This window comes from Nostoc sp., from assembly GCF_036917195.1.
Classification (GTDB): Bacteria; Cyanobacteriota; Cyanobacteriia; order Cyanobacteriales; family Nostocaceae; genus Nostoc.
In genome coordinates this window covers 1-57,671 of sequence record NZ_JBALDG010000075.1, presented here as the reverse complement: position 1 = coordinate 57,671, position 57,671 = coordinate 1, and the positions used below count along the sequence as shown (strand labels likewise).

The 57,671-nt window shown below is 41.3% G+C and carries 57 protein-coding genes and 3 pseudogenes (1 of these 60 running past the window's edge); 29 read left to right on the top strand and 31 right to left on the bottom strand.

Annotated elements, in window-relative coordinates; translation table 11 throughout:
- Window positions 1-138 carry the 3' portion of a hypothetical protein gene (locus V7K40_RS25755; protein WP_334964772.1) on the top strand. 57 nt of this gene lie to the left of the window's left edge, so 138 of the gene's 195 nt are visible here — the last part of the coding sequence; the start codon falls outside the window, past its left edge; it ends in the stop codon at window positions 136-138.
- A gap of 31 nt (window positions 139-169) precedes the next feature.
- On the opposite strand, the gene V7K40_RS25750 is transcribed toward V7K40_RS25755, so the two are convergent.
- Window positions 170-2,161 carry an AarF/ABC1/UbiB kinase family protein gene (locus V7K40_RS25750; RefSeq protein WP_334964770.1) on the bottom strand — a complete coding sequence of 664 codons (1,992 nt, stop codon included), beginning with the start codon at window positions 2,159-2,161 and terminating at the stop codon, window positions 170-172.
- A 293-nt stretch (window positions 2,162-2,454) separates the two neighbouring features.
- Between V7K40_RS25750 and recN the strand changes: the two genes are divergently transcribed.
- Window positions 2,455-4,203: a DNA repair protein RecN gene (gene recN, locus V7K40_RS25745; RefSeq protein WP_334964973.1), complete on the top strand. Its 1,749-nt coding sequence runs from the start codon at window positions 2,455-2,457 to the stop codon at window positions 4,201-4,203.
- A gap of 8 nt (window positions 4,204-4,211) precedes the next feature.
- Here recN and efeB read toward each other — a convergent pair whose 3' ends face one another.
- From efeB to V7K40_RS25700, 9 genes are all read right to left on the bottom strand, one after another.
- Window positions 4,212-5,480: an iron uptake transporter deferrochelatase/peroxidase subunit gene (gene efeB, locus V7K40_RS25740; protein WP_334964768.1), complete on the bottom strand. Its 1,269-nt coding sequence runs from the start codon at window positions 5,478-5,480 to the stop codon at window positions 4,212-4,214.
- Between the two features lie 29 nt (window positions 5,481-5,509).
- Window positions 5,510-6,700, bottom strand: coding sequence for an iron uptake system protein EfeO (gene efeO, locus V7K40_RS25735; protein WP_334964766.1), 1,191 nt, complete (start codon window positions 6,698-6,700; stop codon window positions 5,510-5,512).
- 31 nt (window positions 6,701-6,731) lie between these two features.
- Window positions 6,732-7,565, bottom strand: a complete 834-nt coding sequence (efeU, locus tag V7K40_RS25730; protein ID WP_334964764.1) for an iron uptake transporter permease EfeU — start codon at window positions 7,563-7,565, stop codon at window positions 6,732-6,734.
- Between the two features lie 564 nt (window positions 7,566-8,129).
- Complete coding sequence (locus V7K40_RS25725; RefSeq protein ID WP_334964763.1) at window positions 8,130-8,402, bottom strand: ABC transporter permease subunit; 273 nt, start codon at window positions 8,400-8,402, stop codon at window positions 8,130-8,132.
- A gap of 11 nt (window positions 8,403-8,413) precedes the next feature.
- Entirely contained in the window at window positions 8,414-8,773 is a 360-nt protein-coding gene (locus tag V7K40_RS25720; protein ID WP_334964761.1) for a hypothetical protein, read from the bottom strand.
- 86 nt (window positions 8,774-8,859) lie between these two features.
- Window positions 8,860-10,128, bottom strand: coding sequence for an MFS transporter (locus tag V7K40_RS25715; protein WP_334964759.1), 1,269 nt, complete (start codon window positions 10,126-10,128; stop codon window positions 8,860-8,862).
- Window positions 10,094-10,567, bottom strand: a complete 474-nt coding sequence (locus V7K40_RS25710) for a MarR family transcriptional regulator (RefSeq protein ID WP_334964758.1) — start codon at window positions 10,565-10,567, stop codon at window positions 10,094-10,096. Before V7K40_RS25710 ends, V7K40_RS25715 begins: the two co-directional genes overlap by 35 nt.
- 132 nt (window positions 10,568-10,699) lie before the next feature.
- Entirely contained in the window at window positions 10,700-11,554 is an 855-nt protein-coding gene (locus tag V7K40_RS25705; protein WP_334964756.1) for an ABC transporter permease, read from the bottom strand.
- Window positions 11,511-12,362: an ATP-binding cassette domain-containing protein gene (locus V7K40_RS25700; RefSeq protein WP_334964754.1), complete on the bottom strand. Its 852-nt coding sequence runs from the start codon at window positions 12,360-12,362 to the stop codon at window positions 11,511-11,513. Before V7K40_RS25700 ends, V7K40_RS25705 begins: the two co-directional genes overlap by 44 nt.
- Before the next feature lie 135 nt (window positions 12,363-12,497).
- On the opposite strand from V7K40_RS25700, the gene V7K40_RS25695 reads away from it, so the two are divergent.
- From V7K40_RS25695 to V7K40_RS25665, 7 genes and pseudogenes are all read left to right on the top strand, one after another.
- Entirely contained in the window at window positions 12,498-12,662 is a 165-nt protein-coding gene (locus tag V7K40_RS25695; RefSeq protein WP_334964752.1) for a hypothetical protein, read from the top strand.
- 237 nt (window positions 12,663-12,899) lie between these two features.
- Window positions 12,900-13,541 (top strand): hypothetical protein, encoded by a 642-nt coding sequence (locus V7K40_RS25690; protein ID WP_334964750.1) that lies wholly within the window; start codon window positions 12,900-12,902, stop codon window positions 13,539-13,541.
- Between the two features lie 29 nt (window positions 13,542-13,570).
- Entirely contained in the window at window positions 13,571-13,993 is a 423-nt protein-coding gene (locus V7K40_RS25685; protein WP_334964748.1) for a hypothetical protein, read from the top strand.
- A gap of 11 nt (window positions 13,994-14,004) precedes the next feature.
- The gene (locus V7K40_RS25680; protein ID WP_334964971.1) at window positions 14,005-14,073 is read left to right on the top strand and encodes a hypothetical protein; all 69 of its coding nucleotides are present in this window, start codon (window positions 14,005-14,007) and stop codon (window positions 14,071-14,073) included.
- Between the two features lie 19 nt (window positions 14,074-14,092).
- Complete coding sequence (locus tag V7K40_RS25675; RefSeq protein WP_334964746.1) at window positions 14,093-14,341, top strand: DUF4926 domain-containing protein; 249 nt, start codon at window positions 14,093-14,095, stop codon at window positions 14,339-14,341.
- Window positions 14,342-14,446: 105 nt separating this feature from the next.
- Window positions 14,447-14,701: a hypothetical protein gene (locus tag V7K40_RS25670; RefSeq protein ID WP_334964744.1), complete on the top strand. Its 255-nt coding sequence runs from the start codon at window positions 14,447-14,449 to the stop codon at window positions 14,699-14,701.
- An 89-nt stretch (window positions 14,702-14,790) separates the two neighbouring features.
- Window positions 14,791-15,045 (top strand): annotated as a pseudogene (locus V7K40_RS25665) (type II toxin-antitoxin system RelE/ParE family toxin); the annotation flags it as partial.
- 125 nt (window positions 15,046-15,170) lie between these two features.
- On the opposite strand, the gene V7K40_RS25660 reads toward V7K40_RS25665, so the two are convergent.
- Window positions 15,171-15,875, bottom strand: coding sequence for an SAM-dependent methyltransferase (locus V7K40_RS25660; RefSeq protein ID WP_334964743.1), 705 nt, complete (start codon window positions 15,873-15,875; stop codon window positions 15,171-15,173).
- Between the two features lie 46 nt (window positions 15,876-15,921).
- The gene (locus tag V7K40_RS25655) at window positions 15,922-16,467 is read right to left on the bottom strand and encodes a dual specificity protein phosphatase family protein (RefSeq protein ID WP_334964969.1); all 546 of its coding nucleotides are present in this window, start codon (window positions 16,465-16,467) and stop codon (window positions 15,922-15,924) included.
- Window positions 16,468-16,562: 95 nt separating this feature from the next.
- On the opposite strand from V7K40_RS25655, the gene V7K40_RS25650 reads away from it, so the two are divergent.
- Window positions 16,563-16,862, top strand: coding sequence for a hypothetical protein (locus V7K40_RS25650; protein ID WP_334964741.1), 300 nt, complete (start codon window positions 16,563-16,565; stop codon window positions 16,860-16,862).
- A gap of 75 nt (window positions 16,863-16,937) precedes the next feature.
- Here V7K40_RS25650 and V7K40_RS25645 read toward each other — a convergent pair whose 3' ends face one another.
- The 3 genes from V7K40_RS25645 to V7K40_RS25635 are packed head-to-tail and all read right to left on the bottom strand — an operon-like array spanning window position 16,938 to window position 19,163.
- On the bottom strand, window positions 16,938-17,657 hold the full coding sequence (locus tag V7K40_RS25645; RefSeq protein ID WP_334964739.1) for a pyridoxine 5'-phosphate synthase: 720 nt from the start codon (window positions 17,655-17,657) through the stop codon (window positions 16,938-16,940).
- A 10-nt stretch (window positions 17,658-17,667) separates the two neighbouring features.
- Window positions 17,668-18,033 carry a hypothetical protein gene (locus V7K40_RS25640; RefSeq protein WP_334964737.1) on the bottom strand — a complete coding sequence of 122 codons (366 nt, stop codon included), beginning with the start codon at window positions 18,031-18,033 and terminating at the stop codon, window positions 17,668-17,670.
- Window positions 18,034-18,086: 53 nt separating this feature from the next.
- A complete protein-coding gene (locus tag V7K40_RS25635; protein ID WP_334964967.1) occupies window positions 18,087-19,163 on the bottom strand; it encodes a sulfonate ABC transporter substrate-binding protein in 1,077 nt (358 codons plus the stop codon).
- Window positions 19,164-19,376: 213 nt separating this feature from the next.
- Between V7K40_RS25635 and V7K40_RS25630 the strand changes: the two genes are divergently transcribed.
- Entirely contained in the window at window positions 19,377-20,066 is a 690-nt protein-coding gene (locus V7K40_RS25630; protein ID WP_334964735.1) for a class I SAM-dependent methyltransferase, read from the top strand.
- 964 nt (window positions 20,067-21,030) lie between these two features.
- Window positions 21,031-21,390, top strand: a complete 360-nt coding sequence (locus tag V7K40_RS25625; protein WP_334964733.1) for a VOC family protein — start codon at window positions 21,031-21,033, stop codon at window positions 21,388-21,390.
- Window positions 21,391-21,875: 485 nt separating this feature from the next.
- On the opposite strand, the gene V7K40_RS25620 is transcribed toward V7K40_RS25625, so the two are convergent.
- Window positions 21,876-22,163 carry a hypothetical protein gene (locus V7K40_RS25620; protein ID WP_334964731.1) on the bottom strand — a complete coding sequence of 96 codons (288 nt, stop codon included), beginning with the start codon at window positions 22,161-22,163 and terminating at the stop codon, window positions 21,876-21,878.
- A 627-nt stretch (window positions 22,164-22,790) separates the two neighbouring features.
- On the opposite strand from V7K40_RS25620, the gene V7K40_RS25615 reads away from it, so the two are divergent.
- The 5 genes from V7K40_RS25615 to V7K40_RS25595 all read left to right on the top strand — a co-directional run bounded on the left by V7K40_RS25615 (window position 22,791) and on the right by V7K40_RS25595 (window position 27,636).
- Complete coding sequence (locus V7K40_RS25615) at window positions 22,791-23,294, top strand: WD40 repeat domain-containing protein (protein WP_334964965.1); 504 nt, start codon at window positions 22,791-22,793, stop codon at window positions 23,292-23,294.
- A 110-nt stretch (window positions 23,295-23,404) separates the two neighbouring features.
- Window positions 23,405-23,890, top strand: a complete 486-nt coding sequence (locus tag V7K40_RS25610) for a hypothetical protein (protein WP_334964729.1) — start codon at window positions 23,405-23,407, stop codon at window positions 23,888-23,890.
- 93 nt (window positions 23,891-23,983) lie between these two features.
- On the top strand, window positions 23,984-24,484 hold the full coding sequence (locus V7K40_RS25605; protein ID WP_334964727.1) for a hypothetical protein: 501 nt from the start codon (window positions 23,984-23,986) through the stop codon (window positions 24,482-24,484).
- 184 nt (window positions 24,485-24,668) lie between these two features.
- Window positions 24,669-26,096: a hypothetical protein gene (locus V7K40_RS25600; protein WP_334964725.1), complete on the top strand. Its 1,428-nt coding sequence runs from the start codon at window positions 24,669-24,671 to the stop codon at window positions 26,094-26,096.
- A 1,135-nt stretch (window positions 26,097-27,231) separates the two neighbouring features.
- Window positions 27,232-27,636, top strand: coding sequence for a response regulator (locus tag V7K40_RS25595; RefSeq protein WP_334964723.1), 405 nt, complete (start codon window positions 27,232-27,234; stop codon window positions 27,634-27,636).
- A 321-nt stretch (window positions 27,637-27,957) separates the two neighbouring features.
- Here the strand turns inward: V7K40_RS25595 and V7K40_RS25590 are convergent, their stop codons facing one another.
- Complete coding sequence (locus V7K40_RS25590; RefSeq protein ID WP_334964721.1) at window positions 27,958-29,106, bottom strand: alanine--glyoxylate aminotransferase family protein; 1,149 nt, start codon at window positions 29,104-29,106, stop codon at window positions 27,958-27,960.
- Between the two features lie 13 nt (window positions 29,107-29,119).
- On the bottom strand, window positions 29,120-29,269 hold the full coding sequence (locus V7K40_RS25585; protein ID WP_334964719.1) for a hypothetical protein: 150 nt from the start codon (window positions 29,267-29,269) through the stop codon (window positions 29,120-29,122).
- Window positions 29,270-29,713: 444 nt separating this feature from the next.
- On the opposite strand from V7K40_RS25585, the gene V7K40_RS25580 reads away from it, so the two are divergent.
- Together V7K40_RS25580 and V7K40_RS25575 are read left to right on the top strand one after the other, a co-directional pair.
- Entirely contained in the window at window positions 29,714-30,382 is a 669-nt protein-coding gene (locus tag V7K40_RS25580) for a DUF1345 domain-containing protein (protein WP_334964717.1), read from the top strand.
- Between the two features lie 143 nt (window positions 30,383-30,525).
- Window positions 30,526-31,101, top strand: a complete 576-nt coding sequence (locus V7K40_RS25575; RefSeq protein ID WP_334964715.1) for a GNAT family N-acetyltransferase — start codon at window positions 30,526-30,528, stop codon at window positions 31,099-31,101.
- Window positions 31,102-31,368: 267 nt separating this feature from the next.
- On the opposite strand, the gene V7K40_RS25570 is transcribed toward V7K40_RS25575, so the two are convergent.
- The 3 genes from V7K40_RS25570 to V7K40_RS25560 form a co-directional block, all read right to left on the bottom strand.
- Window positions 31,369-33,798 carry an ATP-dependent helicase gene (locus V7K40_RS25570; protein WP_334964713.1) on the bottom strand — a complete coding sequence of 810 codons (2,430 nt, stop codon included), beginning with the start codon at window positions 33,796-33,798 and terminating at the stop codon, window positions 31,369-31,371.
- Between the two features lie 704 nt (window positions 33,799-34,502).
- Window positions 34,503-35,255, bottom strand: coding sequence for an aquaporin Z (aqpZ, locus tag V7K40_RS25565; protein ID WP_334964711.1), 753 nt, complete (start codon window positions 35,253-35,255; stop codon window positions 34,503-34,505).
- Between the two features lie 1,078 nt (window positions 35,256-36,333).
- Window positions 36,334-37,422: a RuBisCO accumulation factor 1 gene (locus tag V7K40_RS25560; RefSeq protein ID WP_334964709.1), complete on the bottom strand. Its 1,089-nt coding sequence runs from the start codon at window positions 37,420-37,422 to the stop codon at window positions 36,334-36,336.
- A 428-nt stretch (window positions 37,423-37,850) separates the two neighbouring features.
- Here V7K40_RS25560 and V7K40_RS25555 point away from each other — a divergent pair, with 428 nt between their 5' ends.
- The 3 genes from V7K40_RS25555 to V7K40_RS25545 all read left to right on the top strand — a co-directional run bounded on the left by V7K40_RS25555 (window position 37,851) and on the right by V7K40_RS25545 (window position 41,046).
- A complete protein-coding gene (locus tag V7K40_RS25555; protein WP_334964708.1) occupies window positions 37,851-38,807 on the top strand; it encodes a response regulator in 957 nt (318 codons plus the stop codon).
- Between the two features lie 62 nt (window positions 38,808-38,869).
- Window positions 38,870-39,562, top strand: coding sequence for a bifunctional demethylmenaquinone methyltransferase/2-methoxy-6-polyprenyl-1,4-benzoquinol methylase UbiE (ubiE, locus tag V7K40_RS25550; protein ID WP_334964963.1), 693 nt, complete (start codon window positions 38,870-38,872; stop codon window positions 39,560-39,562).
- A gap of 248 nt (window positions 39,563-39,810) precedes the next feature.
- Window positions 39,811-41,046 carry a DUF445 family protein gene (locus V7K40_RS25545; RefSeq protein ID WP_334964706.1) on the top strand — a complete coding sequence of 412 codons (1,236 nt, stop codon included), beginning with the start codon at window positions 39,811-39,813 and terminating at the stop codon, window positions 41,044-41,046.
- 237 nt (window positions 41,047-41,283) lie between these two features.
- Here the strand turns inward: V7K40_RS25545 and V7K40_RS25540 are convergent.
- Window positions 41,284-42,088, bottom strand: a pseudogene (locus V7K40_RS25540) (Rpn family recombination-promoting nuclease/putative transposase).
- A 97-nt stretch (window positions 42,089-42,185) separates the two neighbouring features.
- The gene (locus V7K40_RS25535) at window positions 42,186-42,761 is read right to left on the bottom strand and encodes a Uma2 family endonuclease (protein ID WP_334964704.1); all 576 of its coding nucleotides are present in this window, start codon (window positions 42,759-42,761) and stop codon (window positions 42,186-42,188) included.
- 419 nt (window positions 42,762-43,180) lie between these two features.
- Here V7K40_RS25535 and V7K40_RS25530 point away from each other — a divergent pair, with 419 nt between their 5' ends.
- The 3 genes from V7K40_RS25530 to V7K40_RS25520 all read left to right on the top strand — a co-directional run bounded on the left by V7K40_RS25530 (window position 43,181) and on the right by V7K40_RS25520 (window position 47,884).
- The gene (locus V7K40_RS25530; RefSeq protein ID WP_334964702.1) at window positions 43,181-43,798 is read left to right on the top strand and encodes a hypothetical protein; all 618 of its coding nucleotides are present in this window, start codon (window positions 43,181-43,183) and stop codon (window positions 43,796-43,798) included.
- A gap of 384 nt (window positions 43,799-44,182) precedes the next feature.
- A complete protein-coding gene (locus V7K40_RS25525; RefSeq protein WP_334964701.1) occupies window positions 44,183-45,343 on the top strand; it encodes a DEAD/DEAH box helicase in 1,161 nt (386 codons plus the stop codon).
- 552 nt (window positions 45,344-45,895) lie between these two features.
- Entirely contained in the window at window positions 45,896-47,884 is a 1,989-nt protein-coding gene (locus V7K40_RS25520; RefSeq protein WP_334964699.1) for a hypothetical protein, read from the top strand.
- Here V7K40_RS25520 and V7K40_RS25515 read toward each other — a convergent pair.
- Complete coding sequence (locus V7K40_RS25515) at window positions 47,875-49,236, bottom strand: cytochrome P450 (protein WP_334964697.1); 1,362 nt, start codon at window positions 49,234-49,236, stop codon at window positions 47,875-47,877. The genes V7K40_RS25520 and V7K40_RS25515 overlap by 10 nt on opposite strands.
- Window positions 49,237-49,659: 423 nt before the next feature.
- Between V7K40_RS25515 and V7K40_RS25510 the strand changes: the two genes are divergently transcribed.
- Together V7K40_RS25510 and V7K40_RS25505 are read left to right on the top strand one after the other, a co-directional pair.
- Window positions 49,660-50,316: a TetR family transcriptional regulator gene (locus V7K40_RS25510; RefSeq protein ID WP_334964695.1), complete on the top strand. Its 657-nt coding sequence runs from the start codon at window positions 49,660-49,662 to the stop codon at window positions 50,314-50,316.
- Between the two features lie 523 nt (window positions 50,317-50,839).
- Window positions 50,840-51,274, top strand: coding sequence for a response regulator (locus tag V7K40_RS25505; RefSeq protein ID WP_334964693.1), 435 nt, complete (start codon window positions 50,840-50,842; stop codon window positions 51,272-51,274).
- A 49-nt stretch (window positions 51,275-51,323) separates the two neighbouring features.
- On the opposite strand, the gene V7K40_RS25500 is transcribed toward V7K40_RS25505, so the two are convergent.
- Together V7K40_RS25500 and V7K40_RS25495 are read right to left on the bottom strand one after the other, a co-directional pair.
- Window positions 51,324-51,527: a hypothetical protein gene (locus tag V7K40_RS25500; protein ID WP_334964691.1), complete on the bottom strand. Its 204-nt coding sequence runs from the start codon at window positions 51,525-51,527 to the stop codon at window positions 51,324-51,326.
- A 35-nt stretch (window positions 51,528-51,562) separates the two neighbouring features.
- A complete protein-coding gene (locus tag V7K40_RS25495; protein WP_334964690.1) occupies window positions 51,563-51,910 on the bottom strand; it encodes a hypothetical protein in 348 nt (115 codons plus the stop codon).
- Window positions 51,911-51,917: 7 nt separating this feature from the next.
- Between V7K40_RS25495 and V7K40_RS25490 the strand changes: the two genes are divergently transcribed.
- Window positions 51,918-52,142, top strand: a complete 225-nt coding sequence (locus V7K40_RS25490) for a hypothetical protein (protein WP_334964688.1) — start codon at window positions 51,918-51,920, stop codon at window positions 52,140-52,142.
- Between the two features lie 457 nt (window positions 52,143-52,599).
- Here the strand turns inward: V7K40_RS25490 and V7K40_RS25485 are convergent, their stop codons facing one another.
- The 5 genes from V7K40_RS25485 to V7K40_RS25465 form a co-directional block, all read right to left on the bottom strand.
- Window positions 52,600-52,941, bottom strand: coding sequence for a hypothetical protein (locus tag V7K40_RS25485; RefSeq protein WP_334964686.1), 342 nt, complete (start codon window positions 52,939-52,941; stop codon window positions 52,600-52,602).
- 149 nt (window positions 52,942-53,090) lie between these two features.
- Window positions 53,091-53,858: a hypothetical protein gene (locus tag V7K40_RS25480; RefSeq protein ID WP_334964684.1), complete on the bottom strand. Its 768-nt coding sequence runs from the start codon at window positions 53,856-53,858 to the stop codon at window positions 53,091-53,093.
- A gap of 32 nt (window positions 53,859-53,890) precedes the next feature.
- Window positions 53,891-56,542, bottom strand: coding sequence for a hypothetical protein (locus V7K40_RS25475; RefSeq protein WP_334964682.1), 2,652 nt, complete (start codon window positions 56,540-56,542; stop codon window positions 53,891-53,893).
- Window positions 56,543-57,040, bottom strand: coding sequence for a hypothetical protein (locus V7K40_RS25470; protein ID WP_334964680.1), 498 nt, complete (start codon window positions 57,038-57,040; stop codon window positions 56,543-56,545). It abuts the gene before it with no gap.
- A 6-nt stretch (window positions 57,041-57,046) separates the two neighbouring features.
- Entirely contained in the window at window positions 57,047-57,361 is a 315-nt protein-coding gene (locus V7K40_RS25465) for a hypothetical protein (protein WP_334964678.1), read from the bottom strand.
- On the opposite strand from V7K40_RS25465, the pseudogene V7K40_RS25460 reads away from it, so the two are divergent.
- Window positions 57,356-57,671, top strand: a pseudogene (locus tag V7K40_RS25460) (hypothetical protein); the annotation flags it as partial. The gene V7K40_RS25465 and the pseudogene V7K40_RS25460 overlap by 6 nt on opposite strands.

Here is a 57,671-nt window from a genome sequence, read left to right as displayed (position 1 = left end):
CCTAAATTACCCAAAAAAGCTTTTTTTGATGTGCCATTTGAAGTCTACGGCGGAGGTAGCATGAGACAACAAGAGGATGGTGTGACAGTATGGTTTACTGGTCTAAGTTATATAGTTGCTAGAGTGAATAATTTATGAGTTAAAAACTTTTTTTAACTCATAACTTTTACTAGGATGCCAATAATTGCCGAATTAACCTGGCTACAGCCTTTTGCGTGAAGCGGCTGACAATTTGTTGACCCAAACGCTGTACATCAGAATTTACCAATAACTGGGCAATTTGGGGCGCAAGTTGCACTGGATCAAAGCCTTGTGTTTCTCGGAGAATACCCAATATACGTTTAATATGCTCTAAGGTTTGTTGTTGCTCAACTGTCGCCGCCGGAGTTTCATTAACTGCTGTCAACCCAACGCGTTCTCGCAGCAGATAGGTAAAGTTATGCAAAACATTTTTACCTAAAGCATCGAGTCCGTTAACAGATTCATCTACCAGTTTGTCACGAATGAAAGCACCGCGTTCAGATGACAGAAATTCTATCCCCTGATTCAGCACTAAGTCAAAGTCGTAGTCTTGACTCTTACGCGCATTAAGTAATAAGTTTTCTAAGCGATTCCAGCGAAATCTGCCATCTTTAAATAGCAAATCTTGCAATGATGTTCTTAATTGCGGTGCTGGGTCTGTTAACAGGCGTTTAGAAACGTAGGGATAAGCTTCACTGAGGACTTTAAAGTTGGGATCTATAAATATTGCAATCCCTTCGAGCGTCACCAGAGAGCGAATAATTAAAGCGTAGTAGGGCGGTACGCGGAAAGGATACTCATACATCAAAGCCGATAGTTCATCGGTAATGCTTTTAATGTTAAGTTCGGCTACGCTGGCTCCTTGGGCATCAGCAAAGACTCTGGCAAAAGCTGGAATAATTGGTGTTAAATCAGTTTCTGGTGATAAGAAATCTAACTTAACGTAGTCTTTTGCTAATCCTTCAAAGTCGCGGTTGACGACGTGGACGATCGCTTCAATTAAACCATAACGCTGTGGTGGCTTAATCTCGCTCATCATCCCAAAGTCGAGATAAGCCAATTTGCCATCGGTTGTTGCTAACAAATTACCAGGGTGGGGATCAGCATGGAAAAATCCATGTTCTAGCAGTTGGCGTAGGGAACACTGGACACCCACTTCAATTAGATAACGAGCATCTATCCCTTGGGCGCTAATTTCTTCTGTCTGGGTTAATTTTGTGCCGTTAATCCATTCCATCGTCAACACACGACGATTGGTGTATTCCCAGTAAATTTGCGGTATATATACGTCTTTTATATGACCGTATAACTCGAAAAATCTTTCGGCATTTTCACCCTCATGGATGTAGTCCATCTCTTCAAAGATGCGATCGCCTAATTCATCGAGAATACCAACTAAGTCACTTCTTACCCGCTTGATCTTTTTCTGCGCCCAGGCGGCGAGGTTACGCAAAATATACAAGTCAATTGTGATCCGCTCTCTTAAATCGGGGCGTTGGACTTTAACAGCGACTTCTTCACCAGTTTTTAGCTTACCTTTATAAACTTGCCCCAATGAAGCCGCAGCAATTGGCTGGGCCGAGAGTTCGGCGTAAACCTCTTCTGGAGGGGCACCAAGTTCTTCTTTGATAAACTGGTAAGCAATTTCGTTGGCAAAAGGCGGTAATTGGTCTTGTAGCTTAGTTAATTCTTCTAAGTATACGGGAGGAACCAGATCCGGCCTGGTGGACAAAGCTTGTCCAATTTTGATGTAAGCAGGCCCCAGCTGGGTCAGCAATACTCGTAGCTGAGTGGCTCGGCGGCGGTTATTTTTGACGACAATTCCCCGTTTGCTATCCGACCACAACCCAAAAGCAAAGGATAGAGTCGGCCCCAACACGGCGAAAATCCGTCGGACAACTTGCAGAGGTCTGTTCTGGTAATGCGCCGCTATGCCCACGGGATCGTAAAGCGTCTCAGGTTGGGCTATTATCCTTAGCTGTTGGGCGGCTAGAAGTTCTGGCGATTGGACAACCAAGCCTTGTGTACCATTTTCTTCTGGCACTACATCAATAACGTCCAGTTCGCCTCGGCCATTTGTGCCGTTGCGACTGTCCTCCTGAATCGGTTGGGAACTAGGGGGAAGTGTCTTAACAATCATGAAGAAAGCCACCAGTCAGAACGATCACATTAAGTATTGTAACAATATCTTTACAGACAAGCATCCCTAAAATGAGATAAGGCTGAGGAGCATTTTCCGGACAAGATTTTGTTCCACCTACCTACTACTCAAAAAAATTATCTACACAAGGGAGAAGCAATTAAGAGGTTTGCTACACTTAAATGGGCATACTAGTTTAATAGTAGTAGGTATTGCTAGTTGCTGAAAGATGGTACTTATTGTCCTGTAAGTTAGAAGTATCCGGCATCTGTCCTAACGGAGAATTTAGCTTGATGTTGCTTTGCCTACGAATTGAAAACTTTGCCCTAATTGACCAATTGGAATTGGAATTTGACGCGGGACTAAATGTGTTGACAGGTGAAACCGGCGCTGGAAAATCGATTATTTTGGATGCCATTGATGCCGCTTTGGGTGGCAAAGTCTCTAGTCGAGTGATTCGCACGGGGACAAGTCGGGCAATGGTAGAAGCTACTTTCACCTCAAACGCCCCCCTAGCAGCTTGGTTGAGTGAACAGGAAATAGATTTGCTTGATGAAAATTCCGTAGTCATTAGCCGAGAAATCACAGCCACCGCTAGTAATGTCCGCAGTAGATCGCGGGTGAATGGCGTGTTGGTAAATCGGCAGCTCATGGTAGGAATGCGCGATCGCTTAGTGGAAATCACAGCCCAAGGTCAAACGGTACAAGTGGGACAATCTGCCCAAGTCCGGGACTGGTTAGATTTATATGGCGGTGACTCTCTAATGCAGCAACGTCATAAGGTCGCCACAAGCTTCAGTGCTTACCAACAGGCGCATTTAGTACTAGAAAAACGCCGGACATCAGAACGGGAAAGGTTGCAACAATTCGACTTGCTCACCTATCAAGTGCAAGAATTGGGAGCAGCCAATCTCAGCGAACCGAATGAATTGGAACAGTTGGGACAAGAACAGGAACGCCTGAATCATGTCGTTGATTTGCAACAGATGAGTTACAAAGTTTATCAGGCTTTGTATCAAAACGATAATGAAATCCCAGCCGCAGCAGATTTATTGGGAGACAGTGAGGCAACATTAAATGACATGGTAGAATACGACACCCAACTGCAACCTCTATTGGAATTGGTGAGAGACGCGCAAGCTGCGGTGATGGAAGTGGGAAGGCAGATTAATGCCTATGGGGACGGTTTGGAAGCCGATCCCCACAGGTTGGAAGAGGTGGAAGAACGCGTTCGGGAATTAAAGCAAATTTGCCGCAAGTACGGGCCGACACTAAAAGAAGCGATCGCTTATTACCAACGTATCCAAGGGGAATTAGCGGTACTTAACGACAGCGAACAATCTATTGAAAACCTAGAACAGCAAGAAAAGGCGTGTTTTGAGAAACTCACCCAAGCAAGTAATCAGTTAACTCAACTGCGGAGTAAAGCGGCTGCTAATTTAGAATCACGTTTGATAGCTGAACTCAAGCCCCTAGCGATGGAAAAAGTGAAGTTTCAGGTTGAGATAGTGCCTACTTCCCCAACTGCCACCGGAGCAGATAAAATTACCTTTACATTTAGTCCCAACCCTGGAGAACCACTACAACCTTTAACAGAAATTGCCTCTGGTGGGGAAATGAGCCGCTTTTTACTGGCTCTGAAAGCTTGTTTTTCTCAGGTTGATGTGGTTGGAACAATGGTATTTGATGAAATTGATGTCGGAGTTTCGGGAAGAGTAGCCCAAGCGATCGCTGAAAAATTACACCAACTAAGTCAACGTAACCAAGTATTATGTGTTACCCACCAGCCTTTAGTTGCGGCAATGGCTGATCGGCATTTCCGCGTAGATAAACAAACTATCAATCAAGGCAAAGGTAAAAAAGCTAACAATGATAACGCCGAACAGCGTACCGTTGTCAGAGTTACGACTTTGGATAATTTAACCACTCGCCGGGAAGAACTAGCGCAGTTAGCTGGTGGTAAATCTGCAAGTGATGCGATCGCTTTTGCCGAATCTCTGTTATCACAAGCTGCTAATCATCGCCAAAAAATTAAAAATTAAAGATTAATTTACACCGCTGATGCTTCTAGTAATGACTGACCGAGATAACCTCCTTCAGCTTTGACACCAGGTAAAGCGAAGAAATATCCACCACCAATAGGGCGAATGTACTCCTCCAATGGTTCCCCAATCAGGCGATTTTGCACTGTCACAAACCCCTTCTCTAAATCAGCTTGAAAACAAACAAACAACAAACCCATATCTAAATGTCCAGATTTGTCAAACCCGCGTGAATAATTGAAACCACGCCGCAGAATCAAACTCGACTCTGATTTGCGAGGATTAGCAAGGCGGATATGAGCATTTAGAGGAATTTGTTTACCTTTAGGGTCTTGATCATAATTGGGAGTATCTTTCTCGTACTTCATCCCCAAGGGTGCGCCAATTTCCTTGTTTCGCCCAATAATTGTCTCTTGCTCTTGTAGTGGTGTACGATCCCAGCGTTCGACTAAGTTGCGGATCACCCGCACCACTTGATAACTTCCCCCTACTGTCCAAGCGGGTTCACCACTATTTGGCTGTACCCAAACGATCCGGTTCATCAATTTGTCGTCACTAGCATTTAGATTTGCCGTCCCATCTTTAAAACCAAGCAGGTTACGCACCGTAGATTTGCCTTGTTTTTTGTGGGTATTCGGCGGCAGAAACCCCGCTATTTGCCAACGTAAAGTGAGCAAGTCAGGTAAGTTCTTAATGATGTCACGTAAAGCGTGGAGATTCGATTCCTCAGTATTCGCACAGAATTGCAACAGTATATCCCCATGACATAAATCTGGGTCAAGCTGGTCATTGGGAAAATTGGCCATAGTATCTAACCGCTTGGGTTTCAAGTTGCTGAGTCCAAAGCGGTTATCGAATAGTGAGTTACCCACAGCTAGGGTGATTGTCAGATTATTGGGAGCAATCTCTGGGCCCATAATCCCGGAATCACTGGGTGGAAATTTGGGGTCGCGCGGCTTGGGTGTTCCTCCTGCCATGAGAAACTGGATGCGCTCAGTTAAAGTTTTGAACAACCGCACTAAATCAGCTTTATTTGTAGCAGTTGTATCAAATGCTACAAATAAGCCTGAAGCAGGAGTAGGAGTAAGAATACCTGCTTGGTGAAGCCCAAAGAAAGGCACGACCTCTTCAGATGGGTCAAGAGGTGTTCCCAGAAGAGTACGATAACCCAAAGTCGTCAAAGCTGCTATTCCACCTGCTGCTGCCATGCCGATTAACAAGTCACGACGCCCTAGCTTAGGAGTAATGCGTAAACTTGGTTGCTTCGTAATAGACATAATTTACTCGTCTAGGAATTCTTAATCAATTAGTTAACGCCCAGAGTGCCGCGCAACTGAGACAAATCTTCCGAAAGAGCAGCAATCGCTGTTTTCATGTCTTTCTTGTCTGCTTCACTCACCTTATCGTAGGTAGCAAAACCACCATCAGGGGTTTTGTATTTAGCAAGTTTTTGGTTAACTTTGGTGAAATTGCTATCCACACGCGTCAGCAAATCTGGGTTAGCTTTTTGGATGACGGGGCGCAATAACTCTACAATCTTTTGGGAACCATCCACATTAGCGCTGAAGTCCCATAAGTCAGTGTGGCTGTAACGGTCTTCTTCCCCAGAAATTTTGGTAGCAGCTACTTCTTCAATCAAGTCAGCAGCACCGCCAACCATATTTTTCGGTTCAATGGTCAAGGTGGCAATGCGCTTTTGTAGGTCTAGTCCATCTTTCTGTAGTTTTTCGGCAAAAGGTTTCATGCCTTTTGTAGTTTTGTCTTGAAATAAAGCTTTCTCTATACGATGGTATCCAGTGAATGCTGGGTCAGCCTCTTTTTTAGCAAAGTCATCAGCACGGGAATCCATCGTTTTATCGAGATCGGAGAAAAGTTCAGCTATCGGTTCTGCACGTTCCCAATGGACATGGGTAGAGGGATAAAGTTTCTGAGCTTTAGCAACGTCTCCAGCAATCACGGCATCTGTGAAAGTCTTGGTGTCTGCCACTAGTTGGTCAGTTTCTTTAGTGACGTAGACTTTGTACTCTGCGATCGCACCGACTAATTGACCTTGATCTACAGTCCCTTTGGCTTGAGAATTTTCACCTCCTGCTTTGACTGTGATTTTCCCTTTGGGATTGCTGCGTAAACCGCAAGCCATGTCATATTCACCCGGTTGTAGATTGGTTTTGAGTTTTTGAACGAAGCCAGGAGCAATATTTTCCTTTTCCTCAACGACTTTCACTCCAGACAAAATCTCCCACTCCAAAGGTTGGCTGCTTTTGTTTGTAAGCACAAAGTTGTTTTCCCCAGATGCTAGTGTCAGCTGATTTGGTTCGCAACCTTTATCTGTCACAGTCAAAGCAGTTTCGGTAGAATTTTTAGTAGAAGTATCACTGGCTACTTTAGCTTCTGGAGAATTATTCGTGGAAGTATCGCCTGATTTGTTGGATTCACAGGCACCTACTGTCAAGGCAATTAGACAGATAATTGTTGAGTACTTTAAAACATTTTTCATTGTTGTATTTTCCTAAAAATTATTGAAGAAGCTAGGAATGCCTTGCTGTAGTCTTCTGTCCAGCATTATCCCCTAAGAAGAACAGCGACATGGTAGGAATTAGATAGCCAAAATAGGCGATCGCCTCGCTGACAGTCGGGGTATCGTTATATCCAAAAAACCCTGCCAAAAGTGAACCGATAAACCCGTTCTTGGGAAGTACCCCACTAGCATCAAATATTACTGATTGTAGTGAATTCCAGACTCCGGCTTCATGGAAAGCTCTCACCCCACTTGCTAAGAGTCCAGCAGCAACCACGATAATGAAGGCTCCTGTCCATTTAAAAAATCGCTTCAAGTTGATGCGGATACCACCCTGATAGATGCCTACACCGACGGCTAGGGCGGCTGCATATCCAAACAATGCCCCCACGGGAGCTTGAATTCCCAAATTTTGCTGAAACGTGGCTAGCAAAAACACTACTGTTTCCAGACCTTCCCGCAGTACTGCAAAGAATGCCATCCCCACTAGCGCTAGTCCCCATTTATCACCCGACTGAATTGCAGTTTCAATTTGAGACTGTAACTCGCCTTTAATCGAACGAGCAGCACGGCGCATCCAGAAAACCATCCAGGTGAGAACTCCAACTGCGACGATGGAAATTACCGCTTCAAATAGTTCCTGTTCTTTCTGCGGAAACTCCTGACTGGTTATTTGCAAAATAATTCCGGCACCTAGACAAAGAAAAGTTGCTAGTGCGATGCCAATCCAGACTGACTTCATCAAATGGGTACGTCCAGTTTGCTTGAGATAACTGGCAATGATCCCCACGACAAGTGCAGCTTCAACGCCCTCTCGGAACATGATCAAGAAGGGAAAAAGCATGAATAACCTTATTAGTTATAATTACTATCAAATCATCATGAGAATAATAACTTACTTGAGAACATTTGTATATAACTGCGAGTGAAAAATCTCTAAAATCCTAGAATAATAAATTTTCCATTCAAATGACAGTCTGTCACAAAAATATTGCCTACTGTAAATTATTACTCCAGACAAGTACGTAAATAAATAAAACAACTCCTGCAACGCTTTGCTAGGACTTGTTTCCAGTTTTATACCTCTTGAGAGATGGATAGCAAAGTGTTAGTTTAACATCTGTGTTTTCCGTATTTGCTAACTTGACTTTTCACCGGATGTAAAGAAGGGGGAATGGTTCGCGAACATTATGACTTTGTTGGCGAATTCGATCAGCTTCTGTATAAAGCTAGAGTTAAGTATAAAACTAGTAGCTTTTTACTCTTTATTTAAATCCGCGATGAAATTGGATAAAGCTTTTTTGGCGGCTTTGTAACCAGGATTTTGTTTAGCTAAATACAATTATGCTAATACACGCTCGCAAGCGTGCTTCTAAATCAGCTAACTTTTGCCTTGTTCGGTGATAGTTTAACTACGTTTCATACCCCATTTTTGCACTGTTTTGATTTCAATTAATCGAAAAATATAATCGATAGTTAAACCCCAAATTGCAATTACTACTAATCCGGCAAATACGCGATCGGTTTGCAGGAAGTAGCGACTGTTATTAATCTGCCATCCCAAACCACTAGTAGCACCCCCAGAACCAAACACTAACTCAGATGCAATCACGGTGCGCCAACCAAAAGCCCAAGCAGTTCTCAAGCCTGTTAAGATGTGAGGCAATGCAGCAGGGAGCATAATTTCTTGAATCAGTCTGAACTATCTAAACCCAGGTTTTTTCCCACCATCAGAACCGTTGGGTTAATGGTACTAAGTCCCATTTCTGTATTTAGGGCAATAGGCCAAGTTGTAGCATGGGCAGTAACTACGATAATAGAAACAGAAGTGAACCCAAACCAAATTCTCACTAGGGGTAAAATAGTGATCGCAGGTAAGGGACTCAGCATCGAACTCATTACAATTAGCAAATCTTGACCAAAATGAGAAATTTTGGCGAAAGCTACTAAAGCCGTACCTAGAATTACACCCAAGATCATACCAATAGATAACACGGACAAAGTACTGAGTGTTGCTTGCAGCAGTTTTTGACTCAATAAGTCGTTGGACAAGATCCCCTACAAATGTACAAATAATTTCGGATAATTTATTTTTTGTTAGTCCCTTAACCCAAGCATACTGGTATTTATAAGCACTTTTATTTATACTCCTGCAAAGCCCCTAACTTCCGAATTCCCGGCCAAATCATCGCTGTAGCAATCACTACTACAATTGTGCCAATTCCACCACCCACAACCGAAATCACCGGGCCAAACAATGCAGCAGTCAAGCCTGACTCAAAGCCCCCTAACTCATTCGAGGCACTAATAAACACGCTATTAATAGCAGCAACCCAACCACGCAAATGATCTGGAGTTCTGATTTGAACTAATGTATGGCGAATCACAACGCTAATACTATCCAGTGCGCCACCAAGAGTCAGCATTAACATAGACAGCCAGAAGGAACGAGAAAGCCCAAAGATAATTGTTACAACACCAAAACCAACCACTGACCACAATAAGGCCGGGCCTGCTTTACGTAACGGTGGTAAATACGCGAGGGTAATCGCCATAGTCAAAGCACCGATGGAGTGACCTGCCTGTAAGTATCCCAACTCCACTGGCCCCACATGTAAAATATCTTTGGCAAAGATGGGTAGCAGGGCGATCGCACCACCTAACAATACAGCAAACATATCCAATGTGATCGCTGCTAAAATCAACTGATTCTGCCAGACAAATTTAGCACCAGCTGACAACGCTTTGAATGAGATTGGCTCAGTTGTGCGGATGCCTTTTTGCTCTTTAATCGGTACTGTTAAAATAAAACACAGTAACGCGGCGATCGCAGCCAACACATACACGCCTGTGGCACTTCCTAGCCAAGCGATGCCGAATCCCCCTAAGGCTGGGCCAATAACAGTAGCCAATTGAAAGCTACTACTATTCCAGGTGGCTGCATTGGTAAAAGCGCTGACAGGTATCAACTGCCACATCAAGGCATCACTAGCAGGCTTGGAGAATGCCCTAGCAACACCGATTAAAACTAAGCAGGCATAAATGAGAAAAATTGCACCTTGAGTATAAGAAAGCACTGCCAAAGCCAGCGAGCAGAGAGCTAGCAACATCACTGACAGTAACATCGTGAGTTTGCGATCGCGGCGATCGGCCACATCTCCAGCAATTAAGGTGAGAGCAATCATCGGCAAGACTTGCGCTAATCCCACACCACCTAGAACGATAGCTGAGTTAGTCCGTTCATAGAGTTCCCAGCCAATAGCTACAGTTTGCATTTGCGACCCTATGGACAGCACCAGCCGTCCAATGGTAAATAGCCGATAGTCTCGAAACTTCAGGGCTGCAAAGGGATCGTGCTGTGTAACCTCAGAGTTATGGGGATTTGAGTTCTGTTTTCTCGAAGACATTTTTTAGTAGAGTTAAGCCTTCTTCAATGTTGGAAATTTGTTCTTCTGTAAGACCTTTCAGCAGATCGCTAATATGAGCGCGAGTTTGATCTTGGGATTGCTTCAGATGGTGTTTTCCATCTTCGGTCAAATTGAGCAGCACCCGCCGCCGCTCCTGAGGATGAGCGATGCGTTGCACGAAGTCGCGTTGTACCAAGCGTTCTATGGTTGCTGATGCTGTGGCAGAGGTGACACCTAAATGCTCTGCCAAATCAGATAATGAAGCACCAGGATTGCGGTTAATAAATGCCAGCGATCGCAACTGAGGTATAGATAAAAAGGCGGCACTATGGGCACGCATATCCGCTCGGATAAACCGCATCATTAATGGAACTGTGTCCATTACCCTAGCGGCACATTCTTCGGAAGTTGTACCTTGAGTGGGTTTATCCAAGGTCATGGGCTTGTTGTTCTCCTGATTACATCGCCAGCCGTGGATCAAGTTTTCCACCAATGATGGCTAAGATTATTAGTGTTAATAAGAGAATTGTACAATCCTGACCAAAGTCATAGATGCTAGTTCCATTACGGATTACATTGCTACGCGTGGATAAAGTCGTCCACCAATGATCGCCAAGACTGTTACTGTTAATAAGAGAACTGCCAAATCCCAACCAAAGCCATAAACGCTGATTCCATCCACTAAGATTGTGCTGCGTAAGGCGTCAACCTCATAAGTTAAGGGATTTAAGTGGGAAAGAAACTTTAGCCAGTCGGGCATCATTGAGATCGGATAAATAGCATTGCTGGCAAAAAATAACGGCATGGTTAACATTTGTCCAACTCCTGTCATCCGCTCTCTGGTTTTTGCCAAACAGCCAATAATTAATGAAAAAAGACAAAAGCAAGCCGCCCCCAGCATTACTATCAGTAGCACTTGCCCAAAAGCTAGAGGATGGAGATTTAATTTTACATGTAAGACAAAAGACAATACATAAATTACTACTACCTGTGATAAGCACCGTACCCCACACGCTAGCGCTTTGCCCAAGACCATTGCCACACGGGGTGTAGGACTAGCAAGAAATTTATGTACAATCCCTAAATCTCGCTCCCAAATTAGTGTCATTCCACCAGTGAAAATAGCTACATACAACACGCTTTGAGCAAGAATGCCAGCAGCCATGAAGTCTAAATAGGGTAAGTTCCCTGTCGGAATTTCCCGAAGTTTGGAGAACACTTGCCCAAAAATCAGCAACCATAATGACGGTTGCACTGATCTGACTACTAAATCAGTGGGATCGTGGCGGAGTTTACGTACTTCTAATTCAGCGATCGCCAGGGTTTTCGTAACTAGGTCTTTAATTGCAGAGATCAAATTTACTCGGACAGTGGATGGTGCTTTAACCCAACCGTTGAGCAGTACGTCTGGTTCTTGCTGTGTCACGGTAGTTGACTCCTGATATTAACTGGTCGCCTGTATAGTAAATAAAGACATCATCCAAAGTTGCGTTTGGTTTATTTAAAGAAGCTTTTAAATCGCTTGGTGTGCCTGTAATTACGACTTCACCTTGTCGCATAATCGCCACTCGGTTACATAAGCTGTCCGCTTCTTCTAAAAAGTGGGTTGTTAAAAATATAGTTGTGCCGTAATCAGCACAGAGTTGTAGCACAAGTTGCCATACTTGAGTTCGAGCGATCGGATCTAGTCCAACAGTCGGCTCATCCAGAAACAAAATTTGGGGTTGATGCAGAACTGATACGCCGATTTCCAGCTTGCGGATCATCCCACCAGAGTAGTTTCGTACCAAGCGTTTCGCCGCATCTTGCAAACCCATATATTCTAGAATTTCATAGATGCGGCGATCGCGTCCTTTGGCAGGTATTCCATACAGCTTGGCGAAGATTAAGAGATTTTCGTAACCCGTGAGACTACCATCAGCAGAGAGCGCCTGGGGGACATAGCCGATAGCCCTTCTCACAGGATTAGGTTGACGAGTCACATCATAGCCAGCCAGAGTTGCTTTCCCTGCACTGATAGGCAGTAAAGTTGTCAACATCTTAATAACCGTACTTTTCCCTGCCCCATTGGGTCCAAGCAGCCCAAATACTTCGCCCTGTTCCACGGATATGCTCAGGTTATTAACAGCCGTTAACTTGCCAAAACGGCGTGTGAGTCCCTGAGTTTCCAAAATCAGCGGTCTTGACTCGCTAGGAGGTTGCAATCGATTTATTTTTCCCGTCAGTATTGTCACAAGTTTGATGCACCAGCATTAATTAGTTAAACTAACTATTAGCTTCTCAATATATTTGGTTGAAGTCAATAGACTTCTGGCATAAATTTGAATCAGAGTAAAAAGAAACACAATAGAGTGGCGGCGAGGTTATTGATGGGCGAAGTATTACTGACAGCGATCGCAGTCTACCCATCGTCAGCAATTTTACTGTGGCTAATGGCTATAAAGGTTAATTATGCTTTATTTTTCTGGGTGATGAAGATGAAGGATAGTTTTTTTACTGGGAAATTCCTACAAGTGCGATATGTAATAACTTAAACCTCGTACAAGTTGAAACCTATAGTTTTTATAGTATTGCCTGAAAAGCTTATATATCTATGGCTATAGCAGTCCTAAATCATATGTGAAAACTTCTTTTTCTTTTCTTGGCGGCTTGGCGGTTCGTTCATTTTCACAACTCATTTAAGATTATTTATATATACTTCAACAGGCTGTTGAAAAAGCTACAGTTACCAAAATTGACGTGATTTAATATAGCAGTATTAATAATTAAGTATGACAATTTATACACCTGGAGGAATGCCAATCAGCTTCCCTATGAACTATGCTTTTAGCTTACTCGCAAGACTTTATCCAAAGTATCGACCACATAAGGTTTTGAAGATAGCTGAAGGTATGGATAAAGCGCCTGAAGCTATTGCATATCTTTTGGGATTTATATTATTTGCACTGCGAATTTCACCCATAATAATTTTTACAAATGTTCTCATTTTACCAGTAATTCTGCGTTGGATGCATATTAGGAGTAAATATATTGATTATGTGGTGAATTTAGGTGTGATATTCAACTCTATTGGGACAATTGGAATAATTTCGATAGCACTTACTGTGTTTGGATGGTACTCAGTAGGATGGCAAGGCTTAGTGGCATTTTTGTGTTCAAGGTTCTTTGGGGGATTTATCAATAGTATTCTTGAGGCACAAGAAAAGAGTCGAATCAGAGTGTTAGCAAAAGTCAACTATAACGAGTTTGATAGATGTTTTATAGACGCATATCGATTTTGTGCAAATAAGATTGGTGTAACTCTCGATTTATCAGTTTCTGAGCAAGAGTTAGCGAGTAATAGTTGGCAGATAATCTACAGCGACTATTCTCATAAAAACCCTATCTTGTTTAAAATGAAAGATTTTTTATGAATAATTTCAGTTTAGTGATGGAGATATTTATGACTATTATTTCAGGGGTATTTGTATTCATTTTAGGACAATTAGTACTCAAGCTGGTTATCGAGCCTATTCAAGAATTTAGAAAAACTTTAGCTGATATTGCTTTTGCTTTAATCGAATATGCAAATATTTATTCAAATCCAGGACATGCTGGCAATGAGCTTGAAAATAAAGCCTCACAAAAGTTAAGAAAACTGTCATCACGTTTGAATGCTCAAATGTATTTGATACCCGCTTATACCAGTATTTCAAAACTATTTCGATTACCTTCAAAAGATAATTTAGTAGAAGCTGCCAGTGATCTAACTGGTCTTTCCAATGGTGTGTTTAAATCGCCAATTGATTTGGTAAATACAAATTTAGAGAGAGCTAAAAGAATTCGCACTAGACTTGGCATTTATGAGCCAAAAAGTGATAAGTAAAAAGTACTACCATTCGCAGTGGTTGGATTATCGAAGAAGGTTCTGATATCCCAAGATTAACAACCTGCTATCCTCTGTAATATCTGGAAGTGATACAAGATGAATAAAAGTAGAATTGAGTTGCTGGATGTAGTAGCACTGACAGTTGATTTGCCTGAATATAACCTGTACCGTGGTCAAGTTGGCACAGTAGTAGAATTATTAGCTGGTGGTGCTGCATTTGAAGTTGAATTTAGCGATCGCAACGGACGCACTTATGAATCTGTCGGTTTACGCCCAGAGCAAATTATGGTGTTACATTTTGAGCCAGCATCCCCTGATTCAGTAAGGTCAATGGTGACAGCATAAGTTGTTGTGCCCTAAGCGATGCCTATGGCTGGCTACGCCTACGCAGCTTTATCAGATATTCTGAAATAAAATCATATCTATAAACCTTCCACAAAATATCCGATTATGGCGATCGTTGTTTCCCTTAGCCCAGAATTAGAACTACGACTGCGCGAGAAAGCTGCACAGCAAGGACAAGATGTTAGTTTCGTTGCAGCACAATTGCTAGAGGCTGTCCTAGAGTGGGAGGTGCAAAACTCAGAAGCAGCTATTAAGGGTATTCAGCAAGGATTAGAAGACTTTGAAGCGGGTAGATTCCGTTCATTTGATGATTTTGCTGAGGAGCAGCGTCGCAAGTATAATCTGCCAGCCGATTCATGAAATACTGCATTGATATCTCTAGTGTTGCTCAAGCAGAAGCAGACAGCGCATTTTTGCAGTTATCTTAACTAACTTCTCCTGAAAGAGCAAGTCAGTGGTATGCAGGATTACTCCAAGTCATTGAATCTTTATCGCAAATGCCAAGCCGATGTTCTCTAGCTAGAGAAAATGATTATTTTAGGCAAGAAATTCGCCAGGTACTTTACGGACGAGGGCGCAACTCATACCGAATAATTTTCACAATTTTGGTAGGACAAAAAATATCGACAGTGCGTGTTCTTCATATCCGTCACGCTGCACAGCAGACCCTTGGTGAAGCACCGGATGACTCTGAGGCGACCTAAAGACTAGCAACCGCACGGGGCTACGCTGGAGCATATTAAATATATACCAGCAAAGCGATCGCCTATGGTAATTTTGAGAGCGATCGCATTGCCAAAATTTTCTTGGATATCAACTTGCATACAAATTATGAATTACGAATTACATTAACATCTCTGCTTATCTTCAACATCTGATTTCCACCAGGCTGTAGTTCGTATTCAACCTTTTGAATATCTATGTTGTAACCCTTTGAAGTGTAATATTTAACTATTTCATCTAAATGTTGTGAATGTTTCCACATTAAAGTGATAAGGGGAAATATTCTAACTTCTTTAGCAATACGCAACATCTCACCTACTGAATTTAGATGAAAATCGTAATCGAGATGGTCAGAATATAAAAATAATAAATGCGAACAGAGAGCTATATCAAACTCTTGATTATCATAAGCCAGTTTTGGCAATTCACCGACTGTGTATCTGTTGCTCTTTTTGCCAGTCTTATAATCAGACAAAAATTCTTGAATAACTTTGACTCGATTGTGCCGCAAATCATCCGGGGATTTATGATAGCTCCACACCCAATCATTTGATGTAGCCTTGACTTGATTAATGATGTTATCTACCACTTCATTAAATCTTTTCAATATTTCATCACTGGAAAATTGGTACAGTGGATCAATAGAAACAACACTTTTACCGTGACGCGTCATTTCTGCATTAAAGCTTGCTGGACCATCCCCAATCCCAATGATTCTTTTATTTAAATCTACATTTGTTAAATTGAATATTTTTATATATTCATCCATTGACCTTCCAAAAGTAACTACTTGATCTAGAACCATTGCCATAGAATTTCCCTCATAAATAGACTGATTAAATAGGATAATAGCAAACTCAAAATCCTTTATGCGCTGCTAGACGGCAATCATTCAGAAGCACGTCAAGTTCTTTTACAACTTTCCAAGGATTTCTGCCTTTTAACACAGCAGCGATCGCAGCCTCATAAGGATTTCTACCTGTTCTTTTAACAGCAGCTATTGCAGCTTGATTTGATAATCCTCGGACACTAACTAGCCATGCCGCTAATATATGTCCAGTACGTCCAATTCCACCAGAGCAGTGTACAACGACTTTCTCATTTTGTTTATCTGCTTCGATTAAGAAAGGAAGTATTTTCTGTGTCAGGGTTTCTAAATCAGATAGATGGAAATCTGCAATTGGTGCCCAACAAACTAGCTGATTACCAAATTCCTGTTTGTATGTACCCAGAAGTTCAGAGTAATAAGCTAGCTGTTGATCAGGAAGAAGGCAGCAAACTCGCTTGATATATTGATACTTCATGAATTCTATCCAATCTTGAACCTTATTGTTAGTGTATCCAGGTCGTGCAGCACCAAACACTACTTGTTCGTTCTCCCAAGCTGGGGCAAACTTATATATCTTTAACAGTCTGACTTCGGAATCTTGGAAGTTGCTCGTTGCAGCCATAAAATAGTTAGTTATTTTTTGATTAAATAGAATACTTTGCTAAAGCCTTGTATAGTTCCCTTTTTCAGTTACTTCAACTCCAAGGATTTTACAACGTTTTTGCCGCGATCGCTTTACCTAATCCAGCAAGTGTAGCTGTGCATGAAGCTGTCGGGTTTTCACCTATAGGTGTATTTTGCAGAGGTGGGTATAAATTTAGTGAGTGGCATGATGTCGGGTGGTGGCAACTATCTCTGCAACAAGAGCAACCGCTACCTGTAAATCCACCTCTTTCTTTACTAGAACTTCAAAAATTGTCTCTGTGGGATGAAGCCTTAAAAAGTGGACTCTTGCTACTTCGAGTTTAAATTAGCTTCTTGCCATTATAGATTCTGACATACTAACTTTTGAAGTACTTTTGGGATTTAGAAAAGTTTTTAAATCTAATTCAAAGATAGGATTTTTAAATACTCTTGCACAGCAGTAAATAGTCCCACCTCCAAAGCATCGGCAATCAGAGCATGACCAATAGAGACTTCAAGTATGCCATAAATTGAACAGAACTTTTCTAGGTTTTGTAGATTTAAATCATGCCCAGCGTTTACTCCTAAACCAATTTCCTGAGCCTTTTGTGTTGCTTGTTGGTAGCCTTGAAATACAGACTCTACATTGCCATTACGAAAAGCTGTAGCATAAGGTTCTGTATATAGCTCAATGCGATCGCTTCCAATCTCTTTAGCACGTTTAATTTGAGTTAAGTCAGTATCCATAAACAAGCTAACTCGAACTCCGAGGTCTTTTAACTCTCGAATGATTGGTCTGAGCCGAAAGCCATCTGTAGCCAGATCCCATCCGTGGTCTGATGTAAAAGCATCAGGTGCATCGGGAACTAAGGTACACTGCGTTGGTTTGATTTTTCGGACTATCTCTAAAAATTCAGGTGATGGATTACCTTCTATGTTGAACTCAACAGTCAATATCTGCGCCAGTGCATCGACATCTTCGGGCTTGATATGTCGTTGGTCTGGGCGTGGGTGAACTGTGATTCCCTGTGCGCCAGCTTTAATGCAAGTAAAAGCCGCTTCAATCACACTCGGTCTACTAAAATTTCGAGTATTCCTGAGTAAAGCAACTTTGTTAAGGTTAACGCTGAGATTGGTCATACTACAAAATTTAGTCTATCGTTAGGTTTGTTATTATACCGCCAAGTAATGGATTTGATAACACCACATCTTTACGCAATTTGAGATTTTGAATCCGAGCAGCAGTGACTAATTTTGCAAAATCTTTATCAGTCCTAAAGTCTAGATTTGTGCTGAGATAAGGAAATTTTGTACCTGGGTAATCTTTTTTAGCTGGGCTGAAGTCTGCAATAACACCCGTACCTAAGTCAACGTGATTACCAAACCCAAGAGCATTTAAAATACTCAAGGCGAACATCCGTGCGAGAATCATTTGATTCTCTATCAGGAGAAAGTTTTGAGTAATGATAAAGCGATCGTCACCATGCTTAGGATTACCGGACTTTGAGTAGTTCAAAGACTTAACAACTATGAAGGTTTAGGTTGGGGTCATTTTATCCAAATTAGGAATTACGAATTATTCACTTTGCCTCGCCAAACAATTTCCTTAACTTTGATTTCTTTCGGGATCAATTTAATTTTGTAGAAAGTATCTGCAACCTCTTGTTGTTTAGTAATTACTTCATCTGTGAGCGGAAGTACATCATACTCACGCCGCTTTTCTGCTATTTCCAATACAGAAGCATCTATACCCAAAGCAGGGGAAAGAAATTTAGCAACCTCACCAGGATTATTCTTTGCCCAGTTACTGACTTCCTTGACCTGATCTAGAACTATTTTCAAGGCATCCGGCTTGGCATCAACAAAAGATTTGGCAGCCAGATAATAACCCCGATTGGGAGCTAATCCCGTCGCGTCAGCTAAAGCACGTGCGCCTGTTGCTGCTTCTGCTGCGGCTAAGTAAGGATCCCAAATTGCCCAAGCATCAACGTTTTTTCTCTCAAACACAGCACGAGCATCGGCGGGAGTGAGAGTTACTCGTTGGATGTCACTGTACTGTACTCCTGCTTTTTCCAGTGCTTTCACCAATAGGTAGTTAGCATTAGAACCTTTGGCAAAAGCAATTTTTTTGCCCTTGAGTTCAGCCACACTTTTAATAGGTGAATCCTTGGGCACCAGGATGGCTTCAGCCTTGGGACTCCAAGGATCGTACGCAACATAAACTAAAGGAACACCCCCAGCTTGAGCAAATATAGGTGGTGATTCTCCGGTATAGCCAAAATCAATACTGCCTGCATTCAATGCCTCTAGCAGTGGGGGACCAGCCGGAAATTCCGACCAAGTTACGGAAGATCCTGAAGCTGCAAAAGCTTTCTCTAATTCCCCTCTCGTCTTCAGTGCATAGAGGACAGTTGACGCTTTCTGGTAACCTATGTGAACTGTAGTACCGCTAGCTGCTGGACTGGGGCTAGTTGTCACTTGTGTGTCATTGTTGCTTGCGCTTGGAGAACAAGCAGAGACAGCCAAAGTTAAACTAAATCCCACTGCAAACAGTAGGGAAAAGGTGCGGATTCTTTGTTGTTGGAACCTTTGGAGGAAGGCAAAATCCATACCCAACAGTTGGGTTGGAGAGAACTTATTCAACATCATCACTCTGCTTTCAGGGTAAATTAATATCAGACTTCAGCAAACCTACGGCATAACTCCGGCAAGTTTATTGATTTACCGTATAATAAGAGAATGATAAAAATATCACATAGTTAAGGCGAAAAAGCAAGTTTATTTGCTGAATAAAAAATTTTTCTTAAAGCTACGGCTATTGGTGTCAAATCTAAACTCAATCGGATCACAAAGTAGGCGATGACAGATAATATTCTTCAACAACAGATTGAGTACTATCGCGCTAGAGCCAACGAATATGATGAGTGGTTCTATAGGATAGGACGCTACGATCGCGGTATCGAAAACAATCAGCGCTGGTTTAATGAAGTAGCAGTTATCAAAAATACATTACACCAAATTGGCGTGGTGGATGATATTTTAGAGTTAGCATGTGGAACAGGTATCTGGACGCAGGAGCTTTTAAGTATCGGTAAAAAAATTACTGCGATCGATGCCTCTGAAGAAGTGATTGCAATTAATCGCTCTAAGTTATTTTCACTGAGTGTTGAATATCACTTAATTGATTTATTTGCATGGCAACCTGATACTGAATATGATTTAGTGTTCTTTGCTTTTTGGCTCTCTCATGTGCCACCAAAATTACTCGATTCATTTTTGACGAAAGTTTATCAATCTGTTTGCGTTGGTGGACAAGTATTTATCATTGATTCTTCCTTTGAACCGACATCCACGGCTAACAATCATATCCTTGAAGACGATGGAAACATATATAAAACCCGTAAGTTAAATAATGGTCAAGAATTCCAGATTTTCAAGATTTTTTATCAGCCAGATGAACTTAAGGATAAGCTAAAAAAAGCAGGTTTTCAGGCTGAGGTGAAGGTGACAGATAACTATTTTATTTATGCACAGGGGAAAAAGGTTTAGCAGATAGCCCACAGGGAGCATCCCAAATGTGTAAAAACATAATTTGTCATTGCGTAGGCGGAGCCTTCCCGTAGGGTACGGAATGCAGTCAAGCAAAGCAATCGTTTTGTACAGATGAAGCGAATTGCAACATTTGGGCTACCCTACGGGTTCTGGGTTCGCAAAGCGTCTGGTAGAGTTGGACTACGCTTCATTAGTAAATTTGCTTGCATTGGGATGCTCCCTTGCCCACAGACTTATGACACACTCCTGAGAGGATGTCTGAGAAGTATTAAATATTTGCTGATCCCCCCACTCCCCACGCCAGTCACTCCACTTGGGGAAACCCCAGACGCTCTTTACAAGACCAGAGGCGAACGCGGACTCGTTGGCGCAGCCCTCTGGTAGAGAAGAGGCTGCGCTATGGGCGGCATCGTCTCACGCCACTTGACGCCAGTCCGCTCAAGTCACCAGACCATGCACGGCAGTTCCTCTTGGGGGAAACCCCCAGACGCTCGCGGACTCGCTAACGCTGCGCTATCGCCCTTGGCGTCTCCCTTTGGGAGAAGACCGGACTGCCGACGCTCCTACGTCGCTAACGCTGCGCTAACACCACACGGCTGGCTCCTTTACTTGAAGCTCAAGACCGCATTGGCTCCCCATGAGCAAGCGGTGTGAATTTAGAGGGATCTCTGAGCGTTTGGTGTATACAAAAAACTTTTCAGACATCCTCTAAAGCTAGGTACTGATGCTTGAGCATGTATGTATATTGGTAATAGCTATACAGATGACTTCTGTAGAGCTAAAGGTGTAGAAATGAAATGTATTTTGATTGACAGTGAACAACGTGATCAACAGCTAGGTGAACAGAGAGTTGAAGACCTTTTTTAAATTGAAGATAGGCTATTTATTGATCAATCTTAGTAAACTATGATTGCCGAATAAGCAAAATAAAATACACTAGCTGCCTAATAGACAGTTTGCAATGCAAATTATTAAAGTACTAACCAGAGTCTATCTAAGTCCGATAGACTTGGATGAGGCGATCGCTTTCTATGAAAACCTTTTTACAGAAAAATGTTGGTTGTGGTTTCAATATTCTGAGGCTGAGTTGGAACTCGCAGGTGTGGGTTCTATTCTTTTAATTGCTGGTTCAGCTGAAACCCTTTCTCCATTCAAAAGTACACACGCAACATTTCTCGTTGATTCCCTCAATGATTTTAAAGAAGTACTTATTCAGCAGGGTGCAGTGATTCTGGCGGAACCTAACAATGTTCCCACTGGATTTAATATGCGAGCGATGCATCCTGATGGAACCATTATTGAGTATATTGAGTTTGGATAATTAATTTTTAACCCAAAAAGGATTTGCTGTGAAGGCTGCAATCAGACTGGCTAATCAAAATGATACAACAGCGCTATAGCAATCCTAATCATTCGTGAGAGATAAAATCGCTGAGATGCCTATAAATACGTACTTTTAATCTCCGTATTTTCTCACGTTTCAATTCAGATTGCTATAGTGCAAGAAGCAAGAAAGCTTATACAGTAAGCTTTTTAGGCTTTTTCAACTGGATAGTTATTTCTGCTGTGCTGCACTAGTCGCTTGCTGTATTTTGGCAGATAAAGGCTACTCAAAAATTATTAGCGAATTTTCCGGAATCGATAACAGCGGGGTGGTATCACTTATTAGAGCATCGATATTATACTGAACCTCTATAACTAACCTTCGGGGAATATAGCCCTATTGTTTCCGCTCAAAACCCCGGTCATGAAGACCGGGTTTTTGATTTTACTTCTATTTTCCGTTTTTCTAACTAGTTCAGTTCTTTATTTAGGCTTGTCGTGACTATCATTACCTTTTGTACTGTTTGAATCGTCTGGGATTTCCGAATCATCTAGGTTGTTAGACTTATTAATATTTCCTTGGGACTTGGTTGTACCAAAAAAATAAACGACTGCAATTTTCACAATATCAAAGTATGCAGGACGATTAGTCGGATCAACAATTGCCAAAGAGAGCGAACCTGCTACTAAGATAACTAATATAGGATGTAACTGTTCTTCTCCAGAAAAATTGCTATATTCATTTACAATTTTTTGGTTTATTTTTGACAAAAAAGTAATGTGTTAGATTGGTAAAGTTTTCTAGCACATCTTAAATTCAGTTATGGATACTTAGAGACGAAATTTTGAACGACTCTAAAAAGCTTTGCAAATAAATTTAGACTTTCACACTAGCAGCAATATTGTTCCTTGAGAGTGAGCGAGGATATTAGTTGAGAATGATGCAAGATATGAAAGTCAAATATTATTTGTGAGATTTTAACGAACAGATTCAAAAATTACTGTCGTCAATATTAAGCAAAGAAGAATAAGTTCACACCGGAAAATGAGCCAATAAAAAACAAAAGGTAGTAGTAGACTCATAACAATATCTGAACCTCCGAAAATAGGTGACAAAACATAAGCGATCGCTAGACAAAATAATCCCAGCGCAAAATATTTAATGAATTGATAAGTCAAACGAAATAAAAAGCTGTGACGATTATTAGTCATATTTTCTCCTGATAAATGAATAAAAAAATAACAGGGTTGATGTGGTACTTATTAGAACCATATCAACCCTGCTGTAGTCTTTTTCTAGACTCTCTTGGGCTGGAAAATTATTCACTTGATCACCTCAATAATGAAAACAATTTTCTAGGGAAATTATTAAAAACGTAGGCAGGACACACTAATTCTATTCTGTCTGTTGCATTTAGTCCCGATGGGAAAACACTCGCCAGTGGTGGCTATGACAAAACAGTTCGCTTCTGCGACATCGAGACTGATCAATGTATCCAAATTTTGCAAGGATACAGCAATTGGGTACACGATCTAGCTCTAAGTCCAGATGGAAAGATAATTGCTAGTAGCAATGATGATAAAACCGTCAGGCTGTGGGATGTTCAAACTAATCAATGTATTAGCATTTTGGAAGGCCATGCTGGTTGTGTTTGGTCTGTTGCTTTTAGTCCGCTCTCTGGGGGACTATTAGCTAGTGGCGGTGATGACCAAACCATCCGCTTTTGGGATACTCTGAGTGGACAGTGCGTGAAAGTTTTGCAAAATAGCGATCGCATCCGCTCTATTGCTTTTAGTCATGATGGTCAAATTCTGACTAGTGGTAGTGTTGACTGCAATATCAAGCTATGGAATATTCGGACTGAGGAATGGTTTGAAACTTTACAGGGGCATACAAATTAGGTGCAGTCTGTCAGTTTTAGTCCTAATGGTAAAATCCTCGCCAAATGTCACTATATTTGCCAGATACTTCCAGGATTTTCTAGATTAATTTAAAAAAATATATTAATTAAATGTCGCAATTTAATCCTAAAAGAATTGAGTTATATGAAATTAAAGATATAGATCGGCTTCCTCAACTGCAAAAACTTTCATCAAAAGACCGCTTGGCAATGAAAGCAGTTGCCCAAGTATTGCCGTTCCGTGTCAATAATTACGTAGTAGAGGAACTGATTGACTGGGAGAAAATTCCTGATGATCCCATCTTTCGCTTTACCTTTCCTCAAGAAGAAATGTTAGCTCCTGAATCTTTAGACAAGGTTATTTGGCATCTGCAAAATTCCACGCCAGAAGACCTGCGTCAGGTAATAAATACAGTGCGATCGCAACTCAACCCCCATCCCGCCGGACAAGCAGAATACAATATTCCAACTTTAGATGGAAAACAAGTACCAGGAATTCAACATAAATATTCCGAAACAGTCTTGATTTTTCCGACAGCAGGTCAAACTTGTCATGCATATTGTACATGCAAACATCTGTCCATTATGGCACACTAGGATCATTGGACAGAAATCAAAACTGAAATTGCTCAAGCAGCCCTCCAACGCATTCGTAGTACAGGCGCACAGATTCGCACCCAAGGACCACTTATGCGGGGAATTAATGATTCTTCGCAAGTATGGATACAGATGTGGCAAGAAGAACAAGTTCGCCTTGGTTGCATTCCCTACTATATGTTTATGGAACGAGATACTGGAGCAAAACATTATTTTGAAGTGCCAATTATTCGAGCTTGGGAAATTTATCAAACAGCAATACAAAAAGTGTCTGGGTTAGCTCGTACCGTTCGGGGCCCAGTCATGTCAGCACTACTAGGTAAAGTTGCAGTGGATGGCGTAACTGAGATTTATGGCAAGAAAGTATTTGTACTTTCTTTTTTACAACGCGATCCTAATTGGTGTAAACGTCCTTTCTTTGCACGTTATGACGAGAAAGCAACCTGGTTAACTGATTTAGTTCCAGCTATGGGAGAAAAGGAATTTTTCTATGAGAATAAATTAAAGGAAATTCTGAAAACACAAAGTTACAGCAGAATTCACGAGTCAGAAGTCAGAAATAAAACAGGCTTTATATCTGGCTTTGAGACTTAGTTTGTGTACCACACCCAACTTGAAATCTGCTGTAAATTGAGGATTGGGATAATTTGATGGGGGATACCCTGCGGGAAGCAAGCTATAAAACCGTGACCAGATTGGAGAATAATTTATACTTCTTTCCAGAAACTTTTAAGAGATTTTATTGGTCTGGTTCTCCAAATTCTGCAAAAATCTGCCAATGTCATCTTCTCCTCAAGGTATTCCCGGATTACCTGATTTGACGCATCCGATTGAGCTTGTTCAATTTGGAACCCAGGCGCTCAAAGCTTCACTGTTATTAGTATTTTTGATTGTAGCTTTAGGAGTTGCGATCGCACTGATAAGTTTTTCTCTCCGTCGCAGTCAGCCGGAACAACTTATATTCATCGGTGAATGGGCTATTGGTTATTCCCAACTGTTGCGCGGATTACAGCATTTAACTTTGGTATTAGTTCTGTTAATACCAGGATTTTTTCTTTGTTCAACTTTAAGCAATCGCTACCACCACTGGGAACAAGCAAGGGTCGCTCAAGTGGCCCAAAGTGTTGCAGGTGAAAAGCTGGAACAATTTGCGCCCCAAGTTCGCTACTCTATTCAAGAGCCATACTCATATAGCACTCAAGTCGGTGGCAAAATAGTTAAGGTAAATGAGACACGAGACATCAACCGCTTTTTGACGTTGGCTGGTTCGCAAATTCAAGTCAAGCTTGACCAAAGTGTAGATGTTCCAGGTCGCAGCTCAACTTATCGGGCAAATTATACTGCAGATTATAAAGTAGTTAACCAACTCAAGGATATTAATAATTTTTTCTTTGAAGCACCACCACCCAACGGCTATACACTGCTTGCTAGCTACAAAATCGAGCGTGACAGTACTAGGTTACAACAAACTAATCCGGGAGACTATGGTTTTCCCTTCCAGCTGCAACCAGGGGAAGAAACCACCTTTCGAGTCACCTATCAGGCTAGAGGCGGGCCTCGCTGGGTTTATAGTGCAGCGGGACAGATGCTATCTAACTTCCGCCTCACAGCAATTGCTAACTTTGCTCCGGCTAATTTTGCTAGTGGTATTGAACCTGATGAGATTAAATCTGACGGACGCAGTACGCAATTTACTTGGAAATTTGACGATAATGTTTCAGTCAAAAATCCATTTGGAGTGTTTACCAACACTGAACCTATTCGTCATACGGGAGTAATTGGGCGTCTTTTATTACTAGCACCAGCAATATTTTTGTGGTGGATATTGTTGTTATATTTATCACTGCCAATGAGTTTCAAAAATGTCGCGATCGCTGGTAGTATTTTCTTTGCTTGTCTATTGACTTTGACCTATCTAGCTCGCGTTATAAATGCTCAGTTGGCTTGGACTTTAATTTCCATCAGCTTACTAATTTTAACATGGGGATTGGGAGCCAGCCGCAGTGCTTCCCTGGCTGCGATTATCTGTACTATTGCTGGAGCAGTATTACCCATCTTTGGATTATTAGTACCGTTTAGCGGCCTCACCCTCAGCCTAGCAGGTTTGCTTTCAGCCGTTTGGCTAGGAGTTCGTCACTGGTATGGCTGGTACAATTTGCACCCAGAAGACCAAAGATTGCAGGCTCAGAAAAACGTTAAAGATTAGGTGATTCCGTTATGATTAGCGAAGTTTTAGCAAATAGCATTTATGGATAACGATTTACTGGCTTTCTTTGCAGCTGCTGGGTTACTTATTGTCTATCTCATCTTTTCTGCATTGACTGAAATGGGAACTAAACTACCTTGGAAGAAATAACCTAATGGGGGGATAAAGTTACTAAAATCAAAAATCTGCAAATTGAATGGGCTGGAATAGCTAAAAAGTTTACACTTCTAAACCTCATTGGGCTTGGAAAAAGAAGTAAACATCCTTTAGGCTGAGTTGATATACTTATTGTTCGAGAGAGTGCCAAATGCCCGAACCACAGAAGAATCACATTAAAATCGAGCCAGCAACCCTAGTTTTAATTGTGTCTCTCCTAATACTCTTACCTCTGCTGTTTGTTGGCTTTTTGTCGCAGTGAAGCTCGTGAGGAATACTCAACAGATATATTTTCCCGATGTTTTTCACAAAATCTGAACGAGTCGGACTTTGTATTGCCATGCCATCTTAACCCAATCTCCTAAATGAAAAAAGGATAGCAGTTCAGTATAGATAGCGATCGCTTATGACAGTTGCGTAATTTCTACTGGTAATAAAAATTACCATAGGCTTCGTACCGTACTCCTACGGGGAAGCAAGCTACGCGTAGCGTCTCGCAGAGAGGAGAGCAACTGCATTTGTGCATGGGGGTAAGGCGCACTTCTCTACAAGACGCTCTTGCTAGCTTGCTTCCCCGTAGGGGTACGACACGCTCAGTGACTACAGGCGATTTTAATCGCTGCTCAATTACTTATGGTAAATCATGAGATAATATATGTGATGTCGAAATCGGATAAGGCACTACTACCCAATAGAAACGGCTTTCCAGTAGATAAGAGACTGTCGCGTAGTCTCGTAGTGGGTAGAAGCATATGATCACTGAGCTTGACGAAGTGTCGATTGCTACTGGCAAAGCAATGTGTTTCTGGGGCGTGGGGATGAGTCCATCCTCTATTAATCGTAACTGCACCTAGAGGTTCAGGGGATAGTGTTTCGGAACCTGTACAAGACCCAAACTGCTATTTCTCTTTCTCTACTAAAAGCCCGCGACTAAAGTCGTGGGCAATGCGTTACAGAAAGTTAGAATAAAATGTCATTTATGGAACCTTCTGGAACTCTTGCTGGTTTAGATATTCTGGTAGTTGAGGATGATAATGATACTCGCTTTTTCATCACTACTGTGTTGGAAATGGATGGAGCAAAAGTTATATCAGTAATATCAGCAGATGCGGCACGCAAAGTATTATCCGAATTGCAGCCCGATGTTTTAATTTCTGATATTGGGTTACCTGGGGAGGATGGTTACACTTTCATCCGCAAATTTCGTGCACTCAAACCAAAGAATGGTGGACGAGTACCTGCTATTGCTTTAACAGCCTATACTGATAGTGAGGCTCGTATCCGTGCCTTGGAAGGTGGCTTTGACACTCATGTATCTAAACCGATTGATCCAGAAGAACTAGTTGAGATAGTAGCTAGCTTGGTTGCTTGTTGTAATTGGTAACGATTGTAGTGCCTGATGTCTTTAAGATTGGGAGGCACAGGTTTAGTCAAAACTATAATCTACAAAGAGGCTGTAGATAAGCTAATAATCATTCAAAAGAGGCGGATAAGCTAATAATCATTCAAAAGAGGCGAACAAAATCAGGGCTGAAGTCTTGACTACGTTTTTACTCAGGTTGATTAACCGGACATAATACAAGTGTGAAGTATCAGCTTTGCTTTAATTATCAAACAATGTTAGCGCGATGCCTACGGCGGGCTACGCCTACGCCTTTTTTCTCAGGTGCGTAAGCTACTGTTAACACACCTAATTAACCCAAAACTAGTTAGGCAAAACCTGCCGTAGTGCTGCTAAAAGTTGGTCAACACTTTCCTTACGACTATTAAAGCCCATCAATCCCACGCGCCAAACTTTACCAGCGAGTTCGCCAAGACCACCGCCAATTTCAATATTATGTTCATTGAGTAACTGCCGGGCGATCGCTTTCCCATCTACCCCTGTTGGAATGCGGACAGTAGTAAGCGTTGGCAGTCTATACTCTTGCTCAACGTGCATACTCAGTCCTAAGTTCTCCAACCCTTGCCAGAGATATTCTACGTTCTTTTGATGCCGCTGCCAGGAGTTTACTAACCCCTCTTCTGCAAGCAAACGTAGTGCTTCCCGCAATGCATAGTATAAATTAATCGGTGCTGTATGGTGATAGGTGCGTTCAGGGCCCCAATACTTGCCCAGCAACAAGATATCTAAATACCAGTTTGCAACCTTCGTTTTGCGCTGTTGCAATTTCTCAACTGCACGCGGACTCATTGTAAAAGGCGAAGCACCAGGTGGGCAACCCAACCCTTTTTGGCTACAACTATAAGTTAGGTCAATTCCCCAAGCATCCAAAAACAAAGGGACACCACCTAAACTTGTGACTGAATCCACCAACAACAAAGTGCCAAATTCACGACACAAATCAGCGACTCCTTCCAACGGTTGACGTGCGCCGGTGGAGGTTTCGGCATGAACTAGAGCTAAAATAGTTGGACGATGAGTTTTTAACGCTGTTTGGAGTTCATCAAGGTTGAAAACTTGTCCCCAAGGTTTGGTAATGGTTCGCACATCCGCACCATAACGTCCAGCCATATCCACAAGGCGATTACCGAAGTAACCAGCTACACCAATTAAAACCACATCACCGGGTTCAACGACATTGGCGATGGTTGCTTCCATTGCGGCTGTTCCCGTACCGCTGACTGCAATGGTGAGTGGGTTTTCAGTTTGCCATACGTAGCGTAGCAACGACTGAATTTCATCCATGAGTGCGAGAAAAGCTGGGTCAAGATGCCCAACTGGTGAAGTATTCATCGCCTGGAGAACTGTAGGATGGGCATTGGAGGGCCCAGGCCCTAACAGTAGACGGGATGGGATTTCTAGCGGTGTGAGTTGCAAGCGCCCAGAGTCGTTGATGGAAATTGTTTGCGTCATAATCAGTCTTCGCTTAGACCATACTTACCGGATCATAGAGCGATGGCTCCGCCAACGCCAGAGGCGAACGCATCACCGATGTTTTAGCTGAACCGAATGTTCGCCTCTGTTCACCGCAAATCGGGAGTGATGAGATGAATTTTTGGGCGATTTGGAGTCCCACTCTTGAGCGATATTTGATTTTAATCATTATTACCTGGCATGGGTCGTGTAGGTATTTAGCAGCACATTCTCTTCATGTTCGTCCTAATGCCAAGAATGCCGGATGCCATTGAGTAATTCCGTCATCCGTCAATCGTCAACGAATAGAGACGATTAGAGTCAAGCTAAAGTAATTCGTAATTGAATTAGTTAAGGATTTATACCCCAACAAGTAAGCTGATACGTTTTAAATTGCGTAGTTCAAATCGCTAAGAAGACGGGGAGACGCAAACACACAAAGATGCAATTTGAATTACGATTAGCTTAAAGACCATCCATTTTACAATTTGGTGTGGTGTTTCACCGACTATTACGAATTACGTAGCTTGCTTCTCAGCCGGAGGCGAGTATTACGAATTACGAATTAGTTAAACCTGACTGCATAACATGTGCGATCGCAATATCTGTGAACCTGAATTTATTTAAAAACTTTGACCCCCGACCCCGACTAATCATTGCTGTCGGACTCGCTGTATTAGTTTCAGTAATCCTTCCGCCTTCACTGCACTTACCCACTCGCATTCTCTGCGCTTGGAACTTTGGTATTGACTTTTTCTTAGCCGTAACGTGGTGGAAAATGCTCAAAGCTACCCCAAAAAAAATTCGCCGTTATGCTGAGAATGAATATGAAGGATATTTGGCTATATTCATGCTAATAATAGCTGCGGCTTGTGCTAGTGTTTTAGCCATTGGGTTTTTACTAAATGATAAAAAAGGGTTGTCAACAATGCTGCTTACCCTACATGTCATACTTGCAATTATGACCATTGTCGGTTCTTGGTTAGTAGTGCATACGATGTTTGCAGTGCAATATGCACACAGCTATTACAAATATATTAATCGTAATAATAGTGAAGAAATCACCAGAGGATTAGATTTTCCTCATAACGACTGTCCAGACTATTGGGAATTTTTATATTATTCTTTTGTAGTTGGCATGACTAGTCAAGTTTCAGATGTGCAGACTACATCACCCGATATGAGGCGCTTGACTCTGTTACATGGCATATTATCCTTCTTTTTCAATACCACTATTTTAGCTATGACTATTAATATCGTTGCATCGCTGATTTAAAAATTGCTTAACTCAGCCAAAACTCTAATTATTTACTCCTCTACCCTTTTTTTCTGACTAAAGTCCTTGCTACAAACCTTTAACTATTTACGCCGTTTGACTTATAATTATTTAAACATTGTCTAGAAAAATATATACATTAAATGCTAATTGAACAAGACGAAATTGCTATTCGTCTAATGCAAGATGAAATATATGATTATGAGTTGATGGCAAAATGGTTAACTGATGAACAAATTTTGAAATTTTATGAAGGAAGAGATATTCTTTTTGATTTAGAAAGAATTATAGAAACGTACAAACCTATGATCAGGGGAGATGACCCGGTTGTTCCGTGTCTGTTCTACTATCGAAATATCCCCATTGGTTATTTGCAGTATTGTGCGCTCAATGACTTATCCCAAACCGATAGACAATTGTATCATCTCGATGAAACTGATTATGTCTACGGAATTGACTTGTTCATAGGCGAAACCGACTATTGGAACAAGGGAATTGGTACAAAAATCTTGTCAGCAGTTATAAGTTATATTTTTGAACAGCGACAAGCTCATAAAATTGTCATAGATCCTCATGTTGACAATCCTCGCGCTATCCGTTGCTATGAAAAATGTGGTTTTGTGAAAATAAAACTATTGCCCGCCCATGAACTGCATGAAGGGGAATACTCAGATTGTTGGCTCATGGCAATAGACCGAAAGAATCCATTGCACTCCTAATTTACAACAGTTCCTCAGTTAATGTCCCAGGGGAAACGTATCTTAGAGAGTATTATATAAAGTAAATCAAAAGTTAGGGTATGTTACGGCTTTAGCCTAACGTACCGTGTTACTCGACATAACACAAATGATGCAGCGGGAGCATTTTAATGAAATAACACCAATTTTCAAACGCCAACTTTCACTTTAGGTAGCTTATTTCGTACAAATATTCATAATCGGATCGCTACTAACTGTGGATTTTAATCAATTTCTTAAAAGTTTTGATCAGGCTTGTTTAGCCATTACTGCTAAATTCGCCACACATTCATGAAATTGGAGCTTTAATGCTGGAAACACCGGACAAGGCGCTTGTTCTTGTAAATTATCCGGCTTACTCCAAGTAAAGGGGGCTTTCTGCGCTGCTGACATCCACACTAGACGCTTTGCTCGTGTCATCGCAACGTAGAGTAAACGGTACTCCTCAGATATTTTCAAATGCTTTGCTTGTTCCCATGCTTGCGTAACATCTGGTATGGTAGATTCACCGTGGAGAGCAGCACGAATTTGGGCGCGGGCTACTTCTGATAAGGTAAAATCTCCTAAGAACTGGCTTTGGGGAGGAACCCAAAATCTCCCAGGAATCAAGTTTTCGTGGAGAAAGGGGAGAAATACATAGTCCCAATCCAGCCCTTTGGCTTTGTGCATTGTAATAATGGTCAGTTGACCGCAACGAGTGTAACGTTCTTCCGAATCCTCGGTTTCCACTGGTTCAAACCGTTCGGAACTGACGATTTCACTTAAAGCTGACAGCATTCCCCCCATCGAACTATTGCCAGCTATCTGCTGGTTTACCCGTTCTGCGAGTTTGTCAGCAGTTGCCAATTCTGCCTGATCATAATTTAAGGTTAAGGCGAGAAAGGAAATTAGTTGGTACAGGGGCAATTCCAAACGGGCGCGAAGTAAGCTGCGACACAAGCGAGCGGCTTTTTGAACTGTTTCTGGCTGGGGTGCTGCTAGGGGGCCAGGATACAAAAATTCTTCTGGGAGACTAGCAAGGGCGTTGAGGTCTTGGGTAGGAATTAATTGGCGCTGTACTAATGCCTCTAAGGCGGCTTTGAGGTAATCGGGGGAGTGGGGGCGATCGCAAAATTGCAGTAATGCTAAAATTTCTTGCGGAACATGGGAACGACGATCGCGTTCTCCCACATCGTAGAGTATAATATTATGCTCTTTGCACACAGGTGTCAGAGCCTCTGCTAACCATCTTCCTTGACGATTTTCTCGCACTAAAATCGCTGCACTAGTTTTTGTTGGATCTTCGCTAAATAACTTGATCACTCTTTGAGATAACAATTCAACCGTGTGATGAATGTCACGCGGGGTATAAAGTTCCAATCCTCGTCCTGTTGGTGCTGGGTTGGCGTTAGTTTGTGGATCACCAGCTTCAACAGGGTGAATTGTCTGCAAGCGAAATGGTACTTGTCGGTTGTCAGGAGTCTGTTGTTTTTTATTGGTTGTTGCTAACCACTGATTATTGATCCATTTGAGGGCAAAGTTAGCAGCTTCAATGATAATTCTAGTACTACGTCCAGCTTGATCCATCGTTGCTAATCGTTTGATGCGATCGCACTCTTCGCAAAATTGCCGAAAATAAATCGGATCGGCTGGGGTGAAGGTGGAGTTAATCGCTTGGTTGGGGTCGCCAACTCGTACTAGATTAAGTGAGGAGTGAGGAGAGACGCGATTAATCGCGTCTGTACTGAGGAGTGAGGAGTTATCTCCCTTGTCCCCATCACTCGCCAAAATTTCTAACAGCTGCGTCTGTAGGGGGCTAGAATCTTGGGCTTCGTCTTCAAAGACGGCGAATACTTGGTTTTGCTCGATGCGACGGGCACTGTCGTTTTCCAAAACACGTAGTGCAGCTAAAATCATATCGTCGTAGTCGATGAAATCACGCGATCGCATTAAGTTTTGATATTGCTCATACAATCCCGCCGCTACGCTCAAAATTGCATATTCGTCTGTGGTTTGTTTACTCCACTCCCGCAACCTTTCTGGCGATATCCCAGAACTTTTTGCTTCATGAATTACCGTATTAGCCAATTCCGGCAATACTTCTGTTCGTAGCACCGATTGGCGACGCAACCTTTCTGTCTCTTCTCCGTCAAATTGATGACCTTCTAATAACCGCAAATATATTCCTGGATTATTCGCAATCCATTGCTCTACAGCTGTTCGGATAAAGCGGTGACTTTGAGTTGGTGTAATTAATGTGACATTTTCTAACTGCAAACCCGATAAATCTGAATGGCGACTGGCAATATTCAACGCTAGACCATGTAGGGTATAGACAAAAAAGCCCATTTGAGGTAATGATAATTCCTTTAAGTCTTTGCGGATCTTCGCTTTAATATTGGCAGCAGCAGAGCGAGTAAAAGTAACAACTACCAATTGACGGCGGGAGGATGAACGTTCATACTGACGGGCGATCGCGATCGCCGCCGCCGCCGCCATACCAGTAGATTTGCCTGCACCAGGAACGGCAGAAATAGCTAGGGGGCCAGATTGCCAGTCAGCCATTTGTTGTTGTCCAGGGCGCAGACCGTTGCGGATTGCTAAAATCTTCTCCCGCAGAGAAGGAACAGGCGATCGCTCAGACAATTCTGAATGGAGTGATTCTTGAGCCACAGAAGCAGTAAATTTAGAGTCTGACATATCAAATTTTCTATTTTAAATAGATGTTGAATGTAATTCCCAAGCTACAGATATGAATAATTTTTGGTGATTCTCTGTAAATATATCTTAAGCCCCCCTTAAAAAAAGGGGTTGGGGGGAACTTCCGGCTAAAAATATCACTAACTAGTACAAGTCGGCGCAAGTTTGCCTAACTTTAACAAGGAGATTTTGCCCCTTGTTAAGACCCAAGTCTTGTTAATTGAGATGGTATGTGGATTAACGCGTCCGCTGTACTAGTTAATTCGCAGATAAGTCTAATGATTAAGAATATATAATAATGAATAAATCGGTTTTTTACTAGTAGAATAGTAATCTAATTTTTTTAAAAGAGAGTGTATATAGGAGTCCTAAATCATTAGTGAAAAGTAAGATCCCCGACAACTTTTACGAAGTCGGGGATCTGGACACCGGGAATTTTCATACATTTAAATATTCTGTCAATCCTGTGACTAAACAAATTAGCCAAGCGTTATTTGTTCAGTCACGGGATTGTTAAGAAATCTAAAAAGGAAATCTCAAGCGATGCCTACGGCGGGCTGCACCTACGCAGCCTCACCTGAAGATTGATTATAAACACAATGCAGATCCAACTATTGCCCGTTTTGATGAACTGCTATAAAAACCAGAAATACCGGGCTAACTTGTACAGTTGAAAATGACTTTTAGAGTAGCTCTTTGAGATTTTACTGTTCTTCCACAATTGATTCACTAAAGATAGCTACGTACAACCATCCTGCTAAAATAGCTCCCAAGATAGGAGCTATCCAGAACAGCCAGACTTGCGAAAAAAGTTCTACACCTGCAAATAGAGCAACTCCAGTACTACGAGCAGGATTAACCGAGGTATTGGTTACAGGAATGCTGATTAGGTGAATTAAGGTGAGTCCAAAACCAATTGCCAGTGGTGCAAATCCCTTAGGAGCGCGGCTATCAGTCACACCCAGAATAATCAGCAGAAACATGAAAGTCATCACAACTTCAGTAATCAGGCAAGTAAACAGCGTATAACCACCTGGAGAATGAGTACCATAGCCGTTGGTAGCCAGTGGGTTGAAGCCAGTCAACGAAAATCCAGTTTTGCCGCTAGCAATCAGGTAGATAATGCCCCCAGCAACAACTGCGCCGATCACTTGAGAGAGGATGTAAGGTAGTAAGTCAGACCCCGGAAAGCGCTTACCCGCCCATAGTCCAAACGAAACAGCCGGGTTGAAATGACCACCAGAAATATGACCAAAAGCATAAGCCCCTGTGAGGACAGTAAGCCCAAATGCCAGGGATACACCTAGTAATCCAATACCCAATGGAAAAGAAGTATTCTCGCTGATTTTTGCAGCATCTTCTGTGTAGGCGGCGGCTAGAACAGCACTACCACAGCCACCTAAAACAAGCCAGAATGTACCGATAAATTCGGCCAAACAACGTTTCGTGAGAGACATTTTCAGAAAACTCCTTGTTCAGCTACAAACGAGTAATAGCTATGTTGAATAATGCTTGAGTCATTCCTGTCAACAGAAAATCCATTGCATTTGTTTCGTTATGAAACTAAATCGAAAAAATAGGAATTTGTTTTTTCCTCAATAATTGTGGCGATAAAGTATGAAGATACTGGAAAAGCTAAAATTCCCAAAAAATTCTTAATAAATTAAGAATTTTCCTCTCATGATATAAAACTCATATTTGATTTTTGAAATATCCGTAGGGGAGCCAGTGCGTTTTTTCAAAAATCAAATCGTATTGGTATATCTCTGTTGAGATTCTTGATCCAGTGCGTTCTATTAAAAGTTATTACAAAATTTAAATAGATTTTGTGCTCTATACACTTTCAGCTTAAAAAATTTTGGTTTTTCCTGTTACGGTCGTTACTTCGTGACTGTTCAGGGGATATTATCATCCCTCAAAATGTGGACTTAGAGACTATTTATAAAGTAAAAATAAAATTATTGTAGGGGAGCCAGTGCGTTGTCTGGGTTCCCCGGCTTATACCCCTACGGGAAAGCAAGCAAGAGCGTCTCCCTTAGGAGAAGCAACTGGCGTTGTCTTAAGCGCATATTTCGATATGATTTGTCACGAAAAATATGACTCTCGGCTATCACGCACCGCTATATAACACGTTGCGTTAAGCTAAAGCCGTAACACACCCTAACTTTTGATTTACTTTATAAATGGTCTCTTATATCAGGTTCGGTTAAACACTTATAATATCTGTAGATTGGGTTGAAGAACGAAACCCAACATTAACAAAAAGTAAATGTTGGGTTTCACTAGCGTTCAACCCAACCTACATTGATAGATTTTATTATAAGTAATCACCCGAACTTGATATTACACAGATCAACGAAAAATCAAGGGTTTAAGCAAAGCATTGCGGAGCCAGTGCCAAGTTTATGTTAAGAGAATTAAAGCAGATGGGGCATTGGCCAAATAAAAAATTGAACCAATGCCGCCAGTTGCTATCCGCTGTTTGGACAGTCTTAGCAGATTAGATCACGCAGTTAGTTCTGTCTAAAATTAAATTTATTCGTCAATCTGCCAGGAATCCTTAGTTAATTCTTCATCCAGAATTTTCTTAGGACGAACAATGATAATAATTTGTCCTAGTAGAGGAATTTGTGGCTCAGTTTCAAACCACTGAAAATCTAATTCACTACCATTTTCAACGACAAAATAGCTGGAGGCATCCCATTGTCGTTGGGCACGATCTACCACAACTACAACGGGCCCTATTTGGGTTTGGGTTTGGACGGGGAAGCGATCGCTATTCGCTAAAATCACTACTGGATCTTCCGCTGCCAACAGCACTTGCCAACCTGGTAAGGGCACCCAAGCTTGCTCTCCAGAAAACTTGACTAGGCGAAATGGTTCAATTTCTGTGACTATCGGCACAGCTTGCAAGTCTTGCCGTGACAATGGCAATTCACCTACCACGGGCAAGATCCGGGGTAATTGTTCTTCAAATTCCAGGCGGTAAAAGGGTAAAATTGGCGCTGGACGCTGGGGAACGCTAGTAAAATCAGTCAGTAGCTGTTCGATTTTTTGCCTTGCTGCTGGCGTGTGAGCAAAACGCAAACCTTTGGCAATCAGGCGTGATCGCTGTTGTAAATCTGCATTTTGACGTGCCAGTTTCCAAACTTGGTGAGCAACAGCATCTCCCGGGTGGGCAGAAAACCCTTCTGGCAAAGTGCGGAAATAGGAGAACTCTTTAATTGCTTTTGCTATTTCCTTCACCTCATCGGCGTCGATTTTGTGGACGAAGATCAGTTCGGCGGCGGCGGCGCGTTCTTCTTGGGTAAGTAAACGCAGTTCGTATAAAACATCACTGCCACGTGTGGCATAGTGCGATCGCGTTTCTTCCGATACTCCAGAGTTTTCTAAAGAATTGTAAACTTGGGAACCAACAACCACCTGATTTTGTTGAATCGGCTCAAATCCAGTCGCCTCAAAAATGTCTTGGGGATTGTAACCGGTTTTTAGCAATGAGGCGATCGCCGTTCCCCATTCCACCCAGTTGCCTTGTTTTTGCCTCAGCCTTCGCAGTAATTCTTGTGCTACATCGTTGGTAGTATTTTCTTCGGGATTCTGAGCGTTGGGTGGTAGATCAGTCATAATCGGAGTGCGAGCTTCAACTTGAGAGGTTAATTAACACCTCATGAGCAAGTCTTATTCTAATCTATGAACTACCCAGACCTACTGCCTTGAGTTCATCTGTAGAAACTTATCTCGACTTTAATTGTGTGAAATACAGATTGTCGGGTAGCACAGTTAGCTGTGCACCCCTACTGCACCTAGGAGGTTTGTTAAACTACCTCATCCATCACGAAAACCGCCATATTTAGGCTGATTTAGTTGGTTTTTCTAGTGCGACTTTTTTTAGTTTAGATATTTGGGCAGGTAAATATCCTCTGTAGCACTCATAATAAACGTATTTAAACATGCAAATTAAGTCCGTAAAAACCCTTGATAATTTCGAGCTATTCTCAACTAAACTTGGTATGGAATATAACAAGATAGTGAATATTTAAAGGAAATATCTTATGGATAAGGCCAGTCTCGAAATTGATAAAGTCCAATATCAAGTGATGACTCTCGAACGCTCAAAAAAGCTCAAAATCCTGGTAGTTGACGATGAGCCAGATAATCTCGATTTGCTTTATCGCACTTTTCGCCGCGACTTTAATGTTCTGAAAGCTGATAGTGGGGTGAACGCCCTAGAAGTTTTGGCAGCAGAAGGGGAGGTAGCGGTGATTATCTCCGATCAACGGATGCCACAAATGAAAGGAACTGAGTTTCTCAGCAAGACTGTACCTCAGTTTCCCGATACGGTGAGGATAATTCTCACAGGATTTACTGATATTGAAGACTTGGTAGAGGCGATTAATGCCGGACAAGTCTACAAATATATCACCAAGCCTTGGGACCCAGGGGAACTGAAGGCAGTGGTGCAAAGAGCAGCAGAAACTTACGACTTGCTCAAGCAACGTACAGAAGAATTACGCCGTGCTCATGCTGAAATGGCGCTGCTAAGTGTTTTGGTACAGATAACTCAAGCAGCTTCTAGCTTAGAGGAAACTCTTACTCCAATTGCTAGGGCTGTGAGTCAGACTTTTGGAGCAGAAGGCTGTATCCTACAACTTACAGATGGAAATACTCTGGTTGCGACTCAAGGAACTTACAGCGATACAGGTACAATAGAGAATTGGCTATCTCATGACCCACTAACAAAGGAAGCGATCGCCACCGGGCAAATGCAAGTTTCCTTAAATGTACTTAAAGACACTAAATTAGTTGATGCTATTCACTACTACAACACGGGCGTGCAAGCACATTTAGTTATCCCAATTAGCTACCGTAATGAACTTTTGGGTGTATTATCGCTACAGTGGAAACAACCCTGCACTTTACGGGAAGATGAATTAATGCTAATTAATTTATCAGCCGAACTGCTAGCGATCGCTCTTACTAGTAGTGCTTACCATCAAACCATTGTTTAGTTGTCATTAGTCATTTGTCCTTTGTCAAAAACTAATGACCAATGACTAATGCCCAATGCCCAATGACTAACGAAATTCAGTCCATTTTTAACCGTATTGCTCCAGTTTATGACCAGTTGAACGACTGGTTGAGTTTGGGACAGCATCGAATATGGAAGGAAATGGCAGTTAAATGGAGTGCAGCTAAATTAGGTGATACTACATTAGATTTGTGTTGCGGTAGTGGTGATTTAGCCTTACGTTTGGCACGGCGTGTAGGAGCAACAGGACAGGTGTACGGAGTAGATTTTTCCCCAAACTTGCTAGAAACTGCTTCATTACGTTCCCAAAGGCAGTACCCTCAACCTGTTATCACCTGGGTAGAAGCCGATGTGCTTAATTTACCCTTTGATGACAACAAATTTGATGCTGCAACAATGGGCTATGGTTTAAGAAATGTTAAAGATATTCCCCGTAGTCTCCAAGAGTTATACCGTGTTTTGAAGCCGGGTGCTAAAGCCGCAATTTTAGACTTTCATCGACCAAGTAATCTTCAGCTACGTACCTTTCAGCAGTGGTATTTGGACGGTTTCGTGGTCCCAGTTGCCAATTATTTAGGTTTAAAAGAAGAATATGCTTACATCAGTCCCAGCTTAGACCGTTTTCCCATCGGAAAAGAGCAAATAGAGTTAGCACGTCAAGCTGGTTTTGCTGTTGCCACACACTACCCCATTGTGAACGGTATGATGGGAGTGCTGGTAGTCAGCAAATTTTAGATTTTAGATTTGGGATAGCGTAGCGTAAAGCCTACGGCATGGCTTCTCTACGAGACGCTACGCGAACGCTTAGAGCGAGTCTGCGAGCGTCTTTTGGATTGGGGACTGCGGAATAGGTAATGGCTAATGGAAAATCGTTAGTAGTTAGTGGAAAAATAACTCATAACTAATAACCGCCAATTGACCAATCCCCAATCCCTAATTTCTAATCTAGAATCCAAAATCCAAAATCCAAAATTCAAAATCCTGTGGACTGGTCTCATCTTTGGCTTTATGTGTCTCCCCCTGTACTGGGTGGAATCATTGGTTATTTCACAAATGATATAGCCATCAAAATGTTGTTCCGTCCTTACCAAGCAATTTATATTGCTGGACGAAGAGTACCCTTCACCCCTGGATTGATTCCCCGCAACCAGGAACGTCTGGCTCTGAACATTTCCAAGACAATCATGGGGTCACTGTTGACACCACAAGAATTGCAAAATCTAGCGCGGCGATTGTTGCAAACAGAACGCGTGCAAGCAGGAATTCTCTGGTTGTTGCAGCTGGCGATCGAACAAATCAAAACAGATAAAAACCAGAAAAGTGCTAAAATTGTGGCGGGAATTTTGCGGGATTTGTTAGGGGAATCCTTACCACGGTTACTCAAAGTTTTGGCGCGACGTGAAGACTTTTTGGAAGCGCAGATAAATCAAATTTTTGACCAGATATTGCTGGAATTTCAATTAAGTGAAGAACAAGCCACGCGGCTTGCTGATTGGTTGTTGCAAGCAGTTCTACCGCCAGATGTGCTGCGGCAGACGATAATTGATTTTTTGACAGATCGCACAATTCAAATTATTGATGAAGGCTTCCGCGAAAAAACTAGTGGTACTTATTGGGTAGTAGCAAATTTGTTTGGCTTACGTAATACTCTTACACGGTTACGAACTTTTTGCTTGGATGAAAAGGAGGCTACTAATACTCGCTTGCAGGAATTGACTCAAGATTTGCAAATGCGCGATCGCATTAGAAAATTACTGCAAAATTTATCATTACAAAACTTGCCAATGGGTACGGTGCGTCAACTTAGAAAGACCACCCGCGAAACTGTCCGCCATTATTTGCAAAACAGTGGCAGTGATTTTTTACAAGGATTAACTGATTCCGTTGATTGGGAAAATATTGCTGGAGTCCTGCTGAATCGTCTTAGTACTTCACCTGTTGTCAGTACTTCTTTAGAAGTCATGAGTCAAGAGTTGGCTCTAATTTTAGATAAGTATTTGGAAAAAGATTTAGAAGTAATTGTGGCGCAGGCGATTCCGATTTTGTCGATAGATCAAGTGATAGTTGACCGGGTAAAATCAACTTCACCGGCTGATTTAGAAGCTGCTATTGAGGGAATTGTAAAAAATGAATTGCAAGCGATTGTGACTTTAGGTGGTGTTTTAGGTTTTGTCATAGGGTTATTCCAGACAGTGTTTTTAATATTTAGTCAATATTAATTTTGTATTTTTGACTATAAATTTTTATCAAATTAGAGTTGCAAGTTGCCCAGATTGTGGAATGAGTGAAATTGAGCGATCGCCTTTTAAGAAGAGGTGTGAGTAAGAGGCGTAGGCGTAGCCCGTCGTAGACATCGCTCTCGTTTTTATTCAGAGACACCCGGATTCATCCGTAAGATAATAATTACGAATTACGTAGCTTGCTTCTCGCCCAAGGCGAGTATTACTAATTACCAATTATCTTGACTCACCTTCTATCTCTGTTTGCAACAACTGTACATCTTCAACTGATAACCCAGTTAATTTTGTCACTTCCTCTAAAGGCATTTGGCTTTTGAGCAGATTCGCAGCCACCAGGCGAATGCCTTCTGCCTTACCTTCTGCTCTACCTTCTGCTCTACCTTTTGCTTTAGCTTCAGCCTCAATTCCTTGATAAATTACAGATTCGCGCATAATGTCTCTCCGTAATACTCTTTGAATAAACCCTTTCTCTAATACTAGACCAGCTAAAATTGCTGTGGCAGCTGTCACATTCCTCTGCAACCGTTGGTCAGTAATTCCGATAATTTCCTGTGCTACTTGCTGTAATGTACTTGCACGGTCATTCGTTCCACCCAAAACTGCAAATGGGAATAAACCTGGATAGCGTAAAAATACCTCTGGCGGCTGTTCCCACAGTCGAACCACCTCGAATTCGTGGTGAGTACTACCAATGGTAAAAGTATTTTGTTGCACGAGTTCTGAGCTTGTTTCTTTGAGATAGATCACTACTTGGCGCATTTGCTTTTGGGGAAAGCGGCGATACCACTCGCAACCGATAGTCAATCATGCGAAATGGCATATTAACATCGGGTTGAGTCTGAAACTCTAGGTGAAGTACTAGTTCTGCCGATTCCAATAAAATTAGTGCATCAGCTCGAATGGGTTCCAACGAAAGTTCAGAAGGACTTAACTCAGTCAGGGAAATTGGTTCTCCTAACAGCCAAGTGGCAAAGTCGGTGGAAAAGTTTTCGGCGAGGAATTTGCAGATGTTATCAAACATCAAAAAATCCTACCACTCCAAAACTTCAAAGTGGGTCGTAGGCACTAAAAAACCATCTTTAATAACGCAAAAATTGCAATTTAGAAAGAGCGATCACTTAACTCAAAATCTGTGCCAAATCCAGCACAAATCCAGCTAATACATCCTCTCCTGATAAGCTACTAGGCGATTGCAAAACCTCAACATCCTGTCCTGGGCGGTAAATTTCCACCTGTTGGTTCTGGGGGTTAATTAGCCAGCCTAAACGCACACCGTTGTCAATATACTCCTGCATTTTTTGTTGCACAGTCTTTAAGCTGTCTGAAGTAGAGCGTAATTCTACCGCAAAATCGGGAGCGAGTGGTAGAAATTTTGCAGGGTCTGGATTCAGGGCTTCTAATCGCTCCCGGCTTATCCAAGACGCATCAGGAGAACGATTTGCACCATTAGGAAGTTTGAAACCCGTTGAGGAGTCAAAAGCCAAGCCTGTGCCATCAGCATCAGCCCAATTACCTAAGCGCTGTGTCAGTCTACTATTGCGATTTCCGCTTTCCCATCCAGTTGGTGGCATGATAATTAATTCTCCCTCTGCCGTGCGCTCAAGTCGCAAATCTCGATTATTTTGACACAGTTGGAAGAACTGCTCATCTGTTAATTCAATGGTGGGGCTAAGGTTCAGAATCAGGGCAGTCATAGTTGCCTCTCAATCTTGCTAACTGTAGCGTAGCACCTGGTTGACAGGCTGGGTTAACCAGCTAATAATTACCATGCTTACTGGAGAGCTATTTCCAATCATGTAGAAATTTGTTTCACTGTTATCTATCTGATAACAGCAGATGAGGGTTGAGGTTTTTTCTCTTAGCTTCTACTAGCAGCACGCTGTATTCAATCACACCCTTTTATTGTTGTGTTGACTTAGCGCATTTAGTCTAAATTTCCGAACCTGTCCTCGCCCAAAAGTAAACAGAGAAAGCGTTATAGCTCTCATTGAATGCTTATGGCATCATTTTGCTCTGCTACTAATGTTATAGTATTAAATTTTACATTTAGTTTAGAATTATCTTAGTTAAAGGCTTATATTGTAAATCTGATTAATATTAGAGAGTATATTAAATGAAAGAAAGGCAAAAAATCACTAGGCTTAACGGAATATCAAAGTGGTTATCTAACTCAGTTAGTGAATCTGAAGATAAGCAATACACACATCGTCTGCTCAAAGAAGATAAAAACCAGCGAGATATAATTCTCAGCGAATTAATATTAATCGTTCAAAAAGCTCATGGTGATGCTCGATCTCGCCTCTGTAAGTTAGCAGGAAATTCTCTTGCTCCATTTGGTGAATTTTCAGAAAGCGATCCCAGCGAAGGTTATCCTGAACGTCTTCATATCCAGACTCTTAAAGGTTTTTTTGGAGAGATATTTGCAGGAATTATTGCTGAAAACTTTTCTCCTTTTGAACATGATGACTGGGAAGTTCCTGCTTTCCTTTTTCGATTCCATCCAGTTGTGTTTCAGCATTTAGAATTTATAAATCAAACTGGAGAAACTGCAAAGAACCAACCTGGACGCACAGGTGATGATTGTCTTGCTTTTCGGCGTAATATTAAAGGAGAAATAATTGGTTATTTAGCTTGTGAAGCTAAATGCACAGCGAAACATGATACAGATATGATATCTGAGGCGCATAAAAAGGCAAGTGCTGCAAATATAAAGTCAGTTGATATTTTGTAAATAATAGAAATTCTACTAGATTATAATGATTCTTTTTCATCGGAATGGGTTAATGCTCTAAGACTTTTACGAGAACAAAAAACTAATCAAATTTATAAACGCTGCGATTTAGTTAGTTATATCTGTGGTCAACATCCTATCAAAAAAGCAGCCTGGATATCTACCGAAACAGCGCACGAAAAATATACAGGAGGAAGAAGACTTGAAGCTGTTGAAATTCATCTTCATGAAGTTGAAAATCTTGTTACAACTGTCTATAGTCAGCCAGCAAGTGCAACACCTTCAGTAAATATTTCTACCCAGACAGTTCAACAACCAGATAATTCAGAGTTTGCTTTTGCAACCTCTAATGTCATAGTAGAAGGGGAAGTTCTGCAAAATGAGATGACTCAATCAAGTAACGAAGTCATTGCTTTAGCGACAGAACTACAAAATAGTCTGGCGGGTAGCAGACTAACACCAGCAATTGCAAAACTTTATAGCCAACATACCAGACTTCGCGCAGGAGAAGATGGGTTAACTGGGTGGCGACAAGATGAAGCAGGTGAACGATTAAATGATGCTATGCGCCTTATTGAGGCTGCATTTATCCAGCGAGAAGCTGGAGATACTAACTGGCGTAATGGAATGCTACGGGCTGGTGAGCTATTTGAATGGCTATCTCATCCCCAACTAAACCCGGATATTTTACCAATTCGTTTACTTGCAGCAGCTGTGTATGAACTTGCTGGTTATCCTGCTAGGGCTGCGGGTTTACTTAATCAAGATGTAAGTGAGGGAATAGAGTCAGAAATTCTACGTTCTTTGCTAAAAGCTGATTTTCCCAGTTTATTGCAACGACTGACAGAATATTGGGCAACTGCAACATCATCAAATTTCCAAACTGAAACAAGTCTTCTTTGGGATGACACTGATACAGCTGCTGACAGATTTAACAAGTTGATTGTTAAAGAAACTGCTAGTTCTTTAGGAATTTTATGTGCAAAAATGCGCTGGGGAAATGAACCAAGATTAGAAAAAGCTATTGAAAAACTTTCTGCTATTGCTAAGGTGCTTCTTCATGGACATGACACTTATTCTTGGCTTTTAGGTAAGTTATGTGCTGAAGTTGCATCTGTATATATAGAAACTTCTCTACGACATCATCTAGAAGCACTTTCTCAGATGATTACCCAAAGTGGTAAAACTTTCTTAGAGCGTTATTTACGCCAAAGTTATCAAAACCGTAAAGCTTTAGCATGGCGTTCTCAAATTTGTGGAATTGAACGACTAGCAACAGTAGAATCATTTGCGCTCTGTACCCCTACAGGTTCAGGAAAAACAACAATAGCTGAAATTGCAATTTTGCAAAGCTTGTTCTTGGAAACAACAAATTATAATAATTTTAGTAGCTCGGCTCCTTTAGTAATTTACTTAGTGCCAAGCAAAGCACTTGCAACAGAAGTAGAATCAAATCTTTCTCGTATTTTAAAACGTAGTACTAATAACAATGTGATAGTTACAGGTTTATATGGAGGTACTGATTGGGGGCCAACAGATGTATAACTGACATCAGAACAGCCAACAGTTTTAATTTGCACTTATGAAAAAGCAGAAGCTTTGATGAAATTTTTAGGGACTCTATTTATCCGTAGAGTGTCGCTTATCGTACTCGACGAAGCCCATGCAGTTAAATTTGATGGTGCTAAAGATTCTTTGCAAAAAGCTGAAAATAGATCCTTACGCTTAGAGTCACTAGGAGCAAGATTGTTTACTTATGTATAACAAAACCATAGCCGAATTATTCCACTATCTGCTGTTGCATCGGAAATAGAAGACGCATTAGCAGGATGGATAGAAAATAAAATCTACACTAGCCCAGCAAAGACAAATTACAGGAGTACACGCCAATTAATAGGGAGTCTTGAATGCCTACCAGGAAGAGGATTTAGAATAAACTATGACTTCCTAGATGGTAGAGAGTTAGGATTTCAAGAAGCAGGACAAGCTGACACACCCTTTATTCCACGTCCATTCCCTACATATCCCCCTGCTGGTAAATTAGAAACAGAAAAAAGTCCTGGAAAGCGTCTTCGCCCTCATCTTTTCTGGGCTGCTATGCACTTAGCATCTCCAGATGATAAAGGACAACAACGAGCAGTACTGATTTCAATAACACAGAAAATTGACGGATATGCTCAAGACTTTTTTGATCTTTTAAATAAAGAATGGGAAAACATATCAAAACCTTTATTCTTTCAACCACCTTCAGAACCAAAAAAGGTTGAGATTTGGAATAAGTGTTTGCGCTCTTGCGAGGACTATTTTGGCACTAAGTCCCGTGAGTATCAGCTACTAGAAAAAGGAATTGTGGTACATCACGGAAAAATGCCTGGTTTGATGGCTAGATTACTGATTGATGTAATAAATGCACGGATTGTACATTTAGTATTGGCAACCTCTACTCTTTCCGAAGGTGTCAATCTACCTTTTGAGACTGTGCTTATTCCCAACTTACAACGTTGGTCAAATAATGATAACAGGTATAGAGATATCAATTCTCGTGAATTTGGTAATTTGGTTGGACGGGCTGGAAGACCTGGATTTGGAACAGAAGGGCGTAGCCTAGTCGTTTTACCTGCAACAGAATCTATAGAGCAAATAAAAGATAGAAATGAAAAACAGAAGTCAACAAAAATTCGTAATCAATATTGTTCACTTGTAAATGATTTAACGATACAAGAGAACGCAAGTAATAAAATTTATAATTACCAAAGCCCTTTAGCCCAATTATTACTTCATTTAGAAGAACAATGGCGGCGTATTTTTCTTCATAATTCAGAAGAGATTCCGCGAAACTGGCTGGAGTTAAAAGGAGAATCTTCCCCTGACAATAATCTTTCTGACAAAAATTTTGTAAGTTGGCTGGAACAAACAGCACCGCTTTCTTATAGCAATAATCTTTCTGAAGCAGAATCATCAGCTATTGAGACTTTAGATTCACTGGATAGTATTTTACTGTCTGCCATTGTTGAAATTGAACAGCTAGCAGCTAAAGATTTAAGCCCTAATGAATTGGAGGAGCAACTGCAAAAAATTTGGCAACGAAGCTTTGCTCATTACGCTAGCTGCGAACAAGAAAGATTAGAAAATTTATTTATCAGGCGAGGTAGAGCATTAAAAACAGAAATTTATAAAGATTTGTCACAGCGTTGGCGTTTGTATCGCACTAGTTTACCACCACGTGATGGAAATCAGCTTTTAAGTCTCTATCCTAGACTTAAAGAACAATTAGCAGTGGGTGGAGATTATGCTATTTGGACAGTAGAAGAACGCTTTAATTATATTCAAAATATAGTTAGTATTTTAACTAGTTTATTGAAGTTCAAACTGAGCGACACTTCAGGAAATGTTACTTGGAATGAAATATTACGTTGGTGGCTTGATTATCATACAGCACCTAAAAAACCGAGCGTAAGCCAAATTTCAAAATGGCATTCATACATTAGCCAAAATTTTGGTTATCGATTTAACTGGGGCTTAGGAAGTGTTATTTCACTAGCAATAGATGAAGCTTTTGGTGGTGAGTTAGTTGAATCATCCCTCGAAAACTGGTCACAAACTGGGCTACCTTGGATTATTTTCTGGATGAAAGAACTTATTGTATGGGGTACTTTAGACCCAGTAGCCGCATACTTGCTTGCTAAAGCAGAAGATGTAACAATTCGTAAACAAGCTGAACAATTAGCGCAAACTTATTATCAGTATATTAGCGAAAGAGAAACAGAAGCCAATGAATATCTTAATGCAGTGAATATCAAAAATTGGGTAGAGCAATCATATTCCAGTGTTGAACGACATTTACCAACTCCCAAGCCTCCTAACCGAATTAATGTTAATTTGCTGAAAGATTTTAGCAAAGCTCCAAGTAAAAATTGGAGAGTAGTACCAGTAGAAATTGGAGATGATATTCAATGGTTTGATTTAGCAGGATTTCCACTCGCAATTTGTCAAAAGCCTGAAAAGTGGCAGTCTGATTTTCTAAATACCTACGATTTCATGCTAGATGCGGAAAATCGATTTGTTTCATCAAAGATTTATGTTTGATTTTTCAAGGGATGCTTAATCACCAAAGGCTTAATATATGCTTGTAAAATGTCCTTAACTTTAGAAGGCTGACGAACTGGAGCGATCGCAGAATAATCCGGCTTTACCGTCCAGTCGTAATGCCGAAGCAGTGTGGAAAGCACAATCTTCATTTCCATTTGGGCAAATTCCATGCCTAAACAACTGTGCGAACCATAACCAAAACCTACTAGTGCTAAGGGATGTTTCTTATTTTCTTCACGAGGTGGTGCAAAGCGATTGGGGTCGAAGCGATCAGGATCGGTGTACAGTTCTGGTAAACGGTGAGTCAGCATTGGCGAAATAGTCACAAACCAACCTGCTGGGATGCGATAGCCTGCATACTCAATATCCTTAAGAACACCACGATTATATGCATATACTGGCGGATACAGCCTTTCTGCTTCTTTTAGAACATTGGTTAACTGTGGAAGTTGTTTGAGATGGGACAAGCTAAGGGGATTATTTCCCACAACTGCTAACTGTTCTTGGCGCAGTCGCTCTCGCCACTCTGAGTGATTACCTAATTCAAATATTACCCAAGTCAGCAAGGAGGCTGTCGTCTCGTGTCCAGCAAACAGTAGTAGTAATGCCTCGTTGATTATCTGTGCTTCGCTCAACTTGTTGCCGTCTTCATCAACAGCCGCTAGCAGCAATCCCAAAACATCTTTTGATTGCTCTAAGTTACCCTGTTCGATACGCTGTGCGATCGCTTCACGTAAAAAAGCCACTAACTTACCCCTAGCATTTTGACCGCGACCATATAAAGTAAAAGGGACATTCCAGTTGAATATCGCCATACTGCTATCTAGCAGTTGTGTAAACCACTGACTGGTTTGCTCAACTTCGCTTTTATTTTGACTTCCCAAAAACAGGCGAGTCGCAACTATCAGGGTAAGCTGGCGGAAACTAGAATTTAAGGGAATTGTTCCCTGTCCCCAATCTTTGAGGAAGTCTTGGACAATATTTTGGATGGTGTCGAAGTATGTAGCGATCGCTTTTCCGTGAAATGCTGGATACATCAAGCGACGAGTTAGCCGATGTTCTTCCCCATCTTGTAATAAAATATTGTTGCCAAATGTTGGTTCTAGGAAATACCACCCCACCCGCGACGACATATATTCCGCCTGTTCCACCAGCACCAGGCGATTAGCATCAGGGCCAATTAAATAAGCACGTTTACGTCCCATGACGCTCGTCTTAAAAACTGAACCATGCTGCTGGAATCGTCGCCATATATACAGTTCTAAATCCCGGAATATTTCCAATGTCTCCCCCAAGATGGGCAAGCCATAGCTACCAGGCATTTCCTCGGCGGATTTTAGCTGCCTCATATTTGAGTACCTCCAGCAGTAATTAGCTACAGTATCTACTTAATTGTAAAGTGCAGTTAGGCTTTGTAAATCCAAATTACCAATCGCAGTAGAGTTTTTCTGCGTAGAACATAATCTCTTCATTTGGTAGTCTAATTTTTGGTTTTTGTTGAGAATACAAACTTTCAACTGCACTTGTATCCTGTTCAATAACAGTGGCTGCCGCTTGTAAAACTGAGTTTTTAAACAGAAATTTCATCAAAGGATTGACGACTTTGGCATACATTAAAATAAACGTCTTGGTGATTTTTTCTGTTTCCGGGTAGAGAATATGGATTTACTAATTTTTTAGTTAAGGAATATTAATGTAATAAATTTCATCTTCTATGTCAACTACTAACCAATTTTTTAGTTAAGATATTTTCGTTATGCTGATGGAGTACCGTGGGTCGTTCAACGCAGTCAAAATTCTCATCTAAAAAGCCGCGTCAGGTGCGCGATGCAGAGGCGACAAAAAAGCAGATTCTCGATGCGGCGGAAGCGGAGTTTGCCAGAAATGGACTTCAAGGGGCGCGGACAGAAGCGATCAGAGGTGCAGGTATAAACACAGCAATGATTTACTACTACTTCCAGAGCAAGGAAGGACTATATCAAGCTGTTCTGCAACGTCCGGCGGTGGAAATGCACGAAGGGTTTGAACAGCTAAATCTGGATCAGTTCCCACCAGAGTCAGCCTTGAAGTTGCTTGTCAAAGAAGCGATCGCTTATGAAGCTGCTTATCCGCACAGAGGGATGCTTTGGTTCCAAGAAGCAAACCAAAATCAGGGAAAGTATTTCAAACAGGGGAATTGGCAAGAAAATTTTGGCTATCTCATCAAGATTTTAGAGCGAGGGATGGCGGAAGGTTGTTTCCGTCAGATTGATCCATTTCTCATCACCCTACATATTATTGGGGTTTGTAATTTATACTTCAACGCTTACGAAAATATCAAGCATACTAGACCCGATTTGCAACTACTGAGTCCAGAAATGATTGATCAGCATACTCAAGCGGCAGTTAATTTTATTTTGGCTGGTGTGCAACAAACAAAGAAAAGTTAGCCAATGCCAGAGCAAACTCAGACGCTACCGCCACATCTGAACCACGGGCTACTCGTGCTTTTGCTTTACAATGCAAAAGAGGATTATAATTAACAAAATCTTAAACAAATCACATTAAATTAATATTTATATCTATCTTTAGATAGATATTTTAAAGAAAATTTATAAATGAGATTATTGTAAATAAATATTAATAATTAGGAGAGAATTATAAGTTTTCTGTCACTCTGGTAATAACAGTAAATTAGGGTCAGTTAAATAAAGACCCAAATAATTAATACCTTTAAATACAATTGCAAAGCGCTGGACTTCCACTGTTACCGAAGACAGCGCTTTGTTTATGGAAAGCAGATTGTATATTTGTCTGGATTATTATCCTGTCTTTTCTCTCAGCTAAATTCTGAGAAATCGGGTTGCTCAATGTTAAGTAAAGTTAGGCAAATCTTATTTTTATCTAAAAAATATACTAATTCTTAAATTCCTGTTAGATACTGTGTTATCACTTAAAGCGAGGCTATTGGTCATGCCCATTCCTGACGCTTCTACACTAGATGGGTTACGAGTATTAATGGTCGATGATGACCTTGATTCCTGTGGCTGGGTTACTTGTGCCCTTGAGTTCTATGGCATCGAAGTTCATTCAAGTTTCACGGTATCTCAAGGCTTAGAAGCGTTTGACCAATTTTGCCCCGATTTAGTACTCAGTGACATTGCCATGCCCGGTGAAGATGGTTATTCACTGCTACGCCAGATCCGGCAGAGATCAAATAGACCTGACAAATCAACTCCTGTTATTGCCTTCACAGCGTTGTCAGAGTCAGAAGCTGGATTTCTCAAATCGGAAGTATGGTTTGACCAGTGGCTATTGAAGCCTGTTGACATAGATGAATTGGTTGGGGCGATCGCTCGCCTGACAGGGCGAGCGATGTTGATCCGTGAATTAACTTGTTCCTATTGATAATGCTTTTCTCCCTAAATTTATCTAATTAGATTGAATCCCCGGAGATTTACTTTTGGGGCTGTGGCTGTGGCGCTTGAGATTGTTCATCAGCAGCAGGCTGTTGCACCAAATAACCAAGCATAGCAATAGCAAAACTGTTGACAGTGCCAGCAACAGTATGGTTAATCACCCCAATACTGCCAAGAAAGTTAGCAGCACCAGCAGCTAGTCCAAGAACCGTAGTGAACTTATTAAGACTAGATTTAGACATTTTAATTACTCCTAAGAACGTGTTAGTTTTATTTTTCAGGAATTTCGATTGCGAATCAGGTAAGCTTTAATTTCTTGTAACTGATTGTTTATTGCTCTTAATTCGTCATCGTGTATTTTTTTCAATTGGTTTTCAATATCTTCAAAACCATGAGATATATTTTGAGCTGTCTGTTTATAACTATTAACTAGATGGTTGAAATCACGCTTTTCGTTAACCGCTTTTTCAGCAGCAGCTTTTGCTTCTTGAATAGCCTGCTGTTTTTCAAAAGCAATTTGCTGTTTCTCAGATTTAATTTTATTAAACCACCAGACAACCCAACCTGAAACGGCACCAATAAGAGCTAGCAAAAAACTACCAAGCTTTGGATCAAACTGTGACATTTAACTTATGGCAAACCCTTTATTTGTTTTAAAATCAAAAACACAGTATCAAGGCTCTCCAGAGCAAATACGAATTGAACTAGAACCGTTAAAAGATGAGTTTTCAGAGGATTTTTGGGCAGATCCTAAAAATCCCTCTGGACGATGTGAATTTTATATCAAAGCTTCTCAAAGTCAAAATTATCCAATTGGAGCAAAATTTAGACTGGCAATTATTCTCACACCAGTTTAAATTATTTAGTCCACAATCATTTTTCTGGTTTCAATTACTGCACTAATTGGCGTATTTTGAAATTTACCTGAACCCTTCCAAGTTAAACCAACAATTCCACCGTCAGCTTTTTTCTCTTCGATTGTTGCAGCTTTACTCCCAGCATAGCGAACTCTTTTTATTGCTACAACTTTGCCTGAATCAGTCGCCTTAAGTTCTACCTCTGCGGTTCGGACAATTCCGTGTAAAAGTAAATCTCCTATATCTGTAAGTACAACTTGTCCCTCATGAGTTGCAGTAACGTCAGTGATACCAGTAGCTGTTTTCCAATCGTTATCTTTATAAAGTTCTTTTGCACCTCAAAAATAAAAAATAGTCGCTGCCTCTACTGGTGGAGTAGCTATATTATATTGATTGCCAGTAACTGCCAGTATTGCATAAAGTCCCATATTAATTTCTCCTCAATATTAATTCTTATTTACACAAAATTTCGATGAGTTTTGACACAAGCACTCTTTACATAAAGAGTACCAATCTGTTTGCCAATCATATTTTTAAAGGGTTTTGTAGACGGACATATTACTGTCTTACGTTTTGTGGTTTTTCCATCTGCTGCGGTAGAGAGTCCAACGCTGATTTTATGGGCAAGACCATTTCTTTCTAGTTCTGTACTTGAAGTTTGGCGTAAACTAGCCGGCGGAGGAGTTGGCATGTCAGCAAGGCCGATAGTATCTTTTATCCCATCGTAGATATCTTTATTGAGATGCAAAGCATAATTAATGTTGTCAATCGTCAACAAATAAGACTTTAGAGTTGCCATAAGTAAAATTACTGATGAAAAACAGAGTAAAATTTTTAGCCGCTACGGTTATTCTATACTGCTTTAATTTGTGTATAAAGAGTGTCTAAGGGTATTGAACCCCTATAGGGGTTTCTAAAATGCGACAGCCCAACGACGCAATATGCATTTTAATGAGTTCGAGCTATAGGAAAGAATTGCCCATTTCTCAATCGTCCAATCAGGTCGTATTCTTGGTTACCTGCACCCCAAACGTTAATACTGGCTTTGTAAGCATTGACAGTTATATTTGGTCGCCAAACTGGTGCATCTTTCTGTTTTCCCAAAATAGTTATTGGTTCATAAATAATTTCGTTGCTTCGTTTGGGTTTAGTAATTTTAAAAATTTTGTCTTGCCAAGTTTTACCAATAGCTTGAACAACGTATTTAGCTACACGTTCAGCTTCCGTTTCATCTAAGCAGTAAATTTGTAAATTCAATCCATCTAACGGTGAAATATACCAACTTATGAATTTACCTTTGTTAAAACTAAATCTATTATTTTGAAAGAAGTTTTGAAAAACTAGTGTTGCAACGGCATCCATTTTTGTAAAAGTAAAAGATTCACTAGTTTCTTCCATTAACCGCCAACTAATTCGCGCAGTTTTGGGATATTTCCCTTTGGGCAATGATATAAGGCTTTGTTGAAATGTTACTGATATTTCTGGATGATATTTGACATCAGCATCTAAATCAATTTTTGGTTGACCGATAATAATAGGTTTTAAATGAGTTTTTTGTACTTCCTCACGGAAAAACCTAATTCGCTGTTGGGCAATCAATATTGAATCATTTGGTTGCACTAAACAAAGGTTTTTAACAGTTTCTCTTTCAGGGTTTGTAGGTAAATCAGCGAAATGAAGAATAACTTCTGAATTATAAGAGTCACCATTAATCAAAGCCCTTCTGATTGCAGCCCAATCACGAATGCTCATAATAAAGCCTCCCAGTTAAAAGTAGGAGTGTTTAACTGTTGAATTTGTTCTGCTCTTTCAGTAGATGCGTTAGTTACGGCTTCAGAAAAAGAGTTACTTAGTTGTTCAGAAGACTGCTTAATTTCTGTTGCTAGTTGTTTAGCAGTTATTGGGGTATTAGTTATTGTGTCGCTAGCGTCCAAGCCTTCAGTATTAGAATTAGCAGTTATTTCTGAAAGTTGTTTAAGCATTCCACTTTTAAGTGGAATATTAACAGGAGTGTAAAGCCAGTTATTTTCTGATAAAAGCCCATCATCTTGAAAAGCGTTAAAGCCTTTTCCTATTAGTGAGGCTGTAGTTTCAAGGGCATCAATAAGATTAGAACCAATGTCGCGTACTTCATTAAGGATGTTTCCGCCAACATCCCCTACCTCTCCAGTAATTAAGCACAATTTACTTTCAATATTTGCTAAAGAAGCCATTTGATAAATTAACCAAGCTTCCAATCTTTTTGGACAATGAATTGTCCTATCCCGAAGAATAGGTGTTCTATCTTTATTACATCCAATTACGACTTGTACCGATATTTCAACAATATCAGTCTCATTGGGTTTCACATCACATTGTTCCCCTTGAATCTCAAACATTTGGTCAAAGATAGCTTTGACTTCTACTTCCATGCCGGGAAGTACTTTTATCTTTTTAGGTGGTTTTAGCGCTAAAGGTTTATGAGTATCTGAGTCACAACTATCAAAGGTTTTAACTTCTATTTCAATTAACTGAAAACACTCTTGTGCTGCTACGTTAGCTATTTGCTCAAAGTTAAGAGTTTCTTGTGATTCAGTTCCCTTAATTACTTGAATTTGCTTATAGACAAATTCAGGTACTCTTGTTTCAGCGTTGCATTGATTAAAGGTTTTAACACTAATTTCTGAAAATTCCACTTTTGCATCATCTCCTTTTTCGCCTTTTTCACCCTCCTTACCTTTTTCTCCTTTTTCTCCGTCGTTTCCTTTTTCACCCTCCTTACCTTTTTCTCCGTCGTTTCCTTTATCTCCGTCGTTTCCTTTGTCTCCTTGTCTACCTGGTTGCCCCGGTTCTCCTGGTTGTCCTGGTGGGCCAGGTTCTCCTGGCGGCCCGGGTTCCCCTGTTCCTGGAGGGCCTGGGGGGCCTGGTTCTCCCACTCCTGGGGGGCCTGGGGGGCCTGGTTCTCCTACTCCTGGAAGGCCTGGGGGGCCTGGTTCCCCTACTCCTGGAGGGCCTGGGGGGCCTGGTTCCCCTACTCCTGGAGGGCCTGGGGGGCCTGGTTCTCCTACTCCTGGAGGGCCTGGGGGGCCTGGTTCTCCCACTCCTGGTGGGCCTGGTTCTCCTGGTTGTCCTGGTGGGCCTGGTTCTCCCACTCCTGGGGGGCCTGGTTCTCCTGGAGGGCCTGGTATCAACGAGCGTGCTGCATCAGCTAAAGCTTTTGCCGCGTCTACCTTGGCAACTTCTGCATCTACTTTTGCGACCTCTGCATCCGTTTTGGCAAGTTCTGCGTCAGCCTTAGCTGAAACAACCTGATCTTGAAGACCTACAACCTGATCCTGAAGACCTACAACCTGATCCTGAACGCCGACAATTTCATCCTGAACACCAACAATCTCATCTTGAATCCCTGAAACTTGACCTTCAATTCCTGAAATTTCACCTTCAAGACCTGAAACTTGACCTTCAATTCCTGAAACTTCGCTTTGAATGCCTGAAACCTCACTTTGAAGTCCTGAAAGTTCCCCTTGAACTCCTGAAACCTCACTTTGAACTAATGAAACTTCACTCTGAACCCCTGAAACCTCCGCTTGAACCGTTGAAACTTCAATTTGAATCCCTGCCACTTCTGCTTCTAATGCACCAGCAGCAGCAGTAGCGGCCGCAGCTTCAGCAGCAGCAGCAGCAATCGAACCGATAAGAGGGCCTATAGCTGCTGCAATCAAGGGGGCTGCAACCACCACTATCAAGGCAGCTAAACCAGCAGTAATAAGTATTAGTTCCCCTTTTAGGTATTCAATTTGACCATCTAACTCACCGAGATGCCGATCCTGATCTCCCTGCCAGCTAATTAGATTGTGTATTTGTGGCTCTATCGCCGCTTTGGACTTTTCAACAGCTTCGTTGACAATTGATTCACGATCCACGCCGTCTTTTTTTAGCGCTGCTATTTCGTTAAGCGCTTGCATTGCTAAGTTATAATCTGCGGTTACTCCCTGCTCTGCATGATTTGCTGTACTTAGAGCTTCTTGGGCTATCGTCTCTACACTTTGGGCACACGTTAGCGCATTATCAGCTGTAGTCTGTGCCTTTTTACAACTAGTTTCAGCTTCATTAGCCCCTTCCAAGGCATTAAAAGCTACTTGCTCGGCGTCGTCCGCTGTACTTTGAGCTTTTTTTGCATCATTCCTAGCATTAATCGCTATTGATGAGGCTTCTGTCGCAAGATGATCCGCGTCAGTAGCAGTAGTTTGAGCATTAGTGGCAGTAGTCTGAGCATTTTTTGCTAAGTTGACAGCTTCACTTATTTGATTTAATAAATTATCAATTTGACTTTGTAGCTGCTGACAGCAATCACATTGATGACCAGCACAATTACTAATATTTGAAAGCTCTGAAATTAAGGATTGCCCAGCGCTAGACATTTAGCAAACCTCACTATTAATTTGAGAAATTAAGCCTTCAATTTCAGAGAATTCTGATTGTTCAATGCAAACTTTACCAGGTGGACAGAATGTAGTCGGATCAACACACTGTTTACCACTACCACAAGCACCACCATTTGCACAAACAGCCTGGCAATCAGCTAATGATGGATAAAGTCCGGGTGTATTGTATTGTGTTTTTTGTACGCAAGTTCCGTTAAGACAATCGTATTTTGGAAAGGGTTGGCCTGTTCCGCAATCAATTTCTGAAATTGTGCCATAACCTGCTGCGCTCCCTCCAGCAAAATCAGGGTAAGCACTAACTCCATCGACAACTAAATAATCATAAGGACATCCAGCAAAAGGGTATCCCTGTGGAACAGTCCCACGTTGAAAGTTAACAGAGGTGACGTTTCTTATCGTTTGGGAATAGTCACCACTTGGGCCACAATCTGAACCTAAACCCTTTACTGTTACAAAAAAACATCTATTTCCCATTTTTTATTAAACAGCGTTCGGATCAAAAGTTGGGGCGGCGTAATTTCCGTAAAATTTCACAGCATATTGAAATTGAGTTTTTGGTGTGCCGTTTCTCGTGATTGGGGCGTTGTTTGTTAGGTCGCTTGCAGCTAATACAGAAGCATCAGTATTAGCATTTAGCCAAGTGTGGGCAGTTGCAACAATTGCTGCGTAAATTTCTAAGGGTGTAGGATTTGCACTTGTTAAAGCAGGTAAGGAAGTTAAAGGAATTTGTAATACTTTAGGAGTGCCGGAAAAAGTAGCAGTTGATCCAAATAAATCAGTGATTCCAGGTTGCATACAACGGATTTTGATGAAGAGAATAAATCTGTTGTACGCTTTAACCAAATTCATGTAAATGTTCCAGTTTTATGTATAAGTGGAATATTCACGGATGCCGTGTATCCCCTGCCAGAAATAAGATTGAGCGACTATTTGCTAATAGTAAATGTTGAGATAATTCCGCTTTTACCTGATCCAGAGGTAAAAACGGAACATATAAATTTCGGTTTTCTATATATGACAAAGATTAACAGACGTGGAAAAGCTGCGGTTATTTCAGATAGTGATTTTGTCAAAATCAGAAAACAAATCAAAACTGATAAGTATA

Bases quoted from the DNA above. Each gene is read 5' to 3' on its own strand.
- V7K40_RS25750 (WP_334964770.1), bottom strand. From the start codon at position 2,161: ATGATTGTTAAGACACTTCCCCCTAGTTCCCAACCGATTCAGGAGGAC.
- recN (WP_334964973.1), top strand. From the start codon at position 2,455: ATGTTGCTTTGCCTACGAATTGAAAACTTTGCCCTAATTGACCAATTG.
- efeB (WP_334964768.1), bottom strand. From the start codon at position 5,480: ATGTCTATTACGAAGCAACCAAGTTTACGCATTACTCCTAAGCTAGGG.
- efeO (WP_334964766.1), bottom strand. From the start codon at position 6,700: ATGAAAAATGTTTTAAAGTACTCAACAATTATCTGTCTAATTGCCTTG.
- efeU (WP_334964764.1), bottom strand. From the start codon at position 7,565: ATGCTTTTTCCCTTCTTGATCATGTTCCGAGAGGGCGTTGAAGCTGCA.
- V7K40_RS25725 (WP_334964763.1), bottom strand. From the start codon at position 8,402: ATGCTCCCTGCTGCATTGCCTCACATCTTAACAGGCTTGAGAACTGCT.
- V7K40_RS25715 (WP_334964759.1), bottom strand. From the start codon at position 10,128: ATGTCTTCGAGAAAACAGAACTCAAATCCCCATAACTCTGAGGTTACA.
- V7K40_RS25710 (WP_334964758.1), bottom strand. From the start codon at position 10,567: ATGACCTTGGATAAACCCACTCAAGGTACAACTTCCGAAGAATGTGCC.
- V7K40_RS25695 (WP_334964752.1), top strand. From the start codon at position 12,498: ATGGGCGAAGTATTACTGACAGCGATCGCAGTCTACCCATCGTCAGCA.
- V7K40_RS25690 (WP_334964750.1), top strand. From the start codon at position 12,900: ATGACAATTTATACACCTGGAGGAATGCCAATCAGCTTCCCTATGAAC.
- V7K40_RS25685 (WP_334964748.1), top strand. From the start codon at position 13,571: ATGACTATTATTTCAGGGGTATTTGTATTCATTTTAGGACAATTAGTA.
- V7K40_RS25675 (WP_334964746.1), top strand. From the start codon at position 14,093: ATGAATAAAAGTAGAATTGAGTTGCTGGATGTAGTAGCACTGACAGTT.
- V7K40_RS25670 (WP_334964744.1), top strand. From the start codon at position 14,447: ATGGCGATCGTTGTTTCCCTTAGCCCAGAATTAGAACTACGACTGCGC.
- V7K40_RS25660 (WP_334964743.1), bottom strand. From the start codon at position 15,875: ATGGCAATGGTTCTAGATCAAGTAGTTACTTTTGGAAGGTCAATGGAT.
- V7K40_RS25645 (WP_334964739.1), bottom strand. From the start codon at position 17,657: ATGACCAATCTCAGCGTTAACCTTAACAAAGTTGCTTTACTCAGGAAT.
- V7K40_RS25635 (WP_334964967.1), bottom strand. From the start codon at position 19,163: ATGTTGAATAAGTTCTCTCCAACCCAACTGTTGGGTATGGATTTTGCC.
- V7K40_RS25630 (WP_334964735.1), top strand. From the start codon at position 19,377: ATGACAGATAATATTCTTCAACAACAGATTGAGTACTATCGCGCTAGA.
- V7K40_RS25625 (WP_334964733.1), top strand. From the start codon at position 21,031: ATGCAAATTATTAAAGTACTAACCAGAGTCTATCTAAGTCCGATAGAC.
- V7K40_RS25610 (WP_334964729.1), top strand. From the start codon at position 23,405: ATGTCGCAATTTAATCCTAAAAGAATTGAGTTATATGAAATTAAAGAT.
- V7K40_RS25605 (WP_334964727.1), top strand. From the start codon at position 23,984: ATGCGGGGAATTAATGATTCTTCGCAAGTATGGATACAGATGTGGCAA.
- V7K40_RS25600 (WP_334964725.1), top strand. From the start codon at position 24,669: ATGTCATCTTCTCCTCAAGGTATTCCCGGATTACCTGATTTGACGCAT.
- V7K40_RS25595 (WP_334964723.1), top strand. From the start codon at position 27,232: ATGGAACCTTCTGGAACTCTTGCTGGTTTAGATATTCTGGTAGTTGAG.
- V7K40_RS25590 (WP_334964721.1), bottom strand. From the start codon at position 29,106: ATGACGCAAACAATTTCCATCAACGACTCTGGGCGCTTGCAACTCACA.
- V7K40_RS25575 (WP_334964715.1), top strand. From the start codon at position 30,526: ATGCTAATTGAACAAGACGAAATTGCTATTCGTCTAATGCAAGATGAA.
- V7K40_RS25570 (WP_334964713.1), bottom strand. From the start codon at position 33,798: ATGTCAGACTCTAAATTTACTGCTTCTGTGGCTCAAGAATCACTCCAT.
- aqpZ (WP_334964711.1), bottom strand. From the start codon at position 35,255: ATGTCTCTCACGAAACGTTGTTTGGCCGAATTTATCGGTACATTCTGG.
- V7K40_RS25560 (WP_334964709.1), bottom strand. From the start codon at position 37,422: ATGACTGATCTACCACCCAACGCTCAGAATCCCGAAGAAAATACTACC.
- V7K40_RS25555 (WP_334964708.1), top strand. From the start codon at position 37,851: ATGGATAAGGCCAGTCTCGAAATTGATAAAGTCCAATATCAAGTGATG.
- ubiE (WP_334964963.1), top strand. From the start codon at position 38,870: ATGACTAACGAAATTCAGTCCATTTTTAACCGTATTGCTCCAGTTTAT.
- V7K40_RS25535 (WP_334964704.1), bottom strand. From the start codon at position 42,761: ATGACTGCCCTGATTCTGAACCTTAGCCCCACCATTGAATTAACAGAT.
- V7K40_RS25530 (WP_334964702.1), top strand. From the start codon at position 43,181: ATGAAAGAAAGGCAAAAAATCACTAGGCTTAACGGAATATCAAAGTGG.
- V7K40_RS25525 (WP_334964701.1), top strand. From the start codon at position 44,183: ATGACTCAATCAAGTAACGAAGTCATTGCTTTAGCGACAGAACTACAA.
- V7K40_RS25520 (WP_334964699.1), top strand. From the start codon at position 45,896: ATGCACTTAGCATCTCCAGATGATAAAGGACAACAACGAGCAGTACTG.
- V7K40_RS25515 (WP_334964697.1), bottom strand. From the start codon at position 49,236: ATGAGGCAGCTAAAATCCGCCGAGGAAATGCCTGGTAGCTATGGCTTG.
- V7K40_RS25505 (WP_334964693.1), top strand. From the start codon at position 50,840: ATGCCCATTCCTGACGCTTCTACACTAGATGGGTTACGAGTATTAATG.
- V7K40_RS25500 (WP_334964691.1), bottom strand. From the start codon at position 51,527: ATGTCTAAATCTAGTCTTAATAAGTTCACTACGGTTCTTGGACTAGCT.
- V7K40_RS25495 (WP_334964690.1), bottom strand. From the start codon at position 51,910: ATGTCACAGTTTGATCCAAAGCTTGGTAGTTTTTTGCTAGCTCTTATT.
- V7K40_RS25490 (WP_334964688.1), top strand. From the start codon at position 51,918: ATGGCAAACCCTTTATTTGTTTTAAAATCAAAAACACAGTATCAAGGC.
- V7K40_RS25485 (WP_334964686.1), bottom strand. From the start codon at position 52,941: ATGGCAACTCTAAAGTCTTATTTGTTGACGATTGACAACATTAATTAT.
- V7K40_RS25475 (WP_334964682.1), bottom strand. From the start codon at position 56,542: ATGTCTAGCGCTGGGCAATCCTTAATTTCAGAGCTTTCAAATATTAGT.
- V7K40_RS25470 (WP_334964680.1), bottom strand. From the start codon at position 57,040: ATGGGAAATAGATGTTTTTTTGTAACAGTAAAGGGTTTAGGTTCAGAT.
- V7K40_RS25465 (WP_334964678.1), bottom strand. From the start codon at position 57,361: ATGCAACCTGGAATCACTGATTTATTTGGATCAACTGCTACTTTTTCC.